Below are 54,631 nucleotides of genomic sequence, written 5' to 3'. Positions count from 1 at the left end.
AGATTACGTGTACAATTACAACTACCGACGCTTTCAAGCCAAACTCAAACAGCGCGCACCGATTGAATATCGATGCGCGCTGGCAGCATAGCTTTTTTCATCTGTCTACTTGACAGGGGTATGACCACCGTACGGCTTTTTAGCGATTTTTTCTTATACATAAACACATGCGTGAATGATGAATGACGCTGCAAATGTTACTTCCAAAGCTCTTCAGCAATTTCCTTAATGAAGGCAAGCTTGCGCCATTGTTGTTCCTCGGTCAGATGGTTGCCTTCTTCCGTGGAAGCGAAGCCGCATTGCGGGCTCAGGCAGATTCGATCCAGATCAACATATTGTGTAGCTTCCTCAATCCGTTTCAGGATGTCATCCTTGTTCTCCAACTCTCCGAATTTGGAAGAGAAGAGGCCAAGTACAACCTGCTGATTGTCCTTCAGGAAACGAAGTGGCTTGAAGTCACCAGCCCGTTCCGTATCAAACTCCAGATAGAAACCAGAGTAGTTATCGATGCTCAGTAGTGTCTGCGCAATCGGCTCATAACCGCCACCGACTCCTGCAAATGTCGAAACATAATTACCGCGGCAGACATGAGTGGTTACCACGAGGTCTTCCGGCAGGCCAGATACCACTTCTTCGTTCAGTTTTGCAAGTTCGTTTGCGTACTCTTCCACATTAACGCCAATCTGCTCCATCACTGTGATGAACTGTTGGTCACACAATGCACCCCACGTGCAATCATCAATCTGGATGCTGCGGCAGCCGGCTTCATAAAAAGCCAGGATGGATGCTTTGTACGCCCCAGCAATGTCCGAGAGAAGCTCTTGGCGGTTCGGATAGATGGCCTGTGTGCTTTCCTTATTATCTGCCCGGTCCAATTCGAATAGGAACTGGGCTGCTGCTGGAATGGACTGACGGGCAACAACGTCTTCCCCAGCCGCTTCTTTCAAGAAGGCATAATGCGCTACAAATGGATGACTGCTATAGCTGATTTTGCCGCTCAGACGAGCTGTTTCCGGTCTGGATGTCGCACCGTTGAATCGGTAGCCTTCCTCAATGATCGTCCGCTCTACACCATCCAGTCCCCAGAAAAAGTCCAGATGCCACCAAGAGCGGCGGAATTCGCCGTCCGTTACAGCCTGAAGTCCAACCTCTTTTTGCTTCTGTACAAGTTTCACAATCTCGGCATTCTCCACTTCATTCAACTGTTCCGTGGTAATTTCGCCGTTCTGGTATTTTAATCGGGCATCCTTCAACGCACTCGGGCGCAGGAAACTGCCAACAATATCATATCGAAATGGAGTGACTGTTCGTTGTTTAGGTTCTGTTTGTATGCTCATAGTTTAATCTCCCCGTTTATCATTATAGAATTAAATATAACATATCCGATCGGAATAGCTGTTCTACGAAAGAGTTATAGCCCGCTATAGGTATTAGCTATAGCGGGCTATATTTAAGGAGACTCTATATACAATCATGTATTCCATCTATCCTGACCTGATGCTCAGAACAGGATCTCAACAATTATGATCTCACGTCAAAGTAAGAACGATCTGATCCCCGGCACGGGTGATTTTGTAGATCCCCTCTTGCATGTCGATGCCATAATGTTTTTTCAGCAACCACTTGGCATTGAGGTCCGTCTCCACAACCACCAGATAATCATAACCACTCAGAAGGTTATCCATATTATCCTCATAGAACAACACAATTCCGTCCACATGAGGAGCATACAAGAAATACTTCCCTACATATTGCATGTAATAGTTCGTGACCTGTTGGTCCCTGTCTGAGGCGTAGAAGAGATATCTGTTATTATCCTCTTGCCCACCTGGGTACCACCGATCACCAGTAACTGCATGAATCTTGTAAGGGAGCGTTGTATCATAGCTTTGGGCGATAGACACGATACCATTATATTCGGACAAAAGGATGGTGGCCGCAACCGCCATACAGCCGATAATGCCTTTTTGATAATGACCTTTCGTCTCAACCGTCTTAAAGGATTGATAATCAGGCACTTCACCGATCCGATAGTGAAACGAACGCTCCAGGTCGATCGCAGCACACAACACCAGCCCACCAGCGAACAGCACCACGATACTGGACGCATAACGCTCAAATCCAGCCAGGACAATTGCTTCATCCAATGGCATGGAGAAGAGATACAACGCCAGAATACCCGCATAGTACAGTAACAGAACAACGTCCAAAGCAATTAATGCTTTCCACAAGTTCCACTTCTTCTTAAGCACAACGATGGCAAATACAGATGCTGCAATTGCGATAAGCTGGAAAATAACAATGCCGATCACTGGCCGTGTCGTCAGATCCGTACTGGCCTTCAGGAAAGTCCACAGAATCTCACGCATTTGCTCTGGTGTTTTGCCAGCCTGTATCCCTGACGTAGCCACATCGAACTTGTTATCAATCCCTTGGAACACCGTTGCCATTCGCCAGCTCCAGCCGAAGTAGGGAATCAGCGCACCGCAGATCGTACCCACTACAGCGAGCGCTGTTCTCCAACTAAACTTTTGTTTATGTTTTAGCCATGAGTACACTAGAAAAATCAGACCGATCGCGGCGAAAATTATACCCGTGCTTTTGATGATGGTCAGTAAGCCCGCAAGCGGAAGAACAACAATACATGCCTTTTTGATCTCATTACGATATTGGTAAATAACCGCCAGAATCGCGAGTGCGTAGATCGGAAGCAAGAAATCCACGAGCAGGTTGGTGATCCGAATCGTAAGATTGAAAAATGAAAGCGTAGATAACCCGAGTCCGAGAAAAGCGTACAGAAGAAAGCGTTTCTTCTCCGAAACAATGCCAAACATGGCATAAAAACAGGAGAAGATAAGCAATCCCTGTGCCAAGAGCATCACGGACTGGGAATGCCCCATGAAGCGACAGACATAATAAATAAAAGACGAAGTCCCCAGCGGATAGTTTTTAAAATCAATTAGGTTGGAGTCTGGCGTCGGAAAGGCATCTGTACTCAACATCTGCTTCAATACGATAGCCCAGTGGGAGAAATTATCGTAATGTGTTAATTGGTTCTGAAAGAGCACCAGCAAGAAAACAAAAGTCCCTGCCATGAATGAAAATTGGAATATGGAAAAGGACAACCGTAATGATGCCCCTCGGCGTAGCCTAAGAATCAACAGCCACCCATACAAAAACAAACCTGCAATCAGAATGACAAGACTGCCCGTAAACAGCTGCCCTGCCAAACCACTCATGAAAACAAGGCAGGCAATCGAGGAAAACACAAATACAGGGATAAACTCCCACCGTAGTGCAAATGTCTTCCGAACAAACTGCATATAACCAACAAAGGAGATTATCAATAAAACTCCCATCACAAAATGAAGCACAATGAGCATCTTTATCTCTCCTAACCCTCTCTGGTGGAACGATCGGAATGTGGCTCAATCAAATCAGTCAACAATTGGTCGATCAGGCCCTTTTCCACAATATCATCGATATTCTCCACCGAGAGAAGCACTTCGCGCTCACGGGCTGTCGTTTTTCCCGTATGTTGCAAAATGACTTCAATATTACTCTTTGTATAAAAAGTAACGACCGCTCCTGCCGCAATATCACCATAAAAACCCGTCGCGGAGAAGAAACGATAATTGAAGCTGCGCAGCGTACAGCTAGCATCATTGGTGAAATGAACTGGAAGCTGAAGGGAAAGCCGCGGCATTTTTCGCTGATCCGATCTGGGTTGAACAATCCGTTTTTTCACATTACGTAACATATCGTCATAAGCCGTATCCCACAGATTCATCTGCTCTGGCAATGAGTGTTTACGGTCGTAGATAATTTGCATGTATTGGCGGTTATCATTCTCATCAATCGGCTGAACCGTTGCGGAGTAACGCCAGCCCTCTCCATCCTGTTTCACATAAACGATGACTGCATCGAGATTGGCCTCATACCGGTCGGATTTGACGACCAAAGAGATGATTTTCTGCTCAGCCAAATAAATGGGATAGGGGACATAGAAGGCAATACCTTGCTCAGATACATCCACCGTTTTGGCCTGATAACGCAGATTGTTGGCTTGGTCGTGAATCGTGACATCTTCCTGCGCCCGAATCCGTTCTGTCTCCCGATACGCACGGCGGCCGATCATGAAGAACAGGGCGTAACACAGCGCAATCATGTTATGAATCAGCCAGAAAATAATGATACTGCTGAAGAACAGCGCAATGCCGTACTTGCCGTTGACATACCGAATCACGGCTGCAATAGAGAGCAACAGCAAGAAGATATGCGGAAGTGCATATAACAGAGCAGACATCCATTGTCGACCGCTTGCTCTGCTTTTGTTGGTAACCTTGAATTTTTTCTCACGAATACCCAGCGTCTCCAGGAGAACCGGCCAGATCAGATAAGGCATGAATATGGTATCGATAACCTGACTCCAGCGCTGATTCCGAATATTGCTGGACAGATATCGCATGGATACACTATAGAAGAAATAAGATGGAAGCCAGAATATTAGGATTTGCCAGAAGGTTGTATTCACAATCTGGAAGTCGAACAACGCAAACAAAATAGGTGCCAAAATGAAAATCAACCGATTAAAGAAGGACCACCAGTATAAGAAACTGCTTAAGTAGGTCACTCTCGTCCAGAAAGGGAGCTTGCCAGATAAAGGTGCACGCGTATTCTGCAGGCTCTGAATGATACCCCGTGCCCAACGAATTCGTTGTTTAATCATGCTCTTCACTGTTGTTGTTGTCTGCCCGGCAGCTTGAACCTCTTGAGTCGCATAGGTAATATAACCTTCCTGCTGCAAGCGGATGCTTGTCTCAAAGTCCTCGGTGATTGTATTGAGCGGAAAACCTCCGATGTCTTCCATACCCTGCCGGGAAATGATCGTATTACTTCCTGTATAGGCTACCGCATTGGAGGCATTACGCAGGATGTTCACTTCTCTGGAGAAGAAATCCTGTTCATTCGGAATACCTTGCTCTGCATACAGGTTAAACTGGAATAGATCCGGATTGTAGAAGCTTTGCGGGGTCTGTACCAGACCAAGCTTGAACTTAGGGTCCATCTCGTCCTCTCGGCGAGGACGCCATACCTCATTCTCCTTAATAAACGTGGAGAGCATGAAATAGGGTACTGTTTTCATCAAAAAGGTGTGCTGTGGAATCATATCCGCATCAAACGTTGCAATGAGCGGCGAAGAGCTTTTGCTCAGTGCATTGTTCAGATTACCAGACTTGGCATCCTTGTTTCCGGGGAACCCCAGATACCCCACGCCAAACTGTTTGGCAAGTTCCTCCACCTCTGGTCTTGCTCCATCGTCACAGAGATAGATATGAACCTTCTGCTTGTCCGGGTAATCCATGAACGTACAGGCATTAACGGTTTTATATAACAGATCAACAGGCTCATTATGCGTAGCAATAAATACATCCACATCCGGATAATACTCCGGCGGAACGATTGGAAAGTCGAGCTGTGTACGTTCTTTTTGCATCTTTTGAAAGAATAATTCAAAGGTTGTCAGTACGGTGACCGTTTCAGCCACAATCAGCAGCATACCAAAAATGACGTTCAGAACGCCCTCACCCCATGGCAACGTAAAGAACGTGCGCCATACCAAATAAATCGACATCAGGATCATCGTGATGACAAAAAAGATATTCTGCCTTTTTTCGTTTTGCACTACAACTGCTTCCTCCTTGCTGCAAATACCCATCTTCGCTGCAATTGGAAACTGAGCAGGAACAGCAAGGCATCACAGACGAATTTCGCCAATTTCTCATCTACAAAGAGAACGGTATGGAATATATATACACCGGTACTGGACAGCAAGATCACTACTCCGCATAACGTTAGATAGCGCCATAGACTGCCCTGGCTATCCTCCTTGCGGAATACAAAGTGTCTGTTCAGTACATAGTTGACCACAATGGAAATAATTCTCGCAATCACGGTTGCAAGCAGAATTCTTAAATAGTGCTGCTCACCCAATACGGGCCGTAACGCGTCGATCAAAAACCAGGCAATGCCCAAATCTATAACAGAACTGGCCACCGATGATGAAATGAACCGCAGGAAATTGGAGAACAACACCCCCATGACCCGAGCACTATCCTGGATCGCTTTAAAATGAGTGCCTGCATTGCCATTCTCATAAATGACTTGGATTGGCATCGTATGAATCGGTATGCCAGACTGAATGCACGAGATGAGCATCTGCAGCTCATATTCAAATCGAGTGCCACGAACATCCTGCATAAACGCAAGTAACCCTGGACCGAAGGCACGAAGCCCAGTCTGGGTATCTGACAGTTTTTTACCATACAGCATGGCAAAAATAAAGGAGGTCATCCGATTTCCTAACAGGGACTTTGGGGGTATATTCCCCTCGCTGAAGTTCCTTACCCCGAGCACCAATGAGTCCGGATAAATCCTTGCTTCTTGGGCTATGCGGTATACATCCTCAGCTGCGTGTTGTCCATCTGAATCAGCGGTTACGACGAAGGAAGATGCGTCGAATTGCTTCCCAATATACTCAAATCCGGTCTTGAGTGCCGCACCCTTCCCCTGATTTTCCGTATGTGTCAGCAGAGCACAACCGTTCTCACGAAGCTCCTCGAAAATCGACTGGTAGGCCTCACCAGATCCGTCGTCTACAATAACAATATTAGTAAATCCATACTCTCGCAATTGCCGTACATAGGCTGGAAGTCTCTCATCCGGTTCAAGTGATGGAATGAGGATGATCGTTTCGCCGTTTTGTCTACCTATAATCATCCTGATAAGCCTCAATTCGACATATTTTCACAGATTCTTTTTTGAATATTGTGAGTATAACATCGAAAAGGCATACAGTAAACGAATAACTTGTATATATATTGGTAAAAAAGTTGCACTCTTTTATAAGCTAGTTTATAGGCGAAAAATACTAGTTGAGGGTTAGTCTAGCACTACTCGAACAATTGCACATTCGGCTCTCGTTTCAGCACATGTACCAGCATGGCATGCAGTTGTCCACGGTGGTGATAGAAGTGCGCTTGCTTATCCAGAAGCCACTCGAAGCGTGAATGAACGCCTCCCCAGAATGCAGTCGTTTCTCGTAATAGTTCATCTTCTGTCTCCATCGACCGATTGGACATACATCGACTTACAAATCTGGACGAATGGCCACTTATGCGGATCACGAATTTGAATTAGAATTACCGTAGACGATTGAAAAAGGCTGTGATTCCAATGTTATTCGAAAGAGACAAATGGTTGCAGTATGGCATTCTGCGCGATGAGCCCTCTCTCGCAGAACGGTTGCCAGAGACACAGTTGCTTGAGAAGGATACGCTACCGAAGATGCTTCTTCAGTATTCCAGCGTTGTACTGAAACCTCGTAATGGCAGTTACGGAAGGGGTATCCTGTTCATTAAACGAAGCGGTGCAAATGTTTATCGTATTCAAAATGAAAATAACACAGTCACCATGAGAGACAACGAGCAGTTACTCGAATGGTTCGAACAAACAATCAAAAGTGATGAATATATTATCCAAAAGCGTCTGCAGCTTGCTCAAATTAAACACAGGCCGTTCGACATTAGGATTATGGTTCAGCGCAAAAAGGGTTTCTCGTCCACTTGGAACGTGACAGGTTCCTATGCTAAAGTCGCAGCACAAGGATACCAAGTCACCAATGTGAATAACCGCCCCATTCCCGTTCTTAAAGCACTGAGACTAGCTCGAATTGGAGATCGGCGCTTACTTGTCAAAGCGGAACAAGTTGCACGATTAGCTGCCAAACGATTGGGAGAGCATTACCCTATGCTTAGACAAGTCGGGTTCGATATAGCCATCGACAAGAAACGGCGAATTTGGATTATCGAAGGCAATTATCAACCAGCCTTACGGCCTTTCCGACTTTTGAAAGATTCCTCGATGCACCGCAGAATATTATGGTACAAAGAACATTAAAACGAAAAAAGACGACCTGCCTGCTAGCCCCGGCAAGTCGTCTCTTCATGTTTCGTGCCTAATCTCGATATTAACCCTCTTCGGTTATTTCCGGCATTTTCTAATCGCACTTGTAACACGTGTCACTCGGAACTGATTTACCCCTACCTGTATAATGGCGAACTGGCTGTACGACGTACCAGAAGAGGTATACGGTTCAGCCTCAATATTTCCACTCGGTGTTCTAACCGTCGCGGTGATTCTGGTTACCAGGCACACACCACGGTCGGAAGATCTCCAAGTCTCGTCACGCTGAACACTATATCTATCGTTGCTACAAAAAATCGATGCATACTCCACTACTCCACTCGCATTAAACGAAGTCGAGTTATAGATCTGAACAGGGTCATAACCACTAGGTGCTCCAGGTCTTCTATTTCCCATTCTCAAAACCTCCTTTTTATTGATAATCTATTAGATGCAATTAAATAGTTTTGGTGAGGTATAAATGTGGACAAGGCAGAAAAAGTGTGTTTGTCCGAGGGTCGCAGACACAAAAAAGAACCACCCTTTACTGTACAAAGATGGTTCGAGAATTATAGTCCTACTGTCACTATCATCTTATTGAGCCAATTGAGTCGAAACGGTACATCATAGACGATCAAAACTCCCCATTGCAGATGCTTCTATTCTGCCGCCTCCGCCAACCATGCTTGCATAGCCGGAGATTCTGCCCGATTCAAACGTAAGGCGATTTCAGTATTGATCTCATCTGGTGGCATGACTTCAACAAGGACACATACGGACTCTCGCGGTTGATTTAAGGCAAATACGCCTTCATCATCGAGCATTTTCATCGCCAGCTCCATGGCGTTCAACCTCACATCCAACTCGCGATTCCAATCATCATTCTCCAGTTCCACAATGAAAGGACGCTCGTTATATCGTTGTTTGACAACGTCAAAGTGATCATCCCCAAAACAACAATAGGGGGAATCCGCATACGACCATTTGATGAGATCCGCAATCGTGGATACAGGTGTATCACTTTCCTCTGCTTGCCTAGCCGATTCCAACGCCAAAGCTTCCCACGACCATGCAGAGATGCTTGGCGCATGTCCCTCGCCAGTAGTGTATAACGTACAATAATAGTAACGTTCACCATTTTCAAAAAGGGTGCAAAAAGACTTTCTGGCGGCAGCAGCGATCTCTATGGCCAGTGTCTCTATTTCTTGCATTGGCTTCATGAATAGAGTTCCCCTTTCCATTCGTTGATCATTTGCCCCTTCGATATGAATTGGCTATTTGGACTAGATACCAGACACCTGCACCCACAAGGGCAGCAAACACTAGATTGATGCAGCCAAACACGATGAGTGACTTTGCTTGGCCTGGACCAATCCGGAAAGCCGTAACAAGCTGGAAGACAGCCGGTAGCAAAAATGCCAGCCATGAGATGGTTATAAGCTTTTCTGTTCTGAAACTCCACCATACTGCGGAACATGAGGCGACTAGCAGTACCCAGGTACAGATAAGCTTTAGGGCGAACATCATTTCGTCCCCTCCTATTTGCCATGAATCACAAGTCCATATTTACTGAATATCCACGATTGGCTCAAGTCGTGCATTGCATCATGGCTTATACGCACAGAGGGCTTTTGCTCCTTCATCGCATCTGCATCAAGGGCTGAGAAGCGAAGGGGTTTGGTCATTTTTTTGATAGAATCTCTTATTTCATCGAAAAACGCATAGGTCAGCGGCTTATGGTCCCGGATATCCTCATACATATAGTACTTTCCTTTTTCATCTTCCACATTAACTTGAAAACCTTTCGGAAATGAAAGCAAGATACACGGCAGTTCATCCTCTGCCCATTGTCCGTGATAAGGAAAAGAAACCCCTTCATTTCTCACAAAAAATCCTGAACTTTCTTGATCCGATGCAATAGAAATAGAGTAAACAAAGAAGGGATGGATGTCATCTCTCTTTTCTCCTGCCACAAAATACTGATAGAACGTCTGATACTCCTCGTACACCTGATTATAGTCATGCTCTGTTCGGGCAGCATTGGTACGATGGAATTGCGCTTGCCGATGCTCCAAAAGCTGCAAAAGGCTTTTAAACTCTTCAGGAGTGATGAAGAATCTCAGTTTATAGAATCCGCTATTCTTTAATTTGTCCATTTCTTTTCGCTCACCGCCCTGTTTAGAAATGTTATGCCAATGACCTTAGCAGTTCGGGTTCAACTATATATGTATCTTATTTCCATTATAGTGATTACCTTTCCTGAGTCTACCTACTTTACACCTGAATTTTGCGTATGAACTTTGAAAAGGTAGCGAAATATCAGGATCATTGCGCCTGTACGCGAGCAAAAGACATACGTGAGGTGAATTCCAGACTACCCGCCTTGTGAGGATGGGAGCACGCCAACATCTCGTAATCAGCACAAATTAGCCGTACGGATGATCACCCGTACGGCTAATTTTGACTTATTCAGCTTTGCGAATTTGGAATTGTTAAGGTTTAACTACAGAGAGAAGAGACTCATTCCCCTCAGAGATCACCGTCACATCTGGAGCAAACGTTGCATCACTTACATGTAGCGTTTCTCCAAGTTCCATAGCACTAATGTCAAATTCAATCGACGTTGGCAAGTGTCTCGGCAATGCCTCCACTTCAATAGAAGATAATTGAACTTGCACGACTCCGCCCTGTTTTGTACCAATCGGTGTGCCGTTGAACTTCACAGGAATTTTAGTACGCAGGATCTCATTGGTCTGCACCTGCTGAAAATCCACATGAAGTAAATCCCGTGTAACTGGATCACGCTGGAGATCTTCCAACAATACAGTCAATGAGCCTTTCTCTTCAAACTGCAGTTCGATAAAACCAGACGTACCCTGCTTCAACCATTTTTGAAATTGTATTGTTGGAATATGAATCATTTCATTCTCCGTATTTTTGCCAAAAACAATACCTGGCAAACGCCCGGATTTACGTAAATCCCTAAGTCGGGATGTATTTAATGGAATGCGGGTCTCCGCCTGAAAACTAGTAGTCATGCTATGTTCGCTCCTCTTTATTAAATGATATTTTCACATTTTTCATACTCATCCAACCATCCCCTGTTGGGGCTAAAGAGAGAAACATAGCATCACCACCTCCATATACGATCCAATTAATTTTAAAATACATTTAATGTAAGCACCCATAATATACATGAAGGCACTCTACTCCGAAGAGTAGAATGCCTATGGGATGCTTCAACCCTATCATAGAAACATAGATTTGTCGATTTAACCCCATAATATGATCAAAAGCGTCTCCTTCCAGTCCGCGTCGTTGATCAGTATAGAGACCACCCCAACGATGGAGTGGCCTTCATGTCCTCATCTCAAATGTATACATCCTCGATACTCGTTGGATTCGTCAGAATTTATCGATCTGCGTAATTCCTCAAGCCACATGTCCATGAGCACCTTATTTCGGGGACAAGAAAAATCGCGTCCTCTAAGGAGAGAACGCGAAATAAAGCAGATTGATTTTGTGTTTCAGCATCGTCAATTAACGCTTTCGAGCCACCACCGCTAACCTACCGTTTTCGGTCGAATACTCGCATGTGGACAGCACAATAAGCTTGTCACCATACTGTGCTGTTACACCTGTGTCATAAAGAGAGCGTTGTTTGATATTCTGAACATATGAATCGAACTCGGCGGGCGTATTTACATTCTCAATCTGGTAGTATTTAAACACGTCGTCCGATTTGCGATAAACTTTTGACAGAATAACGGTAACAATCTCATACTCTTCCTTTTCGTAAAGCGTGCTGAACTGGAACGTCGCATGCTCTTTATAAAAGCTTTCGTTCTTGTACTTCATTAAATCTTTAAACATCCAACCACTTTTCATGTGATGACCATGAATCAGCAAAATGTCCGAATTGTTGGTCGTACTAGACTCGTCCAAAAAAGGAAGACCGCCTTGGTTTTCATTTTTATCAAAATCATGATTGAGATAGTACTCCGAATCCTGTGGGCTCTGCATGACTGGGTACTCAATTCGGGTACCGTCAATCTTCAGCCAGCCGACGATGTCTGAGTTCCTCTCGTAAAGATCTCGAAATTCGGGAAGCATAACCGGCTCATTGCCTTTATTGAACAAGGTGGAGGGGATTGCATCCCCTCCACCTTGTTCTGATCCTTCTTTCCAAACCTTTGTTAACTCTTCGATTTTCTGCTTCTCGGCATAATCTCGCAAGAAAGTCCTCGCAAGACTGACAAGTGAAAATACCAACACAAGCAAGGAAACAGCGATAAGAATTTTTTTAGTTTTGCTCATTTTCTTACCGCCTTCCCTTCCATTACTGGATGTGCTTTTTCTTCTTGTACCCGAGCAGACAGAACCCGATCGTCATTAAGGACATCAGCGCCAAAACCATATACAAGAATGGCGATACGCTGTTATCTCCAGTTTTCGGAGCATCGTCCAACTCGTTGCTATCGTTCTTAAGCTGATCGTTACCATTGCCTGGTTCAGGCGTTACAGTGCCCGGATCTGGCGTTACCGTGCCTGGTTCAGGCGTTACGGTGCCTGGATCTGGCGTTACGGTGCCTGGATCTGGCGTTACGGTACCTGGATCTGGCGTTACCGTGCCTGGGTCAGGCGTTACCGTGCCCGGATCTGGCGTTACCGTGCCCGGATCTGGCGTTACCGTGCCCGGATCTGGCGTTACCGTGCCTGGACCAGGCGTTACGGTGCCGCCTCCGTTGTTACCATTGCCGCCATTGCCGCCACCAGAACTAATTGGCTTCATTGGCACATCGTACCTGACAATGTCAAAATCGACTGAAATGGTACCACTTGTGTGCGTTTCGTATCCGTCTTTCGTTACGATCAGATAGTAATCCGCTTCAGGAAACACCATGTACGCATAGAAGCCATCTGCATCACTACTCTGCTCCGGGCTCTCGTTGTCGTACGGCGGGAAATTTGGAACCTTTGGAAGCGTTACTTTAGTACCCGGAATGCGGCCGTTATCTCTATTCCGCTGCGTATCCGCATAATACAGTGTAACTTTGGCTCCATCAATTTTCTTGCCAGTGACGGCATCTCCTGTCGTTTCATCATAGACCGTACCGTAAGGGTCGACTAACTCCTCTGAAATATTCAGCTCTCCGTTAGCTTTAACGTCAAGTTGCGCCACTTTGAGGAGCAATTCCTCGCCGGTCTCAGCTTGATAGCGAACTTCCATTGTGTACTTCTGCTCACTTAGCCCTTCCACAGAGAAAGTTCCATTCGTAGCCATAGGGAATGCTTTAGGTTGGCCGTTTTCCTTAACATAATTGCCATCCTTGTCTTTCAAATAGATATGCATCTGGCTAGTCAACAAATCATTGAATAGCACTGTTGTTCCATCCAGTTGTTTGAACAGAATGATCCCCACGGCCGTAATGTCCGCTGGAACAGTCTCGTCCGTTACACTGCTGTTCACTTTTGCTTTCTGCGTAAATTCAACAGGTACATCCTTACCGCCTACCCGATACAATTTCGTATATCTGATCGTATAATCGGTATCCGCTACGGCTGGAATTGAATATTCACCCTTCTCGTTCGTCTGCGTCTGAATCTCTTCGCCTGTCTTCAGATCAGTTACGGTAATCGGTGCATTCGGAATGACTTCTCCTGTGTTATTGTTACGCAACACGCCTTCCAGATACGGTCGGGTATTGGCAAAATGTGCTTCAGATAATTTTTTCTCTGGAATAGTGCCCATGTGAATGAGACTCTCTGGATCAGTCACATAGCCATCTTCCGTATAATCATCTTGGGTCACTTTATACTGAAGATTGGTTGGAAGCCCTTGGACAATGAGCGTCTGTCCATCTGTAAGCTCAAAGCTCTCACCGCTCATGATCATACCCTTACTGCCGTCTGATTTCTCATAGACGTAGGATTCGTCCGATCCCTCGCCGGTGAAGGCAACCGTGTACTTAAACAGCTTCTTCTTGTCTTCATCTTTGCCTTTAACTGTGTTGCTGATTAATAGGCCGCCCTTCAAGACTCGCACGTTCGTGAACGGGGCATCTTCATCAATGCCTTTCATGACTCCGGTATAGTACCGTTCCTCAGGAGTAGTCATGTATTCATCGGTTGTGTAATCTTGTTGGGTAACTGTATATTTCAGATTCTTAGGCAGGCCCAAAATATCCAGTGTCTCTCCATCCTTGAGGCGGAAAGTACCGCCGGACTTGATCGAACCTGTGCTGCCGTCCGTCTTCAAGTAAGAGTAACTTTCCTCTTTGCCTGTATCCTCAAAGTTGACGGTGTACTCGAACTCCTTCGTGTTATCGCCGCCGTTGCCCATGACCGTATTGCTGATGGTCAGCTTGTTAACGGTCCGTTCATTGATGAAGTCCGCCTTGTGATCACCTTTATTCACGATTGAGCCAGACAGCTCTCTCGTACCCGGTATCGTCGTATAACCGTCAACGGATGTATAATCAGCCTCGTTTACGGTATAGACCAGATCCGCAGGCAAGGCTGGGAACGTCACAGATTCCCCGTGCTTAAGGGTAATCTTGCCTCCGCTCTTGATCGTGCCGAACGTATCATCCGACTTCTTATAGGTATACTCTCTGTCCTTACCTTCGCCGGTGATGGTCACGGTGTACTCGAACTCTTTGTCCGGATCACTGCCGTTGCCTTCCACCTTATTGGTAATGGTCAGCTTGCCTTGGGCCCGTGTAGGCACGATCAGTGGATTATCAGAGGTTAATTTCACCCCGTCAACCCAGATGGGCTTCCCTGGCGTATTCCCTACATATACTTGGTATACCCTTGTAGTTGGCAGCCAAGTATTGGTGTCAATATAAGTTTCTTTCAGCTCATAATACCCTGGATCAGGGAATAGCAGATTAAGTTTCCCTCCGCTATCGGTTTTTCCTTTGGTGATTATAGTTCCGCCGTCTTTCTTATAGAGTGTAAACTCTACGTCTTTTAGCGGATTGCCATTGGGATCTACCTTTTTCAGAGGTAACAGAGCATTGGAACTTGAACTGCCAGCCACGTCCGAACTGTCCAGCGTACTTTCGCTTCTGGCACTGACAGATTTCAGATTGTCATCGCCCTCCAGTTTTACCTCGTTGCCCATTGTGTCTCCAGCTTTCGCTTTAGATGGATCAACTTCTGTTTGGTACACAAACTGGTAAAGCTGATTAGGGTCGTCCATTTTAAATGTTAGAACCGTAGTGCCACCTGCGCCTGGTGCAGCTTCTACTTGAACTTCAGCATTCGGATCGCTGAGGTCCAGTGCTGCGCCCTCTCGTTCCAGAGTGCCGCTTGCAGTCAATTTAGCAGGATAGACTGCCATACTAGGTGATGTCAGCACAAGCTTTCCGTTTTCTTCATAACGCAAATTCATGCCTGCACCCAAGGTATCCTGCAAATAAACACCCTGCTTCATGTTAAATGGCGGGGTATAGTTCACCGTCCATTCCAGCACTCCTGGAACTGGCTTAGTTACCGACTTTCCAAGGGTCTGAATAGGTACAATAACTTTGCGCTGTTCGGTGACAACCTTCTCCACTCCACCCCATGTCATATGGAGGTCGGCTTTGTTATACAGCACCTGCTTGTCTGTGCCGTTGATAGTGTATTCCTCTAAATACTTCTGCAGAGCATCATTGGAAGGTCTTGCCTTCACCAGAATGACATAAGGACTTTCCAACTTAGAGAAGGTGAAGGTACCCTCGTTTCCAATGTGTGAAAAATGGACTACATGAGAACTAGTACCTGGTTCAATTAGAGTTCTAGCATCGTTTCTAACACCATATTCATTGCCTGAACCATTGTTCGAAATTCCTTTCCAAAGCTCAAAATCCTTAGTTTCAGAGAAAGGAACAAATTCCCACCCTTCGGGAAGTGTATCCACTAGCTTAATATTACTAATGACTCGATTACCGCCATCCTTAGCCATTTCTTCTGTGTTATATCCAGGCATATTAACCCCTAAACGGAATGTGACCGTCTTGGTTGTCCTGTCATAGCCAGAAATCGTCCATGCTTCATTGTTATCATCTCTAATGTAACTGCTAACATTATTCGGCGTCACATTTTCAAAATTACCATCTACTTTTAATGGCCTCGAAGCAAAGAGCATATCCTTGTTCAACATACGCAGGTGTAGGTTGGCACTACTATTTGCTTCTTTTACGGTTTCGCCATCAATGAGCAAAGCCCGATTCGAGCTTATTTTCCCTGCGTTAATTTCCTGTCTGAAGAGAATGTTCGGGTTGGTCTCAAGTGCACGGAAGCTGAAGGATGCCGCTTCTTCGGTGTATCCGGTCACCTTGATCAAATCCGCCACCACTTTACCGTCCACGGTTAATGGAATAGCTTTCATCGTCAATCCGGTTGCATTCGACTTCATAGTTCCCGCTTTGTACTGCTTCCAAAGCTGCGCAGAAGTGATATTTGCTTTAATTTTCGCAATTGTATCCGCACTCACCTCGCTGGTTTCATCTACAGCGTTGTCCAAGACGTTCAAGTCACCGCCATGCACAAGGACATCGTATATTGCCGCGTTAGGTAAGGCATACTGTGGTGCTAGATTAACGGTCCACGTGATACTGCCCAGGTTATAATCCTCGGTTGATACTGCGCCTGTTTTTGTAAACGTGTGTGCGCCAATGCTGACGACTGCCTCATCTGTCACCGCAATAGGTCTTTTACCCGTCATTACATCGTTGTTCTGTATAACACCTGGTGTATCCAAATTCCAGTTAACACGAGGGTCAATTTGGAAGCTGGAACCACTTATTGCCTTGCTTTTAATCAACAATTCGACTTTTCCGTTAATATCCCCGAAGGAATACACGCCGTTTGAATCTGGTGTAATTGGCGTTTCTTCAGATACAGCGCCATCTACCCATGTCTGCCATGCAGCCGATTCAAATTCCAGCCCAGCCGGTAATACATTTGTGATGGTAAAGTCCTTTAACCCTTTTTTATTATATTGGTTAACCGCGATCTTCCATGTAATGGTTTCATTCGCATGGTCATACGAAGCGCTGGCTTGAATCCAGTCGGGAGCAAAGGAAATCTCCAAACCTGAATGGACCAATAGATCATTGTCTTTTCTCAGTTCCACTCTGCCATTCATAACCCGGTGGCTGCGACCGAGATTAGCTGGCGGATTCCGATACTCGTAATAATAAGCTTCCTTTGAAATCCATGTTTTATATTCAACCTTTGGATCTAGACCTGTTCCCTGTGGAAAAATGTAAGTCAGCGATCCGTCTGGACCAACGACTGGAGTTACATTTTGGTCATTTACTTTAAATGATTCCTCCATATAGGTGCCGCGGGCATTTCCAGAGCTGGTATTATACCAAAATGTCTTTCCGTCTAGTGGCAATTTGATTGTTTTATCAAACTGATCAAACGCAGATACGGTTGACTGCCAGGTAACAGCTCCCTCAACAAATTGTGCTGGTTGAATTCCGCGATAGCTATACTGATCCCATTTGATCATTCCAGGCGAGCTTAAAGTAATATTATACTCTGCTGTAACATCTGGGTTCTCTAGCTGATATGCACCACCAAAGATGTTGATCGGCTTTTTATCGCCATACGCTAGTCCCGTTATATCTGCATTGGCAGTAGATTCAAAGCTGAAGGCGATACCTCGTCCAACACCATTGAAAAAATTATCTTCACCGTTAAATACAATCTTGATGCTATTTGGAGTGAAATAGGCGGTGCCCAGCTGTTTTGTACCTGATTCCGTCTGTGCATTCAAGGTTTTAGTAGCTGTTGGCAGCACCACTTCCTTGAAGTAATCTTCTCTTTTCAGCTCGATCCAGTCACCCTTTTGGATGTATTTCTCAGGATCTGCATTAGTTGGATTTGGGTCATCACCATTCACTGGTACCTTGAGACCTTCCGATTTGAGCGTAAAGGGCTGTCTACCCTGAATAATACCGTTTGGATTAATAACAGCATTCCCCTGTGTCACTTCCAGCGGAAAGGTTGAATTAGATTCCATAAATACCGCTGTTTTGTCCATTGGGACTGCCGCCATCGCTACGAAACTATTCGGTGCATCGTACACTGCCTCAGGTACCGAAAGTGGTTCGTCGGCACTCGGTGAGTCAGATTCAATGACTGATTTAATTCCGGAATCGGTTGGCACACTCTCCGCATATGCGGCGGTGGAGTATATCACTGTCTGCAAGACGAGCAACATTGCCAGAAATAAAGACAATAACGGTTTACCTATATTGCGTTTTTGTTTCAAACGAAAATCTCCTCCACTTCTAAAATTTTTGCAGCAACCAAAAACTTTTTCCCTTTCCTTTGGCCATTCCATCCTTACAACAGAAACTGATAAAATTCATCAAGTTCATATGGCTTGCCTTACCATTTTACTTTAGAGCCCTTACCAAATTCTGAACACTAAGCGGTAACCAGAGCATAGAGCCAATTCAGACATGGATTTTTCCATAGAATCGTGGAATTTAAGCATAAAAAAAACACCCTAAATTGGGATATGGCATTCTCCTGGATAAACCCTTTTCACCAATTAAAGAACTACTTGATGAGAGGGTTTATCCGTAGAGGAATGCTCATTCGCCCGATAGGATGTGTTTCTCTGTTTTAATATAAAGTTTGAATAAGTTCTACATTATGAAGCTTTTGCTGCAACAGCTTTTTCAATTAATGCTTTTGCATCGTTAGTTGTAAGACCATGTTTAGGTTGAAGTGATTTTTTATCTGTTCCAGCAAAAATACCTTTGTCAATCAGTTTTGCCATAGGTTTAATTGCATAAGCAGACACGGATTTACCATCTTCGAAACTAGCAATAATCGTAGCAGCGTCTTTATCAGTCGCTTGATCTTTTACCAATTTAGCAAGAATGGTAGCAGCTTCTTCACGCGTGATATCCCGATCAGGATAGAAATTTCCACCATAACCTTGAATGAATCCAGCATGCGTAGCTTCAGCAATCGCATCTGCATATGCAGCATTAGCCGCAACATCCTTGAATGCAGGTGCTGTAGCTACTTCGTTAAGTTTCAACATGTCGACCAGAGCACTTACAAATTCAGCACGAGAAATGACTTCTGTTGTTACAGGTGTTTCTGTTGGCACGGTAGATGCAGCCAGGTTTGTGATACGTCCTTCATTTTTAGCTTCGATGCTACCGCCTTTATACGTGTCTACGATGTATTGGTAGAATACATCCAGATCGATAGGACCTGCCAGGGATGATTTAGCATCCAGCAGCACTTTATAGTTATCTCCACCTGCAGCCATAAAGTTGTTAACTACAGCCGTATATGTTTTTGCAGGATCAATCGTTGTTCCATCTTCAAGACTGAGACCTGTAACGCGTTCTGCGACCGGCTTATTGAAATCTGCAGTGTATTTCAAACCAGAGATTTGGAGTGTTTTGGTATTAGGTGTACCGTCAGCATTGGTACCCCATTGCTGCTGCAACAAGGTTTTAACCTGTTCACCAGTCAGCTCAAGTTTTACTAGAGTATTACCAAATGGTTGGATTTTGGCAAGATCAGCAAAGGTCACATCGCCTTGTGGCAGATCCGCACGAATACCGCCTGGATTCATAAATGCAAAGTCAGCAGCACTTGCCTCATCCCCAAAGTCTGCTTCACGCATTGAATCTGCAATGAGGTTGCCTAGAGGGGCTTCGTTATTATAAGCATCTGTACGGGTAACAGAACCATCCGTTGTACCTACTGGCTTCGTCAGCTCAGGATGCTTGTCTAATGATTTTTTAATAATAGCTAAAGATTCAGGGTCTTCTTTTACACCCTCTTGGAAAGTCGTTGTAACAGTCGCTGATTTTTCAGTTACATCCCCGGTGGCAGGGTCAATCATCAGTTTGATATCTTCAAACGCCGTACCATAGGAATAAGCTTGAACGATCAACTTTCCATTCACTTCACCGTTAGCCAAAGCATGATTGTCACCTGCAACGATAACGTCAACAGGGGAGTCCGCTGGTAAAGCTTTTGCCAGATCAGCTGCTTCTCCAGTGGTTACGCCTTCTTTGGTTGTTGCTGGATCATGTGCCAAAACAATGATCGTTTCTACACCTTGGTCTTGCAATTCTTTAGCATATTTATTAACGGCTTCCACTTCTTCTTCTGCGCTTAAGAAACGTACGCCAGCTGTCCCAGATGGAGATACTTTGGCAGGTGTTGATTTCGTCACTAGTCCGATAAATCCAATTTTGACTCCGCCCACTTCTTTAATCACATACGGCTTAATCAATGTTTTTCCTGTGGCAGTTTCAATCACGTTTGCATTGACGTAATCAAATTTTGCACCGGCATGTGTTACCTTACCTTCTTTTGGATCAAGGCCACCAAAGATCTGTGCCTTTAGAGCAGCGACACCTTGGTCGAATTCATGATTCCCTAAGGAACCTACATCAAAGCCCATCATATTCATCCATTCCATGGTAGGCTCGTCACGATCCAAAGATGAGGCTGGAGCAGATGCACCAACAGAGTCTCCATTATGGAAGAGTAGGGAGTGTTCATATTTGGCTTGAGCTTCTTTGAGATAGGTTGCTAGAATTGGAGCCGTTCCTGCCTTCTTATCACCCACGATTGATGTGGTATCTAACTGACCGTGGAAATCATTGATTCCAATCAAGTGTACTTCTACATCGTTACCTGCGGCAGAGACAGAACCCGCTGCGCCCAATAGTTGCGTGAGTAATAGTGCAGCAGTAGCTACACGCAGTGTGCTTTTACCCAAAACTTTTTTCCAAAACATGAATGAAAAAACCCCTCTCCAATTTTAGATCCTGAGATATTTTACCATAGTTCAATTCATAAAAATCATTAAATATATAAAATTGATGTAAAAATTTTGAAAGATTGATAGAGGAGATGGATACCTATGTCTCGAGCTGCACCAAAGTTAGTGTTTAGTTTCAATTTATTCAAGCAAATAATAGGTTTTTTTCTAGCTCAGGATACGAGAAGTTAAAACGCATTGGTTGTAAGTAATAGATTCAAAAATTCATATAGAAAAATATGGATTTTATATTTTTTGTTGCTATAATGGAAAATAAAGTATGTATTTTCACTTGATGATATAACTCCTCTACTAAAAAACACTTAGCTTCCATCTCCTAAAACACACACATCCCATTACATAATATGTATCAAAGATTTTCACACTTCTATTAAAGGAGGTGACCGTTGGGAGCATTTTAGATCTTAGTTCCCGTTTTACACCAGATGGGGACGTGTTACCTCACCGCTCCTGACTGAATACAACGCAGAAACATGCAATAGCTGTAAGGATTTGTTGTTCTATGCATTTAACTTTAACCATTATAAGAAAAATAGGAGCGTGTCCAATGAACAAACGACTTTTTCCCAGATCATTTCGCATTCTTATGGCTTGCTTGTTAATTCTTGCATTTGCCGTACCAGCAACAGCTTCTGCTGGCTATCTTGGAGATAAACTCACGATCGGCCAAAGCATGGCAAAGGGTGACTATCTCACCTCCCAAGATGGCAGGTTCTCAGCCATTTGGCAAAATGACGGGAACTTTGTTATCTATCAAAACGGTTCATCTCTTTGGAGTAGCGGTACCAGTAACAGTGGGGCTCTTTCATTCAAGTTTGAACCACAGTACGGGAAACCTGTCATGTATAAATATGGCATGAAGTATCAAGATGTTTACCAATATGGTTATCGTTATGGCTTCAACCCGGCTACAGGTAAATTCGAATATTACACCGGTTGGGGATGGGATAAAGTTTTGATGATTGATACTTCTGTACAGGTAGCTGCCTGGTCTCCCAATACCACCTCATGGATTCCAGGTCATCACGGGAGCAGCTTACCTGCTAACACAACAGGTGATACACTGGTCATGCAAAGTGATGGGAATTTAGTTCTCTATAACACAACCCTGACCAATAGCAATTATCCGAACAGTTGGATTCCTGTCTGGGCTTCCAATACGGGCGGGCGTTAAAAAAATGAAGAGCCGCATGCTTTGCGGCTCTTTTTTTGTTTATCAGGAGGATATCATTGATATTGTTCATATTGCTGTTGAATAGACAGCGAAGGCTGTAATCCAAGTTCATGAAGCAGTAATTGTGTATATTGCTCATAGTGGTTATGTAGTGATTTTCGATCTCCCATGGCTCCCAATATACTTAACAACAGCAATGTTGCCTCTTCCTCAAACTCATTGCGGGATACAATTCTTCTGGCAATGCGTGCTGCTTCATTATATTGATTCCGTTCCAGCAACCACCTTGCAAGACGCTTGGCATAGGAAACGTACACAATTAACAATCTCTCACGTTCCCCTGTCGCCCAATCAAAAGATTTACCCTCAAACAACTCGCCTACGAACTGTTTCTCTAACGCTATGGCCGCTTTTTCATTAGCTATATTGAATTCGAATAACTCCAACATGGTCTGTTCGAATCGAATAAAATCAACATCGGCTTGATCTAAATCTACCCGATATTGCTCTTGCGCTGATAGGATCATCTCCTTGAACCCATGCTCGGATAACACCTTTCTAAGCTGATAGACAATCGTATTCAAGTACACTTCCGCCTGCTTGAGAGGCCTCCCTGGGAAGAGATCCTCCAGGATTCGGGATTTGGCTACACTTCGACCCTGATGAACAAGCAGATAGGCAAATAGCTCCATGCTTTTTTTGGATTTCCATTTTACTGCACCCGCTTGTTTGCTGCTAGCCTCGAAGCAACTCAGTCCATAAACCGTCAGCCGATTAGGCGCAATGTCGTCAGCAAGATTAGAAGAAGATCTGCGTCTGCTGGCCGCCCTAGTGAGCGTCTGAGCCAGTCGCATTCTGGAAATCGGCTTAACCATGTAGTCCAACGGATAAACATCGTAAGCGTGAATCGCATATTCTGCATGCGAAGTGGTAAACACAATGTCAAGATCATTACAAACTGAGATCAAGCTGCGTGCAAGCTCTAATCCATTGTCCGTAGCGATCTGGATGTCCAGGAATGCGAGATCCACTTCCCTGTTCTTAACGAAATCGAGTGCCTCTGCCGCATTCTGAAAGCTTCCGACAATCTCCACATCTTGTATATTCGACAGCATCCGCTTCATTGCCAACAGCATGGCAGGCTCATCATCAACGATGAGAACTTTCATCTCTCTGTTCCGCCTCTCAAAGTGAAGTGAAATACGCTTCCTTGTTGCACCGTGCTTTCTACCCACATATCTCCACCACTTAGTTGTACGAACTGTCGACTTACGAGCAGTCCAAGCCCTGCCCCTTTTTCACCTAATGTACCCGCCATGGAGTTGAGTTGCTTCTCGTTAAATAGCTGACGAACTCGCCCCTCTTCCATACCTACTCCGTTATCACGAACGGACACGATCACCATGTCTCCTGACAACTGAGCGTACACTTCGATTAAACCACCCAATTCGGAAAATTTGATGGCGTTGGTTAATAAGTTACGAATAATTAAACCAACTGTTTCCCGATCTGCATATGCATGGGTGCCTATAGCAATCTTATTCATCACGCTGATATGTTTACTCTCACTTTTAATGTGTAACATATGACAACAGTCCTCAACAACCTCCGAAAGCTCCAGTAACTCTGGACGAAGTGTCATGTCTTCAACCTGACTGCGAAACCACTCCAACAAGTTATTAGCCATTCCAAGTGTATTACGAATCTGGTCACCCAGCTGCTCAATGATCTCCTGATGATCCGCAGCGAAGGATTGCCTGTCCGCCTCCAGTAACTCCACGAGTTGAAACTGCAGCGCTAGCGGACTGCGAATATCATGCGATATAATTGTAAACAGTTGATCCTTCAACTGGTTCAACTGTGCCATCTGCTCCAGATGCCGTTGTTTCTCTGTAATATCAAAAATAAGAGAAATATTACCCTGTGCCTTACCCAGTGTATATAATGGATATACGTTTACACTATATATTTTTCTTTCTCCATCCAGCCACTTATCAATCTCTACACTGCCCGGTTGCATAGACTTGCTCAGCTTATACCATTCTGGCCAGGACGCTAGGATTTCCGATATATTCCGACCCGAAATATTGGTATAGCCCAACTCTGAGAACCATTGTGAAGCTCGATTATTGTTATCGATGACCTTTCCCGAACCATTCACAATCACAATACTCTCCTGCAACGTATCAAGCACAATATTCCTGGCAATCGGAACGGTAGAGAAGAACTTAATCCTCAGAATAATCACCAGCATAATTGTCCCTGTAGATCCGCAGTAAACTGTTAATGGAAGTAACCATGATGACCACTCAGGCTTCACAAATTTGATAATCTCCAGGACAAACGGTAATGTAGCCAGAAGGAGAACCCACATTCCCGGCTTACGATAATCACTCCTAATATTCCTTACATACTGAAATAAATAGTAGAGGCATATAACCACTGCACTATAGCAAATGAGGCTGAATGCTCTGGAATAGAGGGTTTTTGTTGTGACTAGGTGGCCATTATAAAGCTCAATCGTCAGATATATAATATGAAAGTTTGGGTCAAGCCACATAAGCAACGACCACGATACAAATACGGCAAACAATAGGATCTTCCATTGGGTCTTCAGCAGCTTGTCTCGACCGACTAAGTGATAAACGAATAAGATCAAGAAAGGGACCATTACATTTTGGGTCGTATTCTGAATATTGCGAAAAATTAATTTAGTCATAAATACATCGCTATGTCTCTCCAGAATGATACTGCTTGAGTACATCATTCGGCATACGATCAAACCTACGAGGTAGATTACTCCGCGCTCTCGTCTAAACCCGTACACAGTGAGTAAGATGATACCCGTCATGATCAATGAAACAATCATCAGGATAAGTTCTACAGTGGAATTCATACATCAGGTCCCTTTATATTTAAATTAAGAAAATAGACACCTTATGCCTTTTCTATCCATAATAGTAGAGGGAATTATGGATTACAAGCATATCTCCTATCAGGCTTCAACAAAAACTGACCCCTGTTGTCATCTAATGACATCAGGGGTCAGTCCTTTATTGCTTAATGTATAGATTTCCAAAGTCGCAAGAGTACAACCGCTGCTTCGGCTCTTGTTGTTCGTCCCTCCGGAACAAATCGATTACCCGCTTGCCCTTTCAGAAGTCCGTGCTCCTGAGCAGCTTCGACATATGCCTTGGCCCATGTTGGAATGCTTGTATTATCAGAGAAATAAGAGTTAGCCGTACGATCAGCATTCCACTTCATGGCCTTGGAGACCATCGTAGCCATCTCTGCACGGCTTACCGTTTGCTTCGGCCGTAATGTTCCATCGGGATATCCTTGCAGAATTCCCTCGGCTACAGCTGTCTGGATCGTCAGGTGTGCCCATGCCGGGATGCTTTCTGCATCGCGGAAAGACACCTCACTTGATTCGTTATGTATCGGGATCTGAAGTGTCCGCATCAGCATAACGGCGAACTCCGTTCTTGTTACGTTGCCTCTTGGTACAAAGGTGTAGGCATCTATCCCCTCCACAATACCCAATTCTGCTGCCTCGCAAATTTCGGATGTTGCCCAGTGATTCTCGATATCCGTGAGCCGACATACCGGAGCTGAAGGAACATGATGTTCATCATGGGTCATACGGTTAATGGTGACGGTATACGTCTTGATCGTTCCATCCTCAGCTTGAACCGTAAGGGTTAATACATTAGCACCCATCACCAAAGGAACAGTCGTCATCTCACTTATCCGTTCTCCCAACAGCTTCACAACCGCCTTGGGATGGGCTGAAGCTACTTCCAGTTCAACCTGCGCAGCGTCTGTTTCCACTGTATACGTCGTAGTCCCCGACGTGAACTTAGGAGATAATTCCAATGTCTTTCCGGAATTATAAACATTTATTTTAGCTAAAGCTGCCTGGTTAGATCGGGATGGGGTTACCGAAGGCCCAACAGGTGAACTACCGCCTTGATCTATTGGGCTCGGTGCTGGTGCCGGCGTTGTGTTATCCTGTAGAAATGGATTCGAAACAGCAGCCTTAACATTCCCTACTTTGTCTACTGCGCGAATGTGTAAGTACCAACTTCCATTCCCGCTAGTCTGACTCAACGTATCGCCGTCACTAAATGGCAACCAGCCCATTGCCGGAACGGCGGTACTTTGCGTCCACACATATTGCAGTGAATGATCATCTATTCCGCTTTGTAGGTCGCTGACCGTTACGATACTCGCTGCAGTTTTCGCTGCCACTACACCACCATTCGTACCAAACTGCACTTCCGGAGGCGTTGAATCGATCGCCAGCGTAATGGTATACGTTTTACCGGGTAACAAGTAGGGCTCCACGCGAACAGGAATAACCGTATCCGTGGTTGCTCCCGCAAAGTTTATCGTCTTCGTGCTACCTGACGGCAGCAGCTCACTGTTCACATACATAACTGTCTGGTCAGTGCTCTCGAGTGTCGGCGTCACATCTACACTGGACAGCGATTGACCGTCGTAATAATACGTGTAGTCCATGACTGAAGGATCAAAGGATTCTGTGAAATCCCCTTCCTGTAGCTTAAGCCCGCTCAGATTGGCATTCCCAGGTACATTCATTTGTCCATCCTGATTAGATCCCCAGGTAATTACGGTACCATCTGACTTTAAGGCAAGCGAATGAAAATGACCTGCAGCGACCGCCACTACTCTTTCTAAGTCGGCTGGTATATTGGTTTGACCACTATTATTGTATCCCCAGGCAACCACTGTGCCATCTAACTTTAGCGCTAATGAATGATATTCTCCTGCAACAATCGCCACTACTCCGTCTAAGCCCGCTGGCACATTGGTTTGACCGTCCTGATTAGATCCCCAGGCAACAACTGTGCCATTTGACTTTAGCGCTAGTGAATGAGTTTCTCCTGCAGCAATCGCCACTACTCCGTTTAAGCCTACGGGCACATTGGTTTGACCCCTATTGTTGCCTCCCCAAGCGACCACTGTGCCATCTGACTTCAGTGCAAGCGAATGGATGTTTCCTGCAGCAATCCCCACTACCCCTTCTACAACCACTGGTACATTGGTTTGACCGTTGGTATTGTTACCCCAGCCGACAACCGTGTTGTCTGACTTCAATGCAAGCGAATGGCTGCTTCCTGTGGCGATTGCCACCACATCATTCAAGCCCGCTGGCATGTTTAGTTGACCAAAGCTGTTGTTCCCCCAGCCGACCACCGTGCCATCTGACTTCAATGCAAGTATATGAAAATACCCAACATCAATTGCCATAATATCGCTTAAGCCTACGGGGACGTTTAGTTGACCAGGCCCCCAGCTAACCAAGGTACCATCTGACTTTAACACCATTGAAGCATTCCCTCCTGCGTCTATTTTCTCCGCTTTAACAGGTGAAGAAGGATCTGCAGCATAAACTGATCGCACCTCGAATGGAACGATTATGCTGAACAACAATACGAAGCTTATAACAAGATAAACCGTCTTTCTCCAATTAAACGATAACAATATGTATCCTCTCCTTCATCCCTTTGATTAGGTAACTAATCCTTGATTATTTTCTATCGGCATACGTCAGAATGATAGCCTTGCTAGAGCAAGCTTTAACCCAGATCCGAGATCCATCATCCTCTATGGATATTAACAGAGGGCTATGAAAGAATAATGAAAGAACATAGCGATGATGGAACCACGATCCATCCCGACTTCTAACGTATACACTTGGCTCGAACCAAACTGATCCCCCAGGAAGCAGAAAAAACCGATTAGAGACAACTTTACTTGCAGCTGTCTCTAATCGGCTTCAACATTTCACTCTATCAAATCACTTCAATTCATAAACGAAATCACAATACTTTAGAGTTGATTCTCGATGAGATGCAATGATAACAGTCTGATTATCTAATCTAGACACTGCTCTCATCACTTCCTCTTCAAGGCATTCGTCTAATGCGGATGTTCCCTCGTCCAACACCAAGATATCCGGAGAATCGTACACCGCCCTCGCTAGGCCTACGCGTTGGCACTGTCCCCCGGAAAGAAAGATTCCGTTCTCACCAAGATTGGTATTTTCACCTTGACCTAACCCTGCAATCATATCTGCTATTTGAGCCACCGATATAGCATGCGTCATTTTTTCTTTATCATAGTCCCGATAGAAAACAATATTTTCCTTCAGGTTTGCATTCAACAAAAATACTTTTTGGGGAAGATATCCGAAACGAAGCTTTGCCTCGCTAAGTTGCTCCGTCGTTCCATCTCCATGCTCGATATCGAGTCTTCCGTCATTTGGCACAAGAAGACCCGTCAACAGATTTAACAGTGTACTTTTGCCTATTCCGGAGGGGCCCCTTAAACCGACAATAGCACCACAAGGAATCTCAACGTTTATTTTCTTCAAAACTTCTTTTCCATTCTCATAGGAAAAAGATAGATTACTACATACAATTCTACTGCCCTGATTAAACCTGCCTGTAGCATGTGTATCTTTGTCTTGATCATTTACAGCATACGACTTTCTTGGTTTGTCTTCCTTTAGTATCCCTTGAATCTTCTCGTAGAAACCCCCGTCCATTCGATCCAAAACCGAGGAGTTCGCATACAAAGAAGATAAATAACCATTTATTCTGGTCACTCCTGGCATAACTCTAATTAAAATCAAGGCTAGAATGGCCATTTTCGACATGACGTCCTCGGATGAGCCATTCGTTACATAAACAGCAAGAAACGCCATCAACATACAAGCCACCGTAATCAATTCAATCAGATGTCTAGGCAATGTGGAATAGACAGTTTGCTTTACTTCTAAGGTTACATTTTCCTCGATGTACCCTTCATAGAGATGCTCCACTGCGTCTTTTGCGTGATACAATTTCACTTCCTTGATACCATTTATGGCCTCTCTTGTGACGGCACTCATTCGGTCGAAGCTGTGATTGGAACGTTTTCCGGTCTCTCGCACTTTAGTATAAATAAACCGATGGAACAAGATCATGATAAGAACATACACCAGAATCAAAGCCGCTGAAATATTGACATTTAGGACGCACATGTAAGCCAAAAGCATGAGAATGACGACAGCTTCTGCAATAAACTCCAGCATGCTCTGTATACTCAGGAAGATGGAACCCGTGTATTTGTTAATATTATTAATAAGAGCCGACGAATCTTCATCAGTGAAAGATTGATAATCTTGATCCAGGTGCATGCGCAACAATGACTTGCTTGTATCCTTATATTGGTTAACGATATATTTGCGCTTTATAATTCCTAACCCATATACAAACACGTTTTTTACTAGAAAACATATAAAAACAATTCCCGCAAAAAAAGCAACTTTGCTAATACTCTCATGATCCCCTTCTAGAATAGTAGAAACAAAAGGAACAATAAGTGAAATGCTTGCGGTCTCTAACACTGCACCGATCACATAGAAAAAGACAAGCACGCCAAATTGAATCTGTCGCTTTCGACCAAACAGATTCCATAATGTAAGTAAATTTACTCCGAGTGATTTATTCAAGGCAAGTCGCCGCTTTCTTCGTATAGTCCATCAAAACTACTGCACACTAATTTCAGTCTTCACTCGTTGCTCGTTCTATTTCTTGCTATCATGGCCGTAGTTTGCATTAAGGTCTTCTTAAATGCAGCAATCATATGTTCCACTTCTTTGTGATAATACTCTTGATCACATTCACAATAAGGCAAAATACTTAAATAAAGCTGCTTGATATCTTCTATCCGTTTCATAGTCTCCGTGAAACTACGCTTCGTACTAGAATGACCGCTACTTCTCCTGCAATATACATGCAGCTCCTCGTTTAGATAAGCACACTTGCTTCTGCTCGCGATTGGAAGTAGCAGCTGCGGATTCTGATCCACAGTGGATGCCGGAATCTGACGATTCGGATAACAGGAAAACAAGGCTTCTGTTCGCACCATAAATCGGCCCGCAAGTTCCAAGATACGTTCATGGAACAAATCATCAAATATATCGGACAAAAAAGGCTGATTATTTTTTTCTCTATACATAATCGGATTCTCTGTCTCATCTTTGATTAATCCGTTGCTTCGCACCATATTAATATCAGGATGAGTTAGAAGACACTCTACCTTCTTTTCAATACTGTCATCCGTCCAGTAGTCATCCGCATCGCACCAGGTTAATAGTTCGCCGTGGACACTCGGAAGTGCTAGATTTACAGCAGCCACCTGTCCTGCATGGTTTTGGGATAGAACTTTCACCAATATACCTTTTTCTTCCATTATAACTGCCCGCTCTGTAAGGACCGAGAGTGAATCATCGGTAGACCCGTCATCTACCAAAATAAGTTCTAACGGCGCATAGGTCTGGTTTTCTACAGAATCTAAGAAAGTGTTTAAATATGGCATGGCATTGTAGATTGGCGTTATGATGGATACTAACGGTTTCATTCTTTTGACATCCTTTTCCTTAAAATAGCTGCATAATTTTTCATTTCTTCTTCACGTTTTAAACGTCCTGTATTGGTCATATGAAGGCGTCGCCTTAACGTTACTTGATTGATTTCACGAACCACGGCTCCTGTTTCCTTCAAACTCATCATCCAATCTACCGTTTCTCCACTTGAAAGATTTTCATCGAAGTATCCGTTCCGATCAAAGACTGATTTTTTGATAAGCGCGCAGCCCGGCAATACACCGCCATAACCGTTTTCTCTTGCCTTCAGTTTCATACTTTGTTCACTCGATAACTCCGGCGAAATAAAATCTTTTGCCTTTCCATATACAACAACACAGTTCGATTCATCTTCCATGGCAGTAAAAAGATTATCCAATGCATCCTGAGACAAAACATCATCTGCATCCAGAAATAATACATAATCCCCACAAGCCATCTTGAGTCCGACATTCCTTGCTTTTGCTGCACCACCATGTTCCACCGAGATCACACGATCACCTAATCTTTGGGCAGTCGCAAAGGAATGATCTTCTGATTGATCATCTACAATAATAATCTCCTTCTCGCCATTCCAGGTCTGGTTCGATATCGATTCCACTGCTTCTTCTAAATAATATCCCGCATTATATACAGGCATAATAATGGATAGCCTCATTGTATTAATCCTCTTCTTTTAGCTTAGGCCATCCCATATCTGCTTCCACATCATGTACAGGGTCTGCCAACAGAAGATCTTGAACCTCCGCGAATTCATTCAACTCAAGGCTGTAATCTCCATGAACCACGACAAAATCGCCCAATGATTCTTGGCTGTAAGGTTGATCATCTAAAATAAATATTTCCTTTTCCGTAAGCGCAGCAATAAACCGCTCTACACGCTGATCAATATCCACTACACAGTCCTCATTATTTTTAATTGTATCGACAATCTGCTTCGGGTCCTTGCCTTGCATCAACGCATCTAAAACCATCGATCCAAGAGCACTTGCTCCATAATACATTCCAGTAACAAAATTGATTATAATGGCTTGTCCATCAGCAATATCATAAAACATCTTCTCATCATTTAATTTATACATGTTAAAGTCCCTCCATAAAGTTTTGCAATACGATTACATTCTTCTTAAGGTCTTTACTTAAACGAAACTCATAAACGGGTAAATCCTTCAGTCTGTCCATCATTCTCTTAACCATTTCTGTATCTCTTCGTCCGCCAATCTGACTTACACTGGAATGAACCAATTTTACCAATACTGAACCTCGGTCCGTCGGCACAATCATTGGATCGCTTCCCTCTGTAACAGTTGGACACAAAATAGCTTTAATCGGTAATTCTTCCTGAAAAGGATAGGCGGATGCATCAAAGAACTTCTTCCCGTTTCGCTTTTCCTCCGTCTTGATAACAGGCATGTTCGGTTTCAAAATCTGATACATATCCGAATTCAATCCAACCATTGTATATAGTGGCAGTGCATTTCGTTCTCCCACTTCACGCATCATAACATAATCATCTGCCACAAAATCTAACCCCTCAAGCAAACAACTTACCGATAAAGTTGACTTCCCAGCACCACCCCGCGCACTTATCAATACACCCTTATGATTAAATCCGACTGCAGCGGAATGCAGAATCAATATGTTCTCCTGCTCTGCCCAAAAATAAAAACATCTTATAAGTGGATGTCCCAACATGCAATCATCATAATCAGTGCCTGCTTGTCTGCAGAAATAATAGGTCTTCCTGATGTAGTCGGCACCCTCCATCTCCGTACTTCTAGTAACCTTGATGCTTCCCGTTGCATCCTTTCCCTGATATACATCGGTTATTGCTCCTTCTTGCAGCGGCTTATCGCGAAACGAATCGGGAATATAGACATTAACATCATCCGTATAGCACCAGATTACTGCATCCGGCACTACGTACTGCTCATTTGAAAGGACTCTTCCCAAAAGAGATGATCGTATTAATGAAACCTCTATGTCATCCCAATATCGAATTTCGAGAACCTTATCTGCTAATCTGATTTGCATATTCTTATAATGCATCCCGTTTTTCTTCAAAATTCGCTTATTAACATCTTCGAAGAAAGTGGAAATTGTAGCTTTTTTATTATCCATCCATTATTCTCTCTTTTCTCGCATAGTATTTGTTCTAATCAACGAAGTCTTAACCGTGAGAGAAATTTCTGATACAATTTCACGGGTCTATTTAAGTGGTAAAGTTCGGCAACATATTTTGCAAAACACATACCAGATTCTACTTCCTTTAATTCATGAGAATAATATCTATACTCCTTTCTGATAGGTTTATATTTTATTCTTAAATGTATTACCCGCAGCGTGATTGAACTATTTTCGTCCGCACGGCGTTCTTTCATATAAGGCACAATCGTCTCATAAAAATCCATTGCGTCTTTTAGCCATTTGCCATATCCGCTATCCACTGCAAATAAATTTTCTGCATCCTCTAACGAAATGTCCTCTGGAAAACAGGTTGCAAATAATTTCATCATCAAGTGAACCCGATAACTACAATGCAGTTCACTCGCGCGCTTTGCTATTGCTGTCCAATCCGTGTCAGGCATCATTTTCAAGACCATTTTTGCATCAAATAACCACTTCATCCGTCGTTCCGGCATCTCATCAACAAATATGCATCTGGATTGCGAATCTAATATATGGACAAACATGTCTAGCGGTGATAATACTCTGAATTTACAGCTATTCACCTCAACCTGTTCAACTCTCTCCCAAATATCACTGCCCTTTTCAAGATTGTTCTTAAATATGACATGATGAATATCAAACTCCGTCTTTCCCAACTTATATGTAATGGAATGCTTAGCTTCTACTATATACTCCGCACCCATATCTTGAAAAATTGAAACCGCTTCTTCATATTGTTCACCCTCGAGCGCAAAGTCTAAATCAGCCATCATTCTAGATACTCCTGAGGCAAAATGTAGACGCATCGCGGCTCCCTTTAAAAGCAAAGGGTATATATTCCTTTCATTCAACTTCTGTGTACTCATAAAAAGTTTCTGTAGCATCAGGGCATTCTCCACCTGATAATAACGATAGATGCCTTTTAATTGTGGGATGACATGCTTCGGAAATCCCATCCAATCGACGTTATACCCAAAATGAGCTAACATCAGCAGATAATTATGATTACCCGTATCCATATTCAGACCCTGAAGCTGATCCTCTATTTCTTCTATATTCACGTGTTCCTTAAATAGGAGTGACAGTAATCTTTGCTCGCACGGAACAAGTAGCCGTTTTTGCAACTCTTTCTCTATCGCTATATTCATATCTATTCTTTTTATCCTTTCATCTTTATTGGCTTTAATGTACAGTCAAAAACTTATTGAATTTCGTTTCATTTTTCCCAGCCGGTTTGTTCCATTTTGATTACTTATTTTTGAAATTATAACAGAGTGCTATGAAAGAATAATGAAAGAAATAAACCTGTGGTTTGGTTCCTACTCATTGGGCAAGGCATCATTATTATTAATGGATGCAGTCAGGGAGGTCCATTAGTTCGAACCACATAGGGATTCGCAGAGGTAACTAATTCTTATTTCGTTTGTTAACTTCAATTGCAATGAACTCTGGCAAATAATTAGGAGTACAGCCCTTTGATACCATTTCATCTTTATAAAGACCTGTATTCTCACCAAGTTTTATACAACGTGCACGATACTTTTGATCATAAATGCCTATCCAGCCTGCAATGAAATTCATAGCCCACTGAACTGCCGGCTCTTCCTGCGTAATATTAGCTTCAATTGCAGATAGTAAGTCCTCGGTGTTATCAGGAGGCGTTTGTCCGGTCCATCTCAATCGCGCTTGATAATACCAAAAAGCTCGCCTTTGAAGAGCAGAAGGGCTTTTTTCCCATGACTCCATCAATGCAATGGTCTTCTTGTCTTTGGTGAGCTGATTAGCCATTAACCAATCCATTAAGTTATTTCGCTCATCAAAAGTGTGAGTCTGCATATCCTTATCAAACTTATTAAGCAATTCTTGTGAGAGAAGTTTTTTATCCATAATTAAAATAGCTAATAGTCTGGGCAAAAACGCTTCGGTCGACCAAAGTTCCATAGCTAGTTCGTGATCTTTTTTAATATCCTTTGCGATTTTTCGTAATTCGCCTAGCTTAGTTTTACTATTGATCTGCTGTAGAATGTCCCCTGCTTTTGAAGAGTATTTCATTTCTATACTTTTATCCTTATTCATTTGATACCACAGCTCCTTTATGGTGAAAGTCTTTGAAGAGCGGAAGGACTATTTCCCATGACTCCATCAACCGCAGTAAGATAAGCTTATTTTCATATATTGACAAATAAATGTGTTAGACTACTTAAAGAAGAATTGTCGATCTATACTAAAGAATGCTACACAACTGGATACAGGCAGTTCTTACGATAAACGTAGTTAGAAAGGAAACCCCATGAAAAGTTCCTTGAAGCAACGAATGAAATCATTATTAGCACCAGTGTTTCCCGGTGGAATCATAACCATTCTGATATTTTACCTTGATTACTTCCAATTCGAACTTGTTGAAAAATTTCTACTGTTTGCGGCTTTTGTCATTGTACCTCTTGTGATTTTACTTTTAAACCATGACGAAAAGAATAAAAATCAACGAATGATTTATGCTGCTATGAAATGGCTCCAATTTCCCGCTGCGCTTCTTACCCTGGCGTCGGTAATGAGTAGTAAGATGTGGGGGTTAGAAAGTACGGAAATACCAGGGATTCTGTCTCTTGGATGGCTACTGTTCACACTGCTGCTTGGCATCTATGGCTTGACCACGATTGTAATCTCTAAAGGAAAAGCAGCTGAAATAGCGATTGGTGCGGGGCTCGTTTATTTTTTTATCGGAGGCATTTGGTTTACCTTATATCAATATCAATTGAACCTGTTCCAAGCTAATCCTTCAACGCACGCGTTAAGCTCGCTCCACTTCCATTTCTCATCTGCGATCGTTCCGATTTTTATTGGTGCACTGGGACGCATCATGACGAAGAAAAGCTGGTATCCTTGGGTCGTTGCCATCGATATCATCGGACCCATATTGATTGCTATTGGTATGATTTTCTCCAAGCCAATTGAATACATTGGTGTCACTTTGTTCGCCTGCAATATTGTGGTTTACACCGCTTATCTCCTTACTTACTTGAGGAAAAATGCTTTGGATATTAAGGCAACCATCTTTTTAGGCCTTTCTTGCCTAGCCTTTTACACGGTTGTTGTCATTTCCATCTTCTATCCGTTACTGAAAAATATGTACTCCTTAACCATACTCGATTTTATTCCCATTTATGGAGCTCTACATGCGTTTGGTTTTGTCTTATGTGGACTGATTGGTTGGGTGTACATGGTGGACTTCATTAAGGAAAAGGCTAGCCAATTGGCATCATAGGAGTAGTTTAGTCAGGTTCGTGCTATAATAGTGATCACATAAATAACATTCATCATTCTGCCGAGATGGCGATGATTAAGGAGATTGAATTTTGACGAACAACCATGATATTGGAGCAGTTAACGAACTACCGGAGAACTTTGAAGAGCTCAAACGAGCGGCTAACCGGACGTCAAGCTGGAGAGAAAGACTGAATGCGGTGAACGAATTGGGGAACTGGAATACAGCCCCTACCATTAAATTGCTGCATCATGTTTTGAAAAATGATCAAGTGTTTCAAGTGCGCGAAGCCGCATATCAAAAGCTCAAGCAGTTGGATGAAGATGTACAAATGCCTGCCAAAAACAAAGGTGAGCTGTTTAAAGGTACTAACAAAATTTTGCTACGGATTAAAAAAAGCCTTCCTGAAGGTCACACATTCGAGCAATTCAAGGAAAAACTGCAAAAGACACGTCTGGATATTTATGATACTTACGAGGGCGACAAAGATGCTGAGTTCGACTCTTGGCTCCATGGCATTTGGGAGACACTAGGTAGAAGATAACCGCCGTTCACCGTATAATAGCTGAGTATCAAGCCACTCCATCAATGGAGTGGCTTCTTTATTTTTTCAGCATCACCTCCATCAGATGTGGGGTTATTTTTTCTCTAAAAAAGTCACCACTGTCAAACTGATCTGACAAAAAAACGCCCTGTCTACTGATTCTTAAAAATCAGTAAACAAAGCGCAAAGTTAGAGCCTACATTCAATTTCACATGTACATTCCCCTGTACGATGCGAAGTGGTGTGCTATAAGATTTATTCTGGTATATAAGGAAGATCCAGTGTCTTCGGAACGTTGATGACATGCTTTTCTGTATAAGTGCGGATGCCTTCGGCGCCATATTCACGGCCAATACCAGATTGCTTAACCCCACCGAAAGGGAAGCGAACATCCAGACCTTGAACAGCAGCAGTATTGATCATTGTCGTTCCAGCTTCGAGTTGACGTGCAACGGAGATGGCATCCTCTTCTTTCCCCCAGACAGAACTCGTCAATCCATATACACTTTCATTGTGTAGATGAATAACCTGCTCTTCATCGTCAAATGGAAGAATCGGAACCGTAGGACCAAACTGTTCCTCCACTACAATCGGATCATGAACATCGCAACCCAAGACAAGCGTAGGTTGTAGGTAGTAACCTTGGTCAAACAGCTTCTGATCAAGAATTTGCCCGAGAGGGATGACCTTAGCCCCACGCTTTTGCGCATCTTCAACCAAACCAAGCACATAATTTTTCTGCTTCAGGTTATTAACCGGACCTACCGTCGTATTTGAATCAAATGGGTCACCAATTCGAATCCAGCGATTTGCCGCCTCTATATATTTTTCCACAAACTCATCATAAATAGAACGGTGTACATACACACGTTTGGCGATCATACAGATCTGACCTGCTGTCAAGAAATTAGAAATGACAACCCGGCGCATTGCTCGCTCATCATGAACATCAAAGCTTTCCAAGAAGATAGCCGCATCATTACCACCAAGCTCAAGCGTCATATCCTTAATCGTTTCCGAAGCCGCTTTAATAATATGCTTAGCTGTTGCGGTTCCACCTGTAAAGGCGATTTTCGTAACAAGAGGATTACTAGTCAGTTCAACGCCCACATCTGCATCACCATGAACGACATTGATTACACCAGCCGGGAACTCACTCGCAATAATCTCTGCCACCTTCGCTGCCGCCAGTGGCGCATATGGGCTTGGTTTAAGCACAATAGTGTTGCCCGCAAGTAAGGCAGGAGCGATCTTAATCGTAGATAATGCAATGGGATAGTTCCATGGACTAATCGCAGCCACCACACCAATGGGATCATAGGAAAGAATCGTTTTACCATTCTCATGCTCTTTGATCTCTTCCTGTAGAGCCGATTTGGCTTCATTACAAGCAAACTCCATCCACATTAACGAAACATAAATTTCACCGTGTGCATCATACAGGGGCTTGCCATGCTCTCTAGACAGCAAATGTACAATTTCATTCTCAGCTGCTCTAATCTTCTCGATCGCCTTGCGCATCATAATAATGCGTTCATCAATGGAGGTCTGTTTCCATGTTTTAAAAGCTCCTGCCGCCGCTTCAATCGCTTCAACGGCTTGTTCTTTCGTAGTGACAGGGAAATAACCTACGATCTCAGTTGGGTTTGCCGGATTCTCTTTTGCTACCTGCGAAAGGGATTTTACATTCTGACCATTAATGAACGCTTCAACTATAATTGTCTCTTGGTCTGCTTGAATTGTCATTTTACATCCCCTCCGTTATTTAAATGGATTAATTCCAAACTTCTTCTGCAATTTCCTTAACATAACGAAGTTTACGCCATTGTTGTTCTTCCGTTAAAATATTGCCTTCTTCTGTAGACGAAAAACCACATTGTGGACTCAAACATAGTTGCTCAAGTGGAACATAGGTTGCCGCCTCTGCAATCCGAGCTTTAATGTGTTCTTTATCCTCTAACTCGCCTGTTTTTGATGTGAGTAAACCAAGCACGATTTTCAGATCTTTTCGATTCACATATTTTAATGGCTCGAAACCACCTGAGCGCTCATCATCAAACTCTAAAAATAATCCATCTACGTTTAAGCCTCCAAAGATAACTTCAGAAGCGTAATCATAACCACCCGTTGAGAAATAGTTCGATTTATAGTTACCACGACAAATATGCATCGTCACCACTAAATCTGCTGGTTTATGAGACAAGGATTCATTAATCATGCGCTGCATCGTTTTCAACTCTTCCGCCGGTTCCAGACCTTTAGCACGTAGCTTATCGTGACCAGCGTCTGAGAACAGGTCGGCCCAAGCTGTATCATCTAATTGCAGGTATCGACATCCCGCATCATAGAAGGCTTGAATGGCTTTTTGATACGCCGCAATCGTATCCTGAAGGAATTGCTCTCGGTCCGTATAGATATTGGCGTCATTCTCCAATCGATATAGAAGCATGTTCGGACTTGGAATGGTCTGTTTCGCTACTGCGTCACCTGCATGCTTTTTCAAAAACTCAAAATCCTGAACAAAGGGATGACTCGAGAAATCAACTTTACTAACAACACGAATCCCACCCTTGCGCGTTTGCATATTATGGAATTTCGGTCCGTCTATTTGCTCATACAACTCTACGCCATCCAAGCCGCCCAGAAAATCAAAATGCCACCAGCTTCTGCGGAATTCACCATCCGTAACTGCCAATACGCCATTTTCCTTTTGCTTTTCAATAATTCGAATAATCTCTTTATCTTCCACAGCTCTTAATTCCTCATATGTGATGTTGCCTGATTTATATTGTTCACGTGCCTGACTTAAATCTGCAGGACGTAGAAAGCTACCTACATGATCATTACGAAATGGTATCATATTTATTTCTCCTTCTAACTTTTTAGTCTAATGAGTATAGCATGATGGAAAGGAATGCTTGTTATATGAAAAATGCATGGCTAGTCATAGCTTTTAACAATAGCTAGAAGACTTTAATACGCAAAAATCCACAACTTCATAGGGTAGTGGATGTGATTTTACCTTTTATCAATATCATTTCAGGCTTAACATACACCTTCCTATCTCTGCCATTATAATTATTTTCTAGTATAATAACGGGATACAACAATAATTTTAAAATAGAAGGAGAGTTGTTATGGAATATCATGTATCCATACATGGGAATGATCAAGGAAAAGGAACAGCGGATCAACCCCTTCGTACCATATCACGCGCTGCGGCTCATGCCATGGCTGGTGATACCGTTATTGTTCATGCGGGAGTATACAGGGAATGGGTTAACCCGGCTAATGGAGGAACAACGGAGCATAGAATCGTATATCGATCCGCAGGAGACGGAGAAGTCGTGATTACAGGAGCTGAGCGGATTACCAACTGGAAGTCTGAAGGAGACCATGTCTGGAGCACAGAAGTGCTCAATTCCCTCTTTTCCGTTCGTAATCCCTATGAGGTAGAGCTCAGTGGAGACTGGCTGTTTGACGGACCCTTCCCAATTCATCTCGGCGATGTCTATTTGGATGGCAAATCATTGTATGAGTGCAACAATGTTGAAAGCGTTCACAATCCTGAGGTTTGGCACGAAGCCAAGTATCCCGAGGATTCACTGTTGAAATGGTATGCGGAAGTGGGTTCTGCGACAACTAAAATCTGGGCCAATTTTGGCGGAAAAGACCCTCGGAAGGAAAATGTAGAAATTAATGTACGTCCTTATTGTTTCTGGCCTGAACAACCAGGACTTAACTACATCACCGTAAGTGGCTTCACATTACGTCAAGCTTCTCCTCAATGGGCGCCACCTACGGACTACCAGGAAGGTTTGATTGGACCTCACTGGAGCAAGGGCTGGATTATTGAGAACAATATAATCAGTGAATCCAAATGCGTTGGTATTAGCCTGGGTACCGAAATCGGCACAGGGCACACCAAGTCCTTGGAGAAGCATAGTAAAGGCGGTACTCAACGCGAGCAGGAGGTTATTTTACGAGCATTACGCTCCGGGTGGCATAAGGATAACATCGGCAGTCACATTGTTCGAGGTAATGTAATTCATGATTGTGAACAGGCAGGTATTGTGGGTCATATGGGAGCAGCCTTCAGCCGCATTTATCAGAACCGTATTTATAATATTCACCACAAACGACTCAGACATGGTGCCGAAGTTGCGGGAATTAAGCTTCATGCTTCCCTGGATACTCAAATTAGCGAAAATATAATGTACAGCTGTTACCGTGCGCTTTGGCTGGACTGGCAGGCACAGGGCACTCGCATCAGCCGTAATGTATTTTTTGACAATCTTTCGGAGGACCTCTTCGTTGAGGTTTGCCATGGTCCATATATGGTCGATCATAACCTATTTCTCTCTCCAATGAATTTCAGAAATATGGCCCAGGGCGGGGCATTTGCTCATAATTTGTTTGCAGGCCGATTTGTGGTTCGTTCCGAAATTACTCGTATTACGCCATATCACTTCCCTCACGAAACGGCCATGGCCGGATACTCCAATATCACTGGAGGCGATGACAGGTACTACAACAATATCTTTATAGGTGACAATGACCCTAATAGGGAGCCTGTGCCCATCACCTTCTTTGAGCATCTTCCGCTTAAACCAAGAGATGAAGTTGGAGAGGACGGGAAGACGGTCATGGATGGTGTTCCGGACAATTCCATATGTTATCTGCATGCTGTGGGACTTGGCGGCTACGATCAACATCCTGATGTGAAAGATAAGAAATGGTGGGAATATACCAAAGAGGAGCTTATTGAGCTTGGCGATGCGGCGAAGGATATCTTTATAGGCAATGCCGTTCTTCCAGTGGCTATGGGTGGAAATTTATATCTTAACCATGCGGTTCCAAGTACTCATGAATCCGATGCGAAGGTATATACTCAGAAGGGTATGAACGTTGAGATTGATCCTGCGCTAGGTAAGGTGCACATTCAGATCAATGAGCCCGAATTTCTTCGGGGAACCTCTACAATGTTAGTTACCACGGATCTGCTTGGAAAGACTTATCACGCCAACATGAAGTTTGAGGAGCCGGACAGCACTCCATATCATTTTGACTCCGATTTCTTCGGAACAAAGAGACCCGATGCAGATGTTACACCTGGTCCCTTTGAATTAACCGAACAGGGTACTCTTGATTTTGAAATTTAAGTTTATGATTGAGGGTCCAGTCATCTCAGGTGATTGGATCTTTTTTGTGTGTAAAGCCTCTACTCCGCTAATTGTGACAGGGTTCACCGGTTAACTCAAAAAGTCCATATCAATATAAGGCCTGTTATTTAATAAATTTTCATAGTAGAAGCGTCGGGCTTGCTCATACCATTCAGTCCAATCAGGAGCGTTAAAGTCTCTGCTTCTATAGAGCGCAGCTAAAACTCTAGCCTGCCTTAAATTTATAAATAGTGGAACTTTGTTTAACTGGCTTTGGCTTACAGTGTATTCCTTGCAATAGCCATTTAAGAAGTTGCAATAGTAGCGTTTTGCAATCTCCTTCCTCACATCTCCAGACACAACCCAAGGAATTGGGATTTCATAAAATAATGGTGTAGCAATATCAGAAACAAACCAGCTATATTCCACCTCATCATAGTCAATAATAAAGGCTTTGTCCCCATCATTAAGATAATTGCCAGGGCTGATATCCCCATGAATAAGACCGTATGTATTTTTTTCCTTGGGCAGGGCACTAATTTCATTAATTAAACGATCATAGTTACTGTGTAATTCTAACGGACAATACTTCCTAAAAGATTCTAATAGAGTATTACCACTCCATTCATGGCGTGGGTTTTGGGTCGAGTAATTAAGCGATAACTTATGTATTTTTCCGACCATTTGTCCAATATTTTCATAAAACGTATTGCTCTCCTCGGCGATTACTGCATTTCTGCCTGGTGCTTTCTCAAAAGCTGTCACAATAAAGGACCCGTCAATGATATGAATAAGATCCCCTGATGAAGATTGAATAGGCCTTGCTACTTTCATTCCGCGATCAGCCAGAAACATGATGAAATCTAGTTCAGCTCTTGTTAATATTTCATTTCGATGGGTGACATGCGTAATTCTTAAAATGACTTCTCTATTTTCAACGACGCCGGAATAAACGAAATTTTGAAACCCATTTAATTCGATAATGGAGTTCTCACGTATTCCAAAACATTGTGCGGACTCTTTCAATATATCTTTTGTGAATAGTAGTTTAATCTTTTTATCCATATAATTTCTCCCCTTTACTTCTATGGTAACAAGAGGAGCCAAATGAGATATATGCAGAATTTAATTAGAATCAACTTTTACACAAAAAGTCACATCGGAAAGCACGATGTGACTTAAAAATAAATCTATGTTTTTGAGTAAATGATTCTTCAATACTTTCGTAGGAAAGACCTAATTCATTCGAGAGTTCATCGATCCATTTTCCATTGAAATAAGGTGGCGGGTAGAAGTAGCTACTCTCTACTCCCCAATTATTTACACTATTTTGCAAGTTTTCAAGGGTAGGGACATAAGTATGCGAACGTGAGTGTTCTTACTTGTGGTACGGTTCACCGCGATTTATCTTCACCGCACGATAAATCTGCTCCACCAATACCAGCCGCATAAGCTGATGCGGCAGGGTCATGCGCCCGAAGCTCAAGCGCTGCTTGGCTCGGCGCAACACCTCATCGGAGAGCCCGTGGCTTCCTCCGATGACAAACACGACATGGCTCGTCCCATACGTGCCGAGCTTGTCGATCTCCAATGCCAGCTCCTCGGAACTCCAGAGCTGGCCATCCAATGCGAGCGCGACAACGTACGCCTCGCTCTTCACATGCGCGAGGATGCGTTCGCCCTCGCGCTCTTTTACCGCCCGAACCTCAGCTTCGCTCAGGGTATCGGGCGCCTTTTCGTCTGCGACCTCGATCATCTGAAACTTGATGTACGGGGCGAGCCGCTTGGCATATTCCTGTATGCCCAGCGTCAGATACTTTTCCTTCAATTTGCCTACGCCAATAATCTGAATAAACATGAAAATTCATTCCTCCTAAATTGTCTTGCCAGATATTCTATAAGTAAGATGCTTCATAGCATCGTTTGTCACAACTCATATTATCTATACTACACATTTCTCCAAATTCTAACGAAACCCACACACCTTATTCAGCCCCATTTCGGCTACTTTAAAATCTAACGAATCTGAAACACGCTATCTCAGTCAAAACAAGCGTTCCCCACCACTTTCGAGGCCTTTTCAGTAACATAAAGTGTCTACGATTCGTTAGATTTCAACCAGGCGGTATTTGCCACGAATAAGATCCGTCAGGTTCTTTAGAGTTACTCCGCTCCGCCACACCCACGTCCCTACCCACATCGCTGTTACCCAACGTCACTTTTCTCCCATGCTCGGGCTTTCTTTTCTATTACCTACACACCTTGCACCGCTGCTACAACCTGAGCTCCCTCCCAAATCGGAACTCGGCACCTACCTACCTACCTACCTACCTTAATCTTCCCCTACCCTCGCCTACTCCCACGTTAACCCCTACAGCTCCACGCTGCCTAACAACCACCACCAATTCCCCACACAAAGACAAAAAGAGCGCTCATCACGCTCTCCTTGGCTTCTTGCTGTGATGTTCATACCGGATGGAAAGTCAGCCCGAAGCGCCACCTTAAGTCACGCCTCCGGCCATCTAAGTCCTACAGTACGCTAAACGACGAGGAATTCCGCGTGCTGTTCGCACTCGGCGCACTTCGCAGGCGGGTCCCAATCGGCAAATTCCGTCTCCTTCAGATCAACGATATCTGGAGCGTCCTCATACTCATCGACAAACATGTCGATGGCAATGTCCACGTGTTCTTTGCATACAACGTACATCCGTTAAGCATCCTTTCTGTAACCAGCTATGTTCCCGATTCACAACCGCGTATCCCATTACAGGATAGCCACTTCTCAGTTCTATCACACCTGCCGCCGAAAAGAAACCCCTACACGCCTAATGACAGCAAAAACATCCCTCCCACTTAACAGGATAAGGATGTTTGCCCTTTACTTATACCGTTTCTAGAATTCCATCGTTATACTTAAGGCCAAGAAATTTCGCCTTTAATTACCTGAGCGCTCGTCTCCAGATCGCCTGTATTCGTAAAGTCCGGATATGCTTTTTCCATTTTTGCAATCAGTTCTTTTGAATCTTTGGCTGTCTCTGCCTCTGCTTCAAATTTATCAATATAATCACGGGTGAACGTAACACTCGATATATCCCCGGCACTGGTACCCAGGTAATGACCTGGAATCACTCGCTCTGGATTCAATGCAATAATTTGATCCAGCAGTTGGCGCCAGTAGTCACGGCTCTCTGGCGTTTGGTTATCTGCGATCCAGACATGCGAATTTTCGTATACAGGAACACCACCAAGAGCAGTCTTAATGGAAGGAATCCACAGGAACGTATGGGACGGATCGGAACCATCTAGACCAATAATCTCTACGGTTTCCCCATCTACGGTCAATTGAGCACCCTCAAGGACGTTCGGAACAATCTGTGCAGTTGGTGCATTTTCTTTCAAAATCGGATTCCAATATTCATTCTTCACTTGAATTGTTTCCTTGATTCCTTCCACCGTTGCTGGAGTCGCAACGATTTTTGCATCAGGGAACGCCTCACGGATCACCGATAGACCGAAGTAATAGTCCGGGTCCTTGTGGCTGATATATGCGGTGGTCAGTTTTTTACCCGTTTCTTTAATCATTTTGACCAATTGCTCGGCATCATTCTTTTGGAACTGTGCATCAACGAGCACGATTTCAGTTGGACCTTCAATCAGGTTTGATGAAACGCCAAAAATGCTGTTTCCCCCAGGATTATAGGTGATCAATTTCAGCTCCACCGCTGGTGTGTTTGTTTCCTCGCTCTTTGTATTTCCAGCACTAGCAGCATTGGATGAAGAGTCTTCCGCATTTTCGGTTTCACTTGCTGTACCCGCACAAGCACTCAGAATTAACATGAAACATAGAACAAGCATAACGCCCATTGATGATTTTTTAGTAAACATTTAATTAATCTTCCTCTCTTTATGTCGCCGCCATCATCATAACAATGCATCTAGCAGCCAATTCCGTTGATTTTTTAAACCATCCTATAGTCTGGTTGTACAATTGCTTCGACTAAATCCCCCTTCAAATCATTATATGTAACTACTATAGTTACAACTTATACGATGTAATGATTATAGTTACAACTAAATGCATATGTCAAGTTATTATCAGAAAAATCTACATCTAATTATTTCTCTGCTACTCATAGACTTTATAAAAACAACAAAAAAACCAACCAGAATTTTCTGATTGGCCCCCATTTAACTTCCCCTAACCCTGTAATACGCTTTATTCCACAGATTCAGACTCTTCATGTCCAATACTATTTACTTCAATCCCGACTGCGCCTTCGTCAACAGTTTCCCACCTTGAAAAGCAATAACCGCATTGGCACCATTGCCGGCTGTACCTTTGTAGTTGTACACCACCATATTCTCCGCTTCACTCAGCGCTTCACCTTCGCCGCCAAGGATCTCGATGACATCTCCCACCGACATGCCAACCTCAAGCTTCTCATACTGGGCAAAGGTAATCAGCACCCCATCGCCTTTCCCCGCCGATCCGTTGTTTCCCGATGTTACAGGCGTTTGGCCACCAGCCTCACCTACCGCAATCACATTTGTACTCAACTCATTCAACTTGGTCTCAAGTGCTGCGATCTTTTGCTCCTGCTCAACGCTCTTGGCTCCCTGCTCCACCAGTTTCTTCTCAAGCCCTGCAATCTTCTCTTGCAGAGCACTCGTATCTACAGATGCTCCTGTCGTAGCTACCTCAGACCCACAGGCGGACAACATAAATAGGGACAGAGCCAAACTCGTTCCCCCAAGCATCTTTTTCTTCAAATGTTTCATTAAAAATACCCCTTCCATTCTGAAATAAAATCAGATCGACAAACAGATGTTATTGCATCAGCGACCGTCTCCAACATATTGACAACAGTTTACCACAGCACAAGTATTATGTATCTGCTCCTTTGGCTCCGGGTCTAACTGATCATGAGAATATAAAATGGTTGATCTACTCATTTACTGTCGAATGAACAAGTCCACTCATAGTCGGCCAGTGGTAAGTACTCCTTTTCTTATGTAATTACGATCTAGCCCACCCCTTACAACCAAGCATTGCGCAATGCACATCATCCAACAACTAAAAAAGAGTGGTCAGTTGATCTGATCACTCTTCTAGCTTTCCCTATTTCAATCAACGCAACAGTATAGGTTTCGTTGAACTTCCCTTACTCCGGTTTATCCGTCAGCTTCACTGATACTTTCTCCGCTTTGCCATCCCGGTAGAAGGTCACTTCAATGGTATCTCCAATCTTCTTCTCATCGTACAGATACTTCCGTAGATCCAGCGTGGAGGTGATTTTTTGCCCGTCAAATTCCGTAATGACATCATTCAGCTTCATACCTGCTTCAGATGCCGGACCGGATGCTTCCAATACAACCACGCCGCTGTCCACATGAGATGGCAGCTTCAGATCCTTACGTTGCTCGTCATCCAGTGGTGCATAAGGGTTGCTCAGATCCACCGTGTACACGCCGAGGTATGGACGAGATACTTTGCCGTTCAGTAGCAGGGAATCTACCGTTTTCATCACTTCGTTCATCGGAATGGCGAAACCGAGACCTTCAACGCCCGTATCCGAGATTTTCATCGTGTTGATGCCGACCACTTTGCCGTTCAAATCGACCAAAGCACCGCCGCTATTACCTTCATTAATCGCCGCATCCGTCTGGATTACGTTTTGCTCCCAGTCGTACACTCCGTCCTGATTAATCGATACAGGTAGAATACGATCCGTGTAACTGACAATTCCGGATGTCAGGGTACCGCCCAGACCGAGCGGGTTCCCAATCGCCAGCACCGTTTGACCGCGCTGAAGTTTGCTGGAATCGCCAATCTCCGCGACTGCTCCCAGCCCTTTATCTTCTGCAGATAGTACAGCAATGTCACTTACACGATCTTTACCGACCAGCTTTGCCTTATGTGTCTCCCCATCTACGGTTACAATCTCCAGATCACTCGCACCCTCCACAACGTGGTGGTTGGTCATAATATAAGCCTTGCCATCTTCCTTCTTGAAAATGACCCCTGAGCCCAGCGCCGAATCTTCCATCGATAGACTGCTACCCGTTTTATGGTTCACAATGCTCACCACGGAAGGACGAACATGGGCTGCTGCTTGGATAATCCGGTCGTATGGATCAGCTGCCTGCGCTGTCTGTGCACCGCCTCCACCACCGTTACCTGTAGCATTAGCCAGCGGTAACGAAGCGGGCTGTGTGATGAAGCTAAACAGCATGACGGTCACGATGGAGCTGATCACTGAGCTAATCACAGCTACCTTCACTGTGGAACTGATTCCCGTACGCGATCTGCGCGGATTGCTCCAGCGGTCACGTCCACGTGCTCTGCCTCCAGGGCGGATGATCTGAAGTTTGCCTTTCTGTTCAGGTTCGGCGCGTCTTGATACTTTGGTTGAATAAAAATCGTCTCCAAACAATCCCATCGTGATCCTCTCCCCTTCGTTGTCACGCATCAAGACCCTGACTGCCGCCTAAGTTGTCGCATGGATCAACGATGGAGTTCTCACATACACCACTCCGCCAACAGACGAACCTTCCGATCGCTGTTACTCACAAATTTTTTTGATCCCCTCTTCCAAGGTAAAAATTTGTTCCTAAAGGCGAACACTCTGTTTCTTCAGGTTTCTTCTGTCGTCTTCGTTACGTGAAGACTCCAACGGTTTCCCATGCTTTTTTGCAATTTTAAAAAATGGTCTTGCATATCGCCGCATCCCGGCATCAAATCAAGATACAGCGTCTATGTACAACAGAACGGACACGCCATTCTGTCAGTGACTCTATCAATCATGCTCTCGCATTCTATGACATGCCATTTCACACGCAAAACAGCCAAAATCACAATGCTCCTCATATACTAAACACGTCAAATCACAAAAAGTTGCATATTTACGAAAATTAAAGCAAATTTCCGCTATAACGCGCTTAACAATAAAGGTCCATAGTATCTATCACCACAAAATCCGGTCCGCTAAGCGCCATTTTGGCAAATTTGAAGAACTTTTTCACCCCTGCATAGTCACAGGTTCAGCATACACGTCTCATCACACAAATGTTAGCGGCAAAAAGAGGAATGTTTTCCATCAAGCCTGACTACAATAATAGTAAAAGACAATTCGAAGCTTAATAGAGGAGGATATATATGGATCGCACACGTACACTTACAGCCATGGATGAAGTTCATATGGCGGCCAAGCTGGCCGATCTCAAGGAAGAACACTATCGCAATACCCTTGCACTCAGCACCATCATTGAACTACTTATTGATAAAGGCATCCTAACCCGCGAGGAAGTTGAGCGCAAAGCCGCCGAACTGGACAGCTTTATGGCTCACCCACCCTATCCCATGGCGTAGGACGATCGTAATACGTATCACAGAGTTTGAACTCATGATCCCGATAAAAACATCCACGGCTCTCCATCGCGTCGCGCACCGACATTTTCGCCAAGTCCATCATATTATGATCTCGGCTAAGATGTGCCAGATACGTGCGCTTGATGCGTCCGTTCATCAGTTCACTAAGCGCTGCCCCTGCCGCTTCGTTCGACAAATGCCCAATGTCGCTCAAAATCCGGCGCTTGGTGTTCCATGGATAACGTCCCATACGCAGTAATTCGACATCATGATTCGCCTCCAGCACCAGCACGTCAGAATCGGAAATCGCTTCACGAACCTTGTCGCTCATGTACCCAAGATCCGTTGCAACAGACAGCTTCTCCGTACCATCATCGAATGTGTACCCTACCGGCTCAGCCGCATCATGCGAGATCCCGAAGGATTCCACGCGCAGTGACCCAAAATCATGCTTTTCACCTGTCTCAAATACCCTCCGGTTTTCCTCTGGAATCGCCCCAACCGACTTCTCCAGTGCCGCCCACGTATTCAGATTCGCGTAGATTGGTAAATTATATTTCCGAGACATCGCGCCTAGTCCTTTAATGTGATCGGAATGTTCATGTGTAACCAGAATCCCGTCCAATTCTGCCCCAGAAATCTCCCTTTCCTGAAACAGTGCATCCAATCGCTTCGCACTAAGACCCGCGTCAATCATGAGAGAGGTACCCCCATGTTGTATGACTGTGGCATTACCTGTCGAACCGCTGGATAACACGGTAAAATATATCCCCATAACGCATTACTCCCCTGGTTTGTCTGTCTTGGGACTGAATACATCCCCACTGATGCCCTGCACGTACAACACTTCGCCACTTTCCAGCACGAACCGCCATGCCGGCATCGCTACCTGTATATCTGAATTGAACAACTGGCCGTAATAGCCCAGCTGAATATCTTTGACAATTGCATCATTTGGCAAAAAGTTCTCGATCAGCGTTCCCAGCGCCTTCGACGCCGGAAGCACCTGCTGATCGCTCTCCTCTGCGGTCGTAATCCGCACTGGAGTCTGACGGTAACCCGTTATTTTCTGGTCGCTGTAGAATAGCTCCAGACTCACATTGAAGAGCGGCCATTTGCCATCGACCAGTGGGTGAAGCACAAAAGCCCCATCCTCGGCCATCAGCTGATCCAGCCGGTATGTTCCGATCTGTGGAATCTCACGCTGCAAAGCATCTTCCAGTTCACTCTGCGAGAAGATCAACTTGCTATCTACAGGCTGTTCCAGCTCCATATCCACGCCCGCCTTGTCCTCTTCAATGAATTCATAGGACAACTTCGGTAGCTTCGGCGTTTCATTCGGAATCGGAGCCAGCACCTGAATGCCCTTCTCTTCCATCGCCTGCTGTGTATTATCTGCCAGTGAGGTGAAGTCCAGATTGGCTCCGGCCGTCTCTCGCGCATCCATCCAGATCTGGTATCCCAGCACCAGATTGAGCAGCAGAAAGGCATAGATCAACACATTTTTCGCCCGTCCCCAATCCAAAACGTTCCCCCCTAACTTAGCTGCTTGCAATACTTTCTCAAGTTGCCTACACCTTCCACCGGAACTGGCCGTTTATAGCCTTTGAACTTAAAGCTATACGATAACGGAGAGGGCAGAAATAACCTGAAGAAGCGGAGCGTTCGCCTTTACCACCAGATTTCTCCCGTGTTAAAAGGGAATTCAAGAAATCTGGGGGTAACAGCGATCGGAAGGTTATTCTGCACGCGTAGTGATAAAGTACAGCTACTCTTTGGTTCAAAGACTATAACCTATCAAGATACGGTAGTTTCCTCACCATTTCCAAAGCGGATCACCCATACCGGGATCAGCTTTAGTCCGTCCTCAATTGAAGAAGGACGATACGCCGGGTAGACATCCACCACCTGGCGATTCTCACCTGCGACCTTTTTAATAAGAGCCTTCAGCTTGTCTCCGCCAGGCAATTTGACCGATTTCTTCGTCTCTGCACCTTCGTTCAGGTATTCCAGCGATCGTTCATAGCTGGATACCGTCTCCTGTTGCATCTCCATGCTGATCGTGCCAAAGCGGAACTGCATGGAATCCATAATCGGATAGCTACCATAATACTGTTGGAATTCAAGCTGCGTCTTGATGTCGGCAGTCTCCAGCATCATGCGCGAACGGCCTTTCCAGCCACCATGCTGATTCACAAAGTCAACTGCAGACAACGCATCCTTCGCGGGATCAATCTGTCCCGCAGGTGGTGCCGCCGGATCGGTGTAACTGATCCAGCGCTGTTCCTGTTTTACCTGCAGACTACGTTTACTATCCGTGTAGATCTCCGATCCATCTTTTTCCCGGATATTCCGGGTCATGCTTGGATCGAAAAACAGACTACGCTGCATTTGCTCAACCGTGAACTGCCCTGTCGGCACATCTGCCTCAATCGTCTCCAGAGCTTCGGCCGGGATATAATACCCGCCATCCATCAGCGTATATGGCGTCCAGTTCGTACCGAAGTCAACATGCTGCTGCACGTCTTGTACTGTCAGGTCCGCCTGCGTTGCTTCGTATACCACGTCTCCCTTGGCGCTGAAGAACAGCGCATGGGCCTTCGTTTCATTTTTGGACGTATAGATCGAGATTCGGTTAATGGTCTCCCCTTGGAACAAGGAATCCGTCCCAAGCCTCATCACCCGCTGTAACAATGCTACGGGAATACCTTCTTTGAACGATAGCTCAAACCCAGGGTTCTCCTTGCGAATCTGATCCCAGTTCACCGATTGCACACTGCGGCGCTGAAAATCATCGAACGCCCGCCCCTGTAACCGCGAATAGATTAACTGATAGAACGTATTGCCAGGGTAAAACACCGTATGTTTATCCTCACCCAGATGAATAATCATCTGATCAGGGAAGATCAATTCTTCAATATTGCGTTCCTGACCCATATTTTCCGTCTTCACATAGTTCGTTTCTGACGTCACAATGGAATCCCCGCCTCCGGGCAAACGGTAGATCAGAAAATAACTCTGAACCAGACTGGCTACAACAAGGGCAGCAAGCACCAAGGATTTAATCCGTTCCTTCACGGTGCTCACCCCCTTTCTCACGCATCGGCAGTGTGAACGTTACTGTCGTTCCCACATCTACTTCAGACTCCAAAGAGATGCTTCCATCATGTGCCTTCACAATTTCCCGGGCAATGGACAGTCCTAGCCCTGTGCCTCCCATACTGCGGGAACGAGCCTTGTCCACCCGATAAAACCGCTCAAAAATGCGATCCAAATCACGCTGTGGGATACCCATTCCCGTATCCGATACCGAGATGGCAAGTGTGTGTTCATCACTGCGTCTAGCCGCAATCGTAATGGTGCCGCCTTCCAATGTATATTTCAGCGCATTGGATACGACATTATCCAGCACCTGATCAATCTGGTCACGATCCAGCGGAACAGCCGGAATATCATTCTCTACAGACAGCACAGGCTGAATATCCTTCTGATGCATCTGAAACGAGAATCGATCCGTCACTTCCTCCAGCATTTCCAGGATGTCTGTTGGCTGTTTACGTAGCAAAGCCTCTTTGGAATCAAGCCGCGATAAATGCAGCAAATCCGTCACCAGTCGTATCATTCGCTCCGTCTCGTTCTGAATAACACCCACGAAACGACCGGCAAGCTGCGGATCTTCCAGTGCACCGTCATCCAGTGCTTCCGCGTAACTCTTGATCGTAGTCAGTGGTGTACGCAGTTCATGGGATACATTGGCTACGAATTCACGCCGGGATGCCTCAAGCTCTTCCTGCTCGGTAACATCCTGAAGTACGGCAATGGTTCCCGTGATTCCCCGTTCACGTCGATGAACCGGTGTGAACGTCATCCGAATGACCACAGGCTCTTCTTGTCCTGCGGGTGCAATCTGCAGCAAAGTTGAACCTGTGAAACCACTCGCGAGGGCTTCCGCATCCTCCGGATCAATGCCGAGTAATATAGCGAAGTGTCTTCCTTCAATATCAGCAGGATGCATACCCAGAATGCTGCTGGCACGACGGTTTACGAGAATAACTTTACCGTACTCATCCGTAGCAACCACACCATCACTCATATTCGTCAGAATGGAGGTCAACTTCTCCTTCTCCTCTTCATTCAGTGAAAGTGCATCCCGAAGCCTGCTGGTCATATAGTTAAAAGCCCGACTGAGCTGACCAATCTCATCCGTGCCAAATACAGGTGTCTGTTGATCAAAGTTACCTTCTGCGACCGCTGTCGCTCTCCGAGTCACTTCCTTAATCGGCTGCGTGATCGTATGGGACAGAATCACGCCAAGCACCGCCGTTAACACCAGGGCAATCAGGATGCCGGAGATAAAGATTTTGTTGATTCCCTCCATCGTGGAATACAGCTCGTTCATGGATGCCGCGATGTAGACCGCACCAATGATCTTGCCGCCGGACAGCACCGGCTTGGCGACGACCTTTTTGCGAACATTATCCTCGTCCACGATATATTCCTCATTGTCCCGAATGCCTTGCAGCGCACGGCTGACGACGGTCTGGGTGTTTTTGCGACCCACATAGTCCGAATGTGAACTTAGCGAGGTCGTGAGTACCTTGCCGCTGGCATCCAGCACCTGAATCTCGGCACCGTTAATGTTGAACAGGTTGTTCACCAGCACACGCAGATTTTCCGTTTTGTCCTCGCCAGCCTCTGCTTCTCCACCAGCCATCGTCTCCCCCACGAGAACCGACAGCATCTCCGCACGCGCCTGCAAGTCTTCCGTAAAGTTGCTCGTTAGTGAGTTCTTCATCGCGCTCACAAAATAAACCCCGATCAATTGCATCGCAATCAGAATCAGCAGTACATAGATAATGATCAATTTCGCCTGAATCGTTCGGAAGAACGAAAATCGCGCGAATCGGCCCATTATATCCCCACGCTTTTGGCACTGCGCACGAGATAACCGAGCCCACGGCGAGTCAGAATCGTTTCCGGTTTGCTTGGATTCTCCTCAATCTTCTCACGCAGACGACGGATCGTGACATCCACGGTACGTACATCACCGAAATATTCATATCCCCATACCGCTTGCAGCAGATGTTCCCGTGTCATAACCTTGCCGGAATGCTTCGCCATATAATAGAGAAGTTCGTATTCACGGTGGGTCAGATCAAGCGGTTCTCCGCCTTTATAAGCCGTATACATGTCCATATCAAACGCCAGATCAAATAGCCGCATGACCTGCTTCTCTTCGTCTTCGTGCGCTTCTGCCGTAATCGCAAGCTTTTGCCGTCTGCGCATCTGTGCCTTCACCCGTGCAAGCAGCTCACGCGTACTGAATGGCTTCGTCACGTAATCATCCGCACCCAATTCCAGACCAAGTACCTTGTCGATCTCGCCATCCTTGGCGGTAAGCATAATGATTGGCATCTCCAGATGAGCGCGCACCTCACGACAGACATCCATACCGTCCTTGCCCGGGAGCATCAGATCCAGCAGCATCAGGTCCGGTTTCTCGGATAACGCCAATTCAACCGCACGAATGCCATCAAATGCACAGATGACCTCGTAACCCTCTTTTTCCAAATTAAACTTCAGAATGTCTGCGATGGGCTGTTCATCATCCACCACCAAAATCTTCCCCTGCATCGGCTAAGTTCACCCCTATATCCTGCTTAATCCGCGTTAGCGTTTATATCTCTCTTCTATGTTTAGCTTGTACCAAGCCT

General features: G+C 44.6%; 42 protein-coding genes. 6 read left to right on the top strand and 36 right to left on the bottom strand.

The genetic code is table 11. From position 1 onward, the window contains the following. Nucleotides 1–197: 197 nt before the first annotated feature. From PAEAM_RS05105 to PAEAM_RS05085, 5 genes are all read right to left on the bottom strand, one after another. A complete protein-coding gene (locus PAEAM_RS05105) occupies nucleotides 198–1,337 on the bottom strand; it encodes a 5-methyltetrahydropteroyltriglutamate--homocysteine S-methyltransferase (protein WP_100526865.1) in 1,140 nt (379 codons plus the stop codon). A 192-nt stretch (nucleotides 1,338–1,529) separates the two neighbouring features. Further along, nucleotides 1,530–3,359, bottom strand: a complete 1,830-nt coding sequence (locus PAEAM_RS05100) for a hypothetical protein (RefSeq protein ID WP_165789836.1) — start codon at nucleotides 3,357–3,359, stop codon at nucleotides 1,530–1,532. A 35-nt stretch (nucleotides 3,360–3,394) separates the two neighbouring features. Beyond that, nucleotides 3,395–5,686: a glycosyltransferase family 2 protein gene (locus PAEAM_RS05095; protein WP_165789835.1), complete on the bottom strand. Its 2,292-nt coding sequence runs from the start codon at nucleotides 5,684–5,686 to the stop codon at nucleotides 3,395–3,397. Next, complete coding sequence (locus tag PAEAM_RS05090) at nucleotides 5,686–6,780, bottom strand: bifunctional glycosyltransferase family 2/GtrA family protein (protein ID WP_100526862.1); 1,095 nt, start codon at nucleotides 6,778–6,780, stop codon at nucleotides 5,686–5,688. Before PAEAM_RS05090 ends, PAEAM_RS05095 begins: the two co-directional genes overlap by 1 nt. Before the next feature lie 173 nt (nucleotides 6,781–6,953). Further along, a complete protein-coding gene (locus tag PAEAM_RS05085) occupies nucleotides 6,954–7,142 on the bottom strand; it encodes a hypothetical protein (protein ID WP_207765553.1) in 189 nt (62 codons plus the stop codon). Nucleotides 7,143–7,236: 94 nt separating this feature from the next. On the opposite strand from PAEAM_RS05085, the gene PAEAM_RS05080 reads away from it, so the two are divergent. Further along, nucleotides 7,237–7,959, top strand: coding sequence for a YheC/YheD family protein (locus PAEAM_RS05080; RefSeq protein WP_100526861.1), 723 nt, complete (start codon nucleotides 7,237–7,239; stop codon nucleotides 7,957–7,959). Nucleotides 7,960–8,043: 84 nt separating this feature from the next. Here the strand turns inward: PAEAM_RS05080 and PAEAM_RS05075 are convergent, their stop codons facing one another. The 8 genes from PAEAM_RS05075 to PAEAM_RS05040 form a co-directional block, all read right to left on the bottom strand. Then, entirely contained in the window at nucleotides 8,044–8,382 is a 339-nt protein-coding gene (locus PAEAM_RS05075) for a hypothetical protein (RefSeq protein WP_051449797.1), read from the bottom strand. Between the two features lie 242 nt (nucleotides 8,383–8,624). Then, nucleotides 8,625–9,185: a DUF4303 domain-containing protein gene (locus PAEAM_RS05070; RefSeq protein ID WP_100526860.1), complete on the bottom strand. Its 561-nt coding sequence runs from the start codon at nucleotides 9,183–9,185 to the stop codon at nucleotides 8,625–8,627. 28 nt (nucleotides 9,186–9,213) lie between these two features. Next, on the bottom strand, nucleotides 9,214–9,492 hold the full coding sequence (locus tag PAEAM_RS31700) for a hypothetical protein (protein ID WP_100526859.1): 279 nt from the start codon (nucleotides 9,490–9,492) through the stop codon (nucleotides 9,214–9,216). 11 nt (nucleotides 9,493–9,503) lie between these two features. Further along, nucleotides 9,504–10,121 carry a hypothetical protein gene (locus PAEAM_RS05060; RefSeq protein ID WP_100526858.1) on the bottom strand — a complete coding sequence of 206 codons (618 nt, stop codon included), beginning with the start codon at nucleotides 10,119–10,121 and terminating at the stop codon, nucleotides 9,504–9,506. Between the two features lie 336 nt (nucleotides 10,122–10,457). Continuing rightward, complete coding sequence (locus PAEAM_RS05055; protein WP_100526857.1) at nucleotides 10,458–11,003, bottom strand: 50S ribosomal protein L25; 546 nt, start codon at nucleotides 11,001–11,003, stop codon at nucleotides 10,458–10,460. Between the two features lie 502 nt (nucleotides 11,004–11,505). After that, nucleotides 11,506–12,282, bottom strand: coding sequence for a class B sortase (gene srtB / locus PAEAM_RS05050; RefSeq protein WP_100526856.1), 777 nt, complete (start codon nucleotides 12,280–12,282; stop codon nucleotides 11,506–11,508). Between the two features lie 22 nt (nucleotides 12,283–12,304). After that, on the bottom strand, nucleotides 12,305–18,241 hold the full coding sequence (locus PAEAM_RS05045; protein ID WP_100526855.1) for a DUF7601 domain-containing protein: 5,937 nt from the start codon (nucleotides 18,239–18,241) through the stop codon (nucleotides 12,305–12,307). Nucleotides 18,242–18,628: 387 nt separating this feature from the next. Next, nucleotides 18,629–20,752 carry a 5'-nucleotidase C-terminal domain-containing protein gene (locus PAEAM_RS05040; protein WP_100526854.1) on the bottom strand — a complete coding sequence of 708 codons (2,124 nt, stop codon included), beginning with the start codon at nucleotides 20,750–20,752 and terminating at the stop codon, nucleotides 18,629–18,631. Between the two features lie 592 nt (nucleotides 20,753–21,344). Between PAEAM_RS05040 and PAEAM_RS05035 the strand changes: the two genes are divergently transcribed. Beyond that, nucleotides 21,345–21,971, top strand: coding sequence for a hypothetical protein (locus PAEAM_RS05035; RefSeq protein WP_100526853.1), 627 nt, complete (start codon nucleotides 21,345–21,347; stop codon nucleotides 21,969–21,971). Between the two features lie 53 nt (nucleotides 21,972–22,024). On the opposite strand, the gene PAEAM_RS05030 is transcribed toward PAEAM_RS05035, so the two are convergent. The 10 genes from PAEAM_RS05030 to PAEAM_RS04985 all read right to left on the bottom strand — a co-directional run bounded on the left by PAEAM_RS05030 (nucleotide 22,025) and on the right by PAEAM_RS04985 (nucleotide 34,653). Beyond that, entirely contained in the window at nucleotides 22,025–23,140 is a 1,116-nt protein-coding gene (locus tag PAEAM_RS05030; protein WP_100526852.1) for a response regulator, read from the bottom strand. Then, nucleotides 23,137–24,840 carry a sensor histidine kinase gene (locus PAEAM_RS05025; protein ID WP_279303084.1) on the bottom strand — a complete coding sequence of 568 codons (1,704 nt, stop codon included), beginning with the start codon at nucleotides 24,838–24,840 and terminating at the stop codon, nucleotides 23,137–23,139. Before PAEAM_RS05025 ends, PAEAM_RS05030 begins: the two co-directional genes overlap by 4 nt. 191 nt (nucleotides 24,841–25,031) lie before the next feature. Further along, nucleotides 25,032–27,323 carry an S-layer homology domain-containing protein gene (locus PAEAM_RS05020; RefSeq protein WP_100526850.1) on the bottom strand — a complete coding sequence of 764 codons (2,292 nt, stop codon included), beginning with the start codon at nucleotides 27,321–27,323 and terminating at the stop codon, nucleotides 25,032–25,034. A gap of 472 nt (nucleotides 27,324–27,795) precedes the next feature. After that, nucleotides 27,796–29,493 (bottom strand): ATP-binding cassette domain-containing protein, encoded by a 1,698-nt coding sequence (locus PAEAM_RS05015; protein ID WP_100526849.1) that lies wholly within the window; start codon nucleotides 29,491–29,493, stop codon nucleotides 27,796–27,798. Nucleotides 29,494–29,552: 59 nt separating this feature from the next. After that, complete coding sequence (locus PAEAM_RS05010; RefSeq protein WP_100526848.1) at nucleotides 29,553–30,404, bottom strand: glycosyltransferase family A protein; 852 nt, start codon at nucleotides 30,402–30,404, stop codon at nucleotides 29,553–29,555. Continuing rightward, complete coding sequence (locus tag PAEAM_RS05005; RefSeq protein ID WP_076252133.1) at nucleotides 30,401–31,066, bottom strand: glycosyltransferase family A protein; 666 nt, start codon at nucleotides 31,064–31,066, stop codon at nucleotides 30,401–30,403. The genes PAEAM_RS05010 and PAEAM_RS05005 overlap by 4 nt, the downstream gene beginning before the upstream one ends. A gap of 4 nt (nucleotides 31,067–31,070) precedes the next feature. After that, a complete protein-coding gene (locus PAEAM_RS05000) occupies nucleotides 31,071–31,490 on the bottom strand; it encodes a hypothetical protein (protein WP_076252136.1) in 420 nt (139 codons plus the stop codon). Nucleotide 31,491: 1 nt separating this feature from the next. Beyond that, nucleotides 31,492–32,529 carry a phosphoenolpyruvate carboxykinase (ATP) gene (locus tag PAEAM_RS04995; protein ID WP_100526847.1) on the bottom strand — a complete coding sequence of 346 codons (1,038 nt, stop codon included), beginning with the start codon at nucleotides 32,527–32,529 and terminating at the stop codon, nucleotides 31,492–31,494. A 38-nt stretch (nucleotides 32,530–32,567) separates the two neighbouring features. Further along, nucleotides 32,568–33,725, bottom strand: a complete 1,158-nt coding sequence (locus PAEAM_RS04990) for a nucleotidyltransferase family protein (RefSeq protein ID WP_100526846.1) — start codon at nucleotides 33,723–33,725, stop codon at nucleotides 32,568–32,570. 259 nt (nucleotides 33,726–33,984) lie between these two features. Beyond that, nucleotides 33,985–34,653, bottom strand: coding sequence for a DNA alkylation repair protein (locus tag PAEAM_RS04985; RefSeq protein ID WP_100526845.1), 669 nt, complete (start codon nucleotides 34,651–34,653; stop codon nucleotides 33,985–33,987). 214 nt (nucleotides 34,654–34,867) lie between these two features. Between PAEAM_RS04985 and PAEAM_RS04980 the strand changes: the two genes are divergently transcribed. Next, complete coding sequence (locus tag PAEAM_RS04980; protein WP_100526844.1) at nucleotides 34,868–35,842, top strand: YndJ family transporter; 975 nt, start codon at nucleotides 34,868–34,870, stop codon at nucleotides 35,840–35,842. A gap of 91 nt (nucleotides 35,843–35,933) precedes the next feature. Continuing rightward, nucleotides 35,934–36,386 (top strand): HEAT repeat domain-containing protein, encoded by a 453-nt coding sequence (locus tag PAEAM_RS04975; protein WP_100526843.1) that lies wholly within the window; start codon nucleotides 35,934–35,936, stop codon nucleotides 36,384–36,386. Between the two features lie 255 nt (nucleotides 36,387–36,641). Here PAEAM_RS04975 and PAEAM_RS04970 read toward each other — a convergent pair whose 3' ends face one another. Beyond that, the gene (locus PAEAM_RS04970; protein ID WP_100526842.1) at nucleotides 36,642–38,132 is read right to left on the bottom strand and encodes an aldehyde dehydrogenase family protein; all 1,491 of its coding nucleotides are present in this window, start codon (nucleotides 38,130–38,132) and stop codon (nucleotides 36,642–36,644) included. 28 nt (nucleotides 38,133–38,160) lie between these two features. Beyond that, nucleotides 38,161–39,246, bottom strand: a complete 1,086-nt coding sequence (locus PAEAM_RS04965) for a 5-methyltetrahydropteroyltriglutamate--homocysteine S-methyltransferase (protein ID WP_100526841.1) — start codon at nucleotides 39,244–39,246, stop codon at nucleotides 38,161–38,163. A 277-nt stretch (nucleotides 39,247–39,523) separates the two neighbouring features. On the opposite strand from PAEAM_RS04965, the gene PAEAM_RS04960 reads away from it, so the two are divergent. Continuing rightward, nucleotides 39,524–41,548 (top strand): right-handed parallel beta-helix repeat-containing protein, encoded by a 2,025-nt coding sequence (locus tag PAEAM_RS04960; protein WP_100526840.1) that lies wholly within the window; start codon nucleotides 39,524–39,526, stop codon nucleotides 41,546–41,548. Between the two features lie 90 nt (nucleotides 41,549–41,638). Here PAEAM_RS04960 and PAEAM_RS04955 read toward each other — a convergent pair whose 3' ends face one another. From PAEAM_RS04955 to PAEAM_RS04930, 6 genes are all read right to left on the bottom strand, one after another. Beyond that, nucleotides 41,639–42,613, bottom strand: coding sequence for a phosphotransferase enzyme family protein (locus PAEAM_RS04955; RefSeq protein ID WP_100526839.1), 975 nt, complete (start codon nucleotides 42,611–42,613; stop codon nucleotides 41,639–41,641). A 313-nt stretch (nucleotides 42,614–42,926) separates the two neighbouring features. Next, nucleotides 42,927–43,406, bottom strand: coding sequence for a 23S rRNA (pseudouridine(1915)-N(3))-methyltransferase RlmH (gene rlmH, locus PAEAM_RS04950; RefSeq protein ID WP_100526838.1), 480 nt, complete (start codon nucleotides 43,404–43,406; stop codon nucleotides 42,927–42,929). Between the two features lie 681 nt (nucleotides 43,407–44,087). After that, nucleotides 44,088–44,255: a CxxH/CxxC protein gene (locus tag PAEAM_RS04945; RefSeq protein WP_017691462.1), complete on the bottom strand. Its 168-nt coding sequence runs from the start codon at nucleotides 44,253–44,255 to the stop codon at nucleotides 44,088–44,090. Nucleotides 44,256–44,461: 206 nt separating this feature from the next. Next, complete coding sequence (locus PAEAM_RS04940) at nucleotides 44,462–45,433, bottom strand: MBL fold metallo-hydrolase (RefSeq protein ID WP_100526837.1); 972 nt, start codon at nucleotides 45,431–45,433, stop codon at nucleotides 44,462–44,464. Between the two features lie 369 nt (nucleotides 45,434–45,802). Continuing rightward, nucleotides 45,803–46,327: a hypothetical protein gene (locus PAEAM_RS32195; protein ID WP_051447245.1), complete on the bottom strand. Its 525-nt coding sequence runs from the start codon at nucleotides 46,325–46,327 to the stop codon at nucleotides 45,803–45,805. A 383-nt stretch (nucleotides 46,328–46,710) separates the two neighbouring features. Next, nucleotides 46,711–47,988, bottom strand: coding sequence for a S1C family serine protease (locus PAEAM_RS04930; RefSeq protein ID WP_036611896.1), 1,278 nt, complete (start codon nucleotides 47,986–47,988; stop codon nucleotides 46,711–46,713). Between the two features lie 716 nt (nucleotides 47,989–48,704). On the opposite strand from PAEAM_RS04930, the gene PAEAM_RS04925 reads away from it, so the two are divergent. Then, entirely contained in the window at nucleotides 48,705–48,917 is a 213-nt protein-coding gene (locus PAEAM_RS04925) for a hypothetical protein (RefSeq protein WP_036611899.1), read from the top strand. Here PAEAM_RS04925 and PAEAM_RS04920 read toward each other — a convergent pair. From PAEAM_RS04920 to yycF, 5 genes are all read right to left on the bottom strand, one after another. Then, nucleotides 48,886–49,692: an MBL fold metallo-hydrolase gene (locus PAEAM_RS04920; protein ID WP_036611902.1), complete on the bottom strand. Its 807-nt coding sequence runs from the start codon at nucleotides 49,690–49,692 to the stop codon at nucleotides 48,886–48,888. The two genes, PAEAM_RS04925 and PAEAM_RS04920, sit on opposite strands and share 32 nt — an antisense overlap. Nucleotides 49,693–49,698: 6 nt before the next feature. Then, nucleotides 49,699–50,442 (bottom strand): two-component system regulatory protein YycI, encoded by a 744-nt coding sequence (yycI, locus tag PAEAM_RS04915; protein WP_017691456.1) that lies wholly within the window; start codon nucleotides 50,440–50,442, stop codon nucleotides 49,699–49,701. Between the two features lie 272 nt (nucleotides 50,443–50,714). Beyond that, nucleotides 50,715–51,995, bottom strand: coding sequence for a YycH family regulatory protein (locus PAEAM_RS04910; RefSeq protein ID WP_076252171.1), 1,281 nt, complete (start codon nucleotides 51,993–51,995; stop codon nucleotides 50,715–50,717). Continuing rightward, nucleotides 51,979–53,829, bottom strand: coding sequence for a cell wall metabolism sensor histidine kinase WalK (walK, locus tag PAEAM_RS04905; protein WP_076216658.1), 1,851 nt, complete (start codon nucleotides 53,827–53,829; stop codon nucleotides 51,979–51,981). The genes PAEAM_RS04910 and walK overlap by 17 nt, the downstream gene beginning before the upstream one ends. Further along, complete coding sequence (yycF, locus tag PAEAM_RS04900; RefSeq protein ID WP_017691453.1) at nucleotides 53,829–54,551, bottom strand: response regulator YycF; 723 nt, start codon at nucleotides 54,549–54,551, stop codon at nucleotides 53,829–53,831. The genes walK and yycF overlap by 1 nt, the downstream gene beginning before the upstream one ends. Nucleotides 54,552–54,631: the final 80 nt, after the last annotated feature.

The sequence above is a fragment of the Paenibacillus sp. GM1FR genome (assembly GCF_002803315.1).
Classification (GTDB): Bacteria; Bacillota; Bacilli; order Paenibacillales; family Paenibacillaceae; genus Paenibacillus; species Paenibacillus amylolyticus.
This window is presented reverse-complemented; position numbering and strand designations above follow the sequence as displayed.

Bases quoted from the DNA above. Each gene is read 5' to 3' on its own strand.
- PAEAM_RS05055 (WP_100526857.1), bottom strand. From the start codon at position 11,003: ATGACTACTAGTTTTCAGGCGGAGACCCGCATTCCATTAAATACATCC.
- PAEAM_RS05000 (WP_076252136.1), bottom strand. From the start codon at position 31,490: ATGTATAAATTAAATGATGAGAAGATGTTTTATGATATTGCTGATGGA.
- yycF (WP_017691453.1), bottom strand. From the start codon at position 54,551: ATGCAGGGGAAGATTTTGGTGGTGGATGATGAACAGCCCATCGCAGAC.
- PAEAM_RS04960 (WP_100526840.1), top strand. From the start codon at position 39,524: ATGGAATATCATGTATCCATACATGGGAATGATCAAGGAAAAGGAACA.
- PAEAM_RS05035 (WP_100526853.1), top strand. From the start codon at position 21,345: ATGAACAAACGACTTTTTCCCAGATCATTTCGCATTCTTATGGCTTGC.
- PAEAM_RS04970 (WP_100526842.1), bottom strand. From the start codon at position 38,132: ATGACAATTCAAGCAGACCAAGAGACAATTATAGTTGAAGCGTTCATT.
- walK (WP_076216658.1), bottom strand. From the start codon at position 53,829: ATGGGCCGATTCGCGCGATTTTCGTTCTTCCGAACGATTCAGGCGAAA.
- PAEAM_RS04955 (WP_100526839.1), bottom strand. From the start codon at position 42,613: ATGGATAAAAAGATTAAACTACTATTCACAAAAGATATATTGAAAGAG.
- PAEAM_RS05010 (WP_100526848.1), bottom strand. From the start codon at position 30,404: ATGAAACCGTTAGTATCCATCATAACGCCAATCTACAATGCCATGCCA.
- PAEAM_RS05105 (WP_100526865.1), bottom strand. From the start codon at position 1,337: ATGAGCATACAAACAGAACCTAAACAACGAACAGTCACTCCATTTCGA.
- PAEAM_RS04925 (WP_036611899.1), top strand. From the start codon at position 48,705: ATGGATCGCACACGTACACTTACAGCCATGGATGAAGTTCATATGGCG.
- srtB (WP_100526856.1), bottom strand. From the start codon at position 12,282: ATGAGCAAAACTAAAAAAATTCTTATCGCTGTTTCCTTGCTTGTGTTG.
- PAEAM_RS05020 (WP_100526850.1), bottom strand. From the start codon at position 27,323: ATGGTGTTAAAGTCAGATGGTACCTTGGTTAGCTGGGGGCCTGGTCAA.
- PAEAM_RS05005 (WP_076252133.1), bottom strand. From the start codon at position 31,066: ATGAGGCTATCCATTATTATGCCTGTATATAATGCGGGATATTATTTA.
- PAEAM_RS05085 (WP_207765553.1), bottom strand. From the start codon at position 7,142: ATGTCCAATCGGTCGATGGAGACAGAAGATGAACTATTACGAGAAACG.
- PAEAM_RS04995 (WP_100526847.1), bottom strand. From the start codon at position 32,529: ATGGATAATAAAAAAGCTACAATTTCCACTTTCTTCGAAGATGTTAAT.
- PAEAM_RS05075 (WP_051449797.1), bottom strand. From the start codon at position 8,382: ATGGGAAATAGAAGACCTGGAGCACCTAGTGGTTATGACCCTGTTCAG.
- PAEAM_RS05040 (WP_100526854.1), bottom strand. From the start codon at position 20,752: ATGTTTTGGAAAAAAGTTTTGGGTAAAAGCACACTGCGTGTAGCTACT.
- PAEAM_RS05025 (WP_279303084.1), bottom strand. From the start codon at position 24,840: ATGATTGTTTCATTGATCATGACGGGTATCATCTTACTCACTGTGTAC.
- PAEAM_RS04920 (WP_036611902.1), bottom strand. From the start codon at position 49,692: ATGGGGATATATTTTACCGTGTTATCCAGCGGTTCGACAGGTAATGCC.
- PAEAM_RS04980 (WP_100526844.1), top strand. From the start codon at position 34,868: ATGAAAAGTTCCTTGAAGCAACGAATGAAATCATTATTAGCACCAGTG.
- PAEAM_RS04985 (WP_100526845.1), bottom strand. From the start codon at position 34,653: ATGAATAAGGATAAAAGTATAGAAATGAAATACTCTTCAAAAGCAGGG.
- PAEAM_RS05100 (WP_165789836.1), bottom strand. From the start codon at position 3,359: ATGGGAGTTTTATTGATAATCTCCTTTGTTGGTTATATGCAGTTTGTT.
- PAEAM_RS32195 (WP_051447245.1), bottom strand. From the start codon at position 46,327: ATGAAACATTTGAAGAAAAAGATGCTTGGGGGAACGAGTTTGGCTCTG.
- PAEAM_RS31700 (WP_100526859.1), bottom strand. From the start codon at position 9,492: ATGATGTTCGCCCTAAAGCTTATCTGTACCTGGGTACTGCTAGTCGCC.
- PAEAM_RS05090 (WP_100526862.1), bottom strand. From the start codon at position 6,780: ATGATTATAGGTAGACAAAACGGCGAAACGATCATCCTCATTCCATCA.
- PAEAM_RS05030 (WP_100526852.1), bottom strand. From the start codon at position 23,140: ATGAAAGTTCTCATCGTTGATGATGAGCCTGCCATGCTGTTGGCAATG.
- PAEAM_RS05060 (WP_100526858.1), bottom strand. From the start codon at position 10,121: ATGGACAAATTAAAGAATAGCGGATTCTATAAACTGAGATTCTTCATC.
- PAEAM_RS04990 (WP_100526846.1), bottom strand. From the start codon at position 33,725: ATGAATATAGCGATAGAGAAAGAGTTGCAAAAACGGCTACTTGTTCCG.
- PAEAM_RS04940 (WP_100526837.1), bottom strand. From the start codon at position 45,433: ATGTTTACTAAAAAATCATCAATGGGCGTTATGCTTGTTCTATGTTTC.
- PAEAM_RS04945 (WP_017691462.1), bottom strand. From the start codon at position 44,255: ATGTACGTTGTATGCAAAGAACACGTGGACATTGCCATCGACATGTTT.
- rlmH (WP_100526838.1), bottom strand. From the start codon at position 43,406: ATGTTTATTCAGATTATTGGCGTAGGCAAATTGAAGGAAAAGTATCTG.
- PAEAM_RS04965 (WP_100526841.1), bottom strand. From the start codon at position 39,246: ATGATACCATTTCGTAATGATCATGTAGGTAGCTTTCTACGTCCTGCA.
- PAEAM_RS05080 (WP_100526861.1), top strand. From the start codon at position 7,237: ATGTTATTCGAAAGAGACAAATGGTTGCAGTATGGCATTCTGCGCGAT.
- PAEAM_RS04930 (WP_036611896.1), bottom strand. From the start codon at position 47,988: ATGGGATTGTTTGGAGACGATTTTTATTCAACCAAAGTATCAAGACGC.
- PAEAM_RS05070 (WP_100526860.1), bottom strand. From the start codon at position 9,185: ATGAAGCCAATGCAAGAAATAGAGACACTGGCCATAGAGATCGCTGCT.